The following is a 57,671-nucleotide window of genomic DNA, read 5'->3' on the forward strand; positions in this document are numbered from 1 at the left end:
GTAAAACAGAGCTGCTGAATTCTGCCAGATTGGAGCTAAACCCCACCTGAGTTTGAAGAATATCGTTGAAAATAAAGTTAAAAATGTACTTTATCCTTGGTGTGAGTAAGGGGACGTATACCAATAGCTTCATGACCACTAAATTTAGGATATAATCACGACATATCAATACGCCATTAATTCTTATCTTTGATTATCTATGAAATTTCAACTCGTTTCAGACTATAAACCTACAGGCGATCAGCCCAATGCTATTGAGCAACTGGTTACCGGTGTCAATAATGATGAGCATTATCAGACGCTGCTGGGGGTTACAGGTTCCGGTAAAACATTTACGGTAGCCAATGTGATCCAGCAAACCCAGAAGCCTACGCTGATCCTGAGCCATAACAAGACTCTGGCAGCGCAGCTTTACGGAGAATTCAAGCAGTTTTTCCCGAAGAACCAGGTTAACTATTTTGTTTCCTACTACGATTATTATCAGCCTGAGGCCTATATGCCCAGCAGCAATACCTATATAGAAAAAGACCTGAGCATCAATGAGGAGATCGAGAAGCTGCGCTTAAGAACTACCTCGGCCCTGATGTCGGGCAGGAGAGACGTTATCGTGGTATCTTCCATCTCCTGCATCTATGGTATGGGAAATCCCGAGGATTTCTCGCGCTCGGTATTCCGCTTTGCGGTGGGCACAAGGGTATCAAGAAATACGTTTTTACACAGCCTGGTGGAGATTTTATATGCCAGGACAGTCACCGATTTTAAACGCGGAACGTTCCGGGTGAAGGGCGATACAGTAGATATCTTCCCGGCCTACCTCGATAACGCCTACCGTGTTTCATTTTTTGGCGATGATATTGAAGAATTAAGTGTAATTGACCCGGTGACGGGGAAGACCCTGGAGAAACTCGAAGATATGGCGGTATACCCGGCAAATCTTTTTGTGACGCCTAAGGACAGGTTCCAGTCGTCCATCTGGGGTATCCAGGAAGAGCTGGAAGTACGCAAGAACCAGCTGATTGGCGACCGCCAGCTACTGGAAGCAAAACGCCTGGAAGAAAGGGTTAACTTTGATATCGAGATGATGAAGGAACTGGGCTACTGCTCAGGGATTGAGAATTATTCGAGATTCTTTGACGGACGTTCACCGGGCATGCGCCCCTTCTGCCTGCTGGACTATTTTCCTGATGATTACCTGATGGTCATTGATGAGAGCCATGTTACCGTACCCCAGATCAGGGCAATGTATGGTGGTGACCGCTCCCGGAAGATGTCTCTTGTAGAATATGGTTTCCGCCTGCCTTCGGCATTGGACAACAGGCCCCTGAATTTTGAGGAATTTGAGCGCCTGGCCCCGCAAACGATCTATGTCAGTGCTACGCCTGCAGATTATGAACTGCAAAAAACTGAAGGGGTTTATATTGAACAGGTCATTCGTCCTACGGGGCTGCTTGATCCGCTGATCGAAGTAAGGCCGGCGATCAACCAGGTGGATGATCTGCTCGACGAGATCGACAAGACAATCAAGATGGGCGACCGCGTACTGGTAACTACACTGACGAAAAGGATGGCGGAAGAATTAACCAAGTACATGGACAGGCTGAATATCAAATGCCGCTATATCCACTCCGAAGTGAAAACCCTGGAAAGGGTAGAAATCCTGCGGGGATTGCGCCTGGGTGAATTTGACGTGCTGATCGGGATCAACCTGCTGAGGGAAGGACTGGATTTACCGGAAGTGTCCTTTGTTGCCATTCTCGATGCCGATAAGGAAGGGTTTTTGAGATCGGAGCGCTCCCTGATCCAGACAATAGGAAGGGCTGCCCGTAACGACCGCGGAAGGGTAATCCTCTATGCAGATAAAATCACGGATTCTATGGCTATAACCATGGATGAGACCAACCGCAGACGCGAGAGGCAGATAGCTTACAATACAGAACATGGCATTGTGCCGAAAACTGTGGGTAAAAGCAGGGAGGCCATCCTGGAACAGACTTCGGTGCTCGATTTCTCTGCCAACTCAGAGCGGAAAGCTGCCTATGTGGAAATCGATCAGGTGAGTATTGCTGCCGATCCGATCGTACAGTACATGACCAAGCCGGAGATGCAGAAGTCTATCGATAAAACGCGCAAGGATATGGCTAAAGCTGCCAAGGATATGGACTTCCTGATGGCGGCAAGGCTGAGGGACGAAATGTTTGCCATGGAAAAGGTATTTGAAGAAAGGTTTGGCAAAGCCAGTTTAAAAAAAGTATAATCAGTTCATGGACGGAAAAAACAGATCGGATATCTATCCGGGACTAGAGGTAGATATCATTTTAAAAAAGGATCAGCGCAGTGGTAAACTGACGCGTGGAATTGTGGCAAATCTCTTAACTTCATCCCCTTACCATTCAAGGGGAATCAAGGTCAGGCTCGAAGACGGGCAGGTCGGCCGGGTTGCAGAGATCGTAGAGGAAGATTTTTAAAATTCCTTATATTGTAATTATTGTGCAAGAAACACGGCGTATTTGTAATATTGCGCTGTGAAATCTGTCTATATTTGTAAATCAACTCAATCATAACATGGGGCTTATAAAATTTCTTTTCATCACTGTACTGATACTCTGGGTTATCCGCTTGCTCTTGCGTCTTGTTTTTCCAATGGTACTTAAAAGCGTATTCGGGAAAATGCAGGATCAGGCTGCGGCACAAAACACCCAGAAACCTTCTTCCAAGCCAGAGGGATCTATATCGATTGATTATGTACCGCCACAGCAAAAACACGGAAACTCAGATAAACTTGGTGATTTTGTAGAATACGAAGAGGTCAAATAAACTATTTTACCCTAATCGATCAATTATCCTTCCTAATCTGTATCAATTTTATATTTTTGGGCTTAGTTTAAATATAAGCAAACCTTAATGAATAATTGGTTAAAAAGGAATGGCATACATCTGGCCATCAGTGCGTTTTTTGTAATTATATGTTTTGTCTACTTCAGTCCTGTTCTTCAGGGTAAAGTTCCTCAACAAGGCGACGTTTTGCAGGCGAAAGCTATGCAAAAGGAAATCATGGATTACAAAGCCAAAGATGGCAAAGGCCCTCTGTGGACAAATCAAATGTTTGGAGGAATGCCTGCGTACCAGATCTGGGTGCAGTATCCGCTCAATTTAACTACTTATGGCATCTCCCTGATCAAGGATATTTTTCCTGATCCTGTAGGGACGGTTCTCTTATATCTGCTGGGAGCATATCTTCTGTTCTGCGTGCTCAGGATCAATCCCTGGCTTGCCGCTGCGGGTGCAATTGCCTTCGCCTTTACATCGTATAACTTCATTATTATCGCCGCAGGCCATAGCAATAAGGCCCTGGCAATAGGATTTTTTGCACCGATACTCGCAGGAATTATTCTTACCCTTCGTGGACGTTATGTGATGGGCGCCAGCCTAACAGCGCTTTTCCTGGCATTAAATATCAGGGCTAACCACGTCCAGATGACCTACTACCTGCTGATTGCCCTGTTAATCTATATAGGAATTGAAATCTATGCGGCCGTAAAAGAAAAAAGAACAAAGGACCTTGGCAAAGCAATGGGCTATCTAGGTATAGCTGTGCTTTTATCGGTAATGATCAATGCCAGTAACCTCTGGACTACCTATGAATATGGAAAAGAAACCATCCGTGGTAAATCCAATTTAAAAACAGATGCTGCTGAACCGGATAACGGTTTGCCAAAAGACTACGCTTATCAGTGGAGCCAGGGCGTGGGTGAATCACTTACGTTTCTGATCCCGAATTTATATGGAGGCGGAAATGAGCGCCTCGACGAAAAATCAAACGTGGCAAAAGCGATACAAACTGTTGGTGCATCACCAGAACAGGCTGCAGATTTTGCTCAGCGTTTGCCAGTTTACTGGGGAGACAAACCCTTTACGGCGGGGCCATATTATTTTGGTGCAATTATCTGTTTCCTTTTTGTTTTTGGGTTGTTTATTGTGCGCGACAGGATGAAATGGTGGATCTTATCAGCAACGGTATTGCTCATGCTCTTATCCTTCGGCAAGAACTTCCCGCTGATCTCAGATTTCTTCTTTGACTATGTACCGCTTTACAATAAATTCAGGGCTGTAGAATCTATACTGGCTGTGGTAGGCCTGTTATTCCCAATCCTCGCCCTTCTGGCTATCAAAGAAGCACAGGAAGGAAAATACGATCAGAAATTCCTGGTAAAAAAGCTGACCTGGTCGGCCGGTATTACAGGTGGTTTTGCGCTGCTGGTGGCTATCATGCCAACACTGTTCTTCAGTTTCAGAACTGCAGATCATGAACAGTTTGTGGAGCAGTTGATGCGCGCACTGAATAACGATAGAAATATCGCCACAACCATTGCAAATGCACTGATTCAGGATAGGGTAGACCTGGCGAGGGCAGATGCCATCCGTACTGCTTTCCTTGTAGCCATAGGCTTCGGACTGATCTGGGCGCTGATTACTAAAAAGATGAAAGCCGATGTCGTATTTGGAATACTGGCAGTGGTTATCCTGTTTGATATGTGGCAGGTAGACCGCCGTTACCTGAACAACCAGAACTTTGTACCTAAAAACACGCTGACCAATCATTACCAGCCAAGGGACGTGGATAACTTCATCATGGCCGATAAAGATCCTGACTTCAGGGTATTTGATACTTCAATTCCCACATTTACCAGTGCAGATGCTTCGTACTTCCACAAAACTGTTGGTGGCGCACACTCGGCAAGGTTAAAACGCATTCAGGAACTGATCGACCATCAGTTTACCAAAAGCGTTAACCAGGATGTACTGGATATGCTGAACACAAAATATATCATTACACAGGACCAGCAGACAGGTGCATACAAAATGCAGCGCAATGAGACTGCCGCAGGCAATGCCTGGATTGTAGATAAAGTACAGTTTGTTCAGAATTCTGATGAAGAGATGAAAGCCATCAGCAGCTTTGACCCTAAAAAGGAAGCTATAGTGGATATAAAATATAAAACTGCGATGGACACTACCCGTGCAGGAATTGGCGGCCCTACCTCATTTATCAAACTTGACAGCTATAATCCGGATCACATGATCTATTCTTACAGCGCACCAAGGGATGTAATAGCAGTATTTTCTGAGATTTATTATGATAAAGGCTGGACGATGCTGATCGACGGTAAAGAGAAGCCGTACTTCAGGGCTGATTATGTACTCCGTGCAGCACAACTGGAGTCTGGTAACCACAAACTGGAATTCGTTTTCCATCCAACATCCTATTACACTGGTGAGAAGATATCTCTTGCAGGATCAATCCTGCTGGTTTTAGGACTTGGATTTGCTTTTTATACAGAGAACAAAAGGGGCCGCAAAACAATCTAGTTATTGTTGCCGATATCAAAACCCGCCTCATATTCGATATGAGGCGGGTTTGTTGTTTAACTGCTACAGGTTTTTATTGTATTCGGCAATAGCCGCTTTTAACTCTTCTACCTTTTTCTTCTGCTCCGCAGTAAGCACATCCTCCTGTTCCTGTACAGCTTTGGCGGTCACTTTGCTCTGGGTATCGGTAAGCGTTCTTCTTCTGGCGTTCATTTCCAGGCGAATGGCCAATACCTTTTTCTGCAGGTCGGCAGGCAGGCCCAGCTGATCCATTGTTTTAGGATCAAGCACAAAATATTTGCGCACAGCAGGATTGGCTTTGTTTTCTTCTGCTACGCCCTGTCTGGACTGCTCTATCTTTTGTTTTTGTTCAGAAGAAAACAGACTGTCCAGCCTTGTAGTTTCAAGGGCATTGTATTTAGCGATTTCTGCTTCATAAACTGTCCGTACTTTGCGGAACTGGCTGCGGTTTTCTTCGATGGCTTTAATCTGTTCCGCACTTAGCCCTGCTTCGGTCATTGTCTTCTGATCAAATACAAAACGCTTTGGCTGTGCAGGCTGCGTTTGCCCAAAGGCTTCAGCGGCCGTCAGTATGGCCGCTATGGCCAGTATCGTTCTTATGTTGTTCATCATGTTTATATTGGTTTTAGATCTAAAGTTAAGTATCACTTTTCTCCGGCAACTGTGCAGGAATTTCATTTTACTGTATCAGCGTTACATTATGCAGGACACTTCGCAACCGGATTAATAACCAGATCATAATACTTAGTTAATGACTTGTTAACCTGTGGATTGCATCTTTGTCTAATAAACTGGAATGATATGCAGGAAATAGCGCTTACGGTCTGTGTGGTAGCCTTGGTTATATTCTTTTTCAGTCCCTATGAATTAAGAATGGATGAAGATGATGTATAAAAACACATGAAGACCATGGATAAAAGAGAAGTAGATATCGCTGTTATTTCAGACGTTCATTTGGGTACATATGGCTGTCACGCAAAAGAGCTGCTCAAATACCTGAAGAGCATCAAGCCAAAGATTTTAATCCTGAACGGGGATATTATCGATATCTGGCAATTCAGCAAGAGGTACTGGCCCGAAACACATATGAAAGTAGTCAGGAAGCTGATGAAGTTTGTTGCAGAAGGCGTACCGGTCTATTATCTCACAGGTAACCATGATGAACTGCTCCGCAAATTTGCTGATATGCATCTGGGAGGTTTCCACCTGCAGAACAAACTGGTTTTGGAACTTGATGGTAAAAAGGCCTGGTTCTTCCATGGCGATATCTTTGACGTTACCATGCAGCATTCCAAATGGCTGGCCAAACTGGGCGCTGTAGGTTATGACTCCCTGATCCTGATCAACAGTGTTGTTAACTGGTGCCTCACTTTAGCCGGGCAGGAAAAGATGAGTTTTTCCAAAAAGATCAAAGCCCAGTTCAAGGATGCTGTTAAATTCATCAATGGTTTTGAACAGACCGCTGCAGAACTGGCTGCAAAAAACGGTTACGGTTATGTGATCTGCGGGCACATCCACCAGCCCGAAAAACGCATTATAACCACCGAAGACGGATCAGTAGTTTACCTGAACAGCGGCGATTGGGTAGAAAACCTGACAGCACTGGAATACACAAATAAAGAATGGACCATCTTTAAATATGACAGCAGGGATTTCCAAACTGATGAGGTAGAGGAAGGCGCCCTGTCTGATAGTGAGGATCTGCATAGCAAACTGGATATCAATGCATTACTTCAAAAGATAAAATTAGAAATTGTCTAGCGGAGAAAAATTACAGATATTCGGTGAGAATGAAGATACTATATGCCATACAGGGTACAGGAAACGGTCATATAAGTCGTGCGCGGGAGATTGTACCTTTATTGCAGCAGCATGGTGACGTTGATCTCTTAATCAGTGGTACACAGGCAGATGTAAAGTTAAGTCAGGAAATTAAATACCAGCTTCACGGCTTCAGTTTTATCTTCGGCAAGAAAGGTGGGGTCAATCATTACGAGACCTGGAAATCCATGAACCTGACCAGGTTTATCAGGGACGCCAGCAAACTTCCGCTTAAAGATTATAACCTCATTTTAAATGATTTTGAACCTGTAACAGCCTGGGCCTGTAAAGCCCGCGGGATAGAAAGCGTAGGTTTAAGTCACCAGGCCTCTTTTTTATCAGCCAAAGTACCCAAACCACAAAGCATCAACTGGGCACAGCTTGTAATGAAATATTATGCCCCTTCCACACATCATGTAGGATTCCATTTCAAGGCATACGATGAATTTATCCATACACCGGTCATCCGCTCGGAGATAAGGAAGCTTGTCACAAGCAACCTGGGCCATTACACGGTTTATCTTCCGGCTATAGATGATATGATCCTGCTTCCGATTCTCAAACAGCTGCCGCAGGTGCAGTGGCAGGTGTTTTCAAAACATACCAAAACAACTTTTACCGATGGTAATGTGAGTGTCTCACCGGTAAATAACGAACAGTTCAACGCCAGTATGGCCAGCTGTACCGGTCTGCTTACCGGAGGCGGTTTTGAGGGGCCTTCGGAAGCATTGTTTTTAGGAAAAAAACTCCTTGTGGTGCCTATGAAATTCCAGTATGAACAGCAATGTAACGCCTTTGCGCTGCAGGAAATGGGGCTGCCTGTCATTTGGGGAAGCAATAAAAACTGGCTGCCGGTCTTAAAAAAATGGGTGTCGGATACCCAGGAACACCAGTTCAGTTTTCCTGATGATACTGCTATGGTGATAGACAAAGTTGTAAAGGAGTTTGCCAGATAAATTTCTTTACTTTGCCCTCAACTAAGAGGCATGATCAATCAATTTAAAACGCTAAACCCTATTAACCTCCTGCTGCTGTTCGCATATACTTTTTTTATGCGGATAGCTATTCTGGCGAATCCACCTGAAAGGTTAAATTTTGAGTTCCTGGAGCCGTATACCAAATTGCTGATCCAGATCCCTATAGGGAATGATTTTTCCACAATCTCCAATATTCTGCTTGCCGGGATCCTGATTTTTATCCAGGCACTTATTTTCAACAGGATCGTTAATAACCATGCTTTGCTGTTAAAACCCGGTTTTCTGCCGGCGCTGCTGTATATCACGACCGCGAGTTTATTTGAGCCTTTCCTGGTACTTAGCCCTACACTGATCTGTAATTTTTTACTGATCATGATTATGGACAAACTGCTTAAAATAGGAAAATCGCCAAATGCGATCATGATCATGTTTGATGTAGGCATATTCATTGCCCTGGGTACGCTCATATATTTTCCTTTTGTGGTGATGCTGCTGCTGATCTGGCTGAGCCTGCTTCTTTACAGGTCCTTCAACTGGCGTGAGTGGGTGTCCGGTCTGATCGGTTTCCTCAGTATTATCTTTTTCCTGGCCATTTTTTATTACTGGAACGATAACCTGGGAATGTTTTATAAGATCTGGCTGCCGCTGAAAAACAAATTCCCCTCCAACTTTAAGATCCAGTACAATGATTACCTGGTACTGGTTCCGGTGGCAGTGATGATGGTGCTGGCCATGATCCAGCTGCGTGAAAACTTCTTCAGAAGTTTCATCAGCACCAGAAAGGCGTTTCAGATGTTGTTTTTTATGTTTCTGATAGCAATTCTGAGTTTTTATACGAAACCTGCTTTTAAACTATATCATTTTTTACTCTGTGTTCCACCAGGTGCAGTATTACTGGCCTATTATTTTTCAAACGCCACGAAACGTTGGTTTTACGAAAGTTTATTCCTCATTCTCGTAGTTGCCATACAGGTGTTCTTATTTGTTTAACTTTTTTTAACAGTTTGAAGCCTTGAAACTTGCTAAAGATTAATAGCTTTGTACCATGAAGTTTGGAGTTGTTATCCCGGGATTGGTAAATGCATAACCTGGTCATCGATATCGGCAATACAAACAGCAAGATGGCTGTTTTTGATGATAAAGTGCTGGTATTTTTCCAAAGTGCTGATCATATTGACCAGCACAGCCTTTCAGAATTAATTGATAAATACAAAATTGTGAGCGCTACTGTTTCCAGTGTGAAAGAGGATGTCACAGCTATTGTCTCAATTTTGAAGTCGGGAACCAACTATATTCCATTTTCTACCCAGCTAAATACGGGGGTACAGAACCATTACCAGACACGGGCAACGCTGGGGCAGGACAGGTGGGCAAAAGTAATTGCAGTTCACCATGCTTATCCGCATCAAAATTGCCTGATCATCGATGCAGGAACCTGTATCACCTATGATCTGCTGAATGAGGACAGTGCTTATTTTGGCGGAAGCATCAGTTTGGGGATCAATATGAGGTTCGAAGCACTCAACCATTATACAGGTAAACTGCCTTTGGTAAAATGGGATAAGGAAATACAGCGTATTCCCGAGGGCACAGATACGCAGACTGCCATTACAAATGGTGTTTTACAGGGAGTGATTAACGAGGTTGAGGGCTTTATTTCCCTTCAAAATAAAAAAAATACAGACCTGAAGGTAGTAATAACGGGGGGCGACGCTACATTTTTGCTGGAACAATTAAAAAACAGCATCTTTGCGCCTCAAATTATACACGATCCCTATTTGGTATTAAAAGGATTAAACGAAGTCATTGCATTTGAATATGTACAAAAAGATTAATTATATAACTGCAGTTTTAGTTCTGCTGGCCAGCATTTCTGTGAACGCACAAGTTACAATACAGTCGCCTTACTCGAGGTATGGATTTGGAAACCTCAAAGGGAGCCTGCTTCCTCAGTACAGGGCAATGGGGGGTATCTCTACTGCAGTAAACAAACCAACAGGCTATAATACTATCAATATGCAAAATCCGGCGTCTTACGCAGGGATTACATTGACCACTATTGACGTGGGCATGTCTGCAACATTCACCAACCTGACTAAAGGCGGTGCGAGTGACAAAAGTTTCAACTCTACGCTGAGCCACCTGGCCCTTGCATTTCCTGTAACCAGTCATTCTGCCCTGAGTTTCGGTGTCATGCCTTATTCAGAGCTGGGTTATAACTATGCACAGAAAAGCACTATCACAAGTGGTTCAGGAACAGGAAATCCGGCTACACAGAATGTAACAAGTTTATATTCAGGTGAAGGTGGTCTGACCAAAGCTTATTTCGGATACGGGTACCGCATCGGTGAAAGCTTCAGGATCGGGGCAAATGTTGAATATCTTTTCGGAAACCTAATTGAAAACAGAGACCTGCAGTTTACTGATAATCCCGAACTTGATGCGGGTGTTACCACCACCAGTTATGGAACACGCCTTCAGAATAAGAATAGTGTAGGTGGGGTTGCTTTTTCTTACGGTGCACAATATGATATCCATATCAATTCTAAAATGCTGGTTACCCTGGGGTATTCCGGATCTTCAGCATCTACTGTAAACTCAACAAGGACTTTTCTGGCAACTAAATTTAACTATGATGGTACTACCGATGGTGGTGTAACCCTCGAGACGTTAGATTCTACAGGAACGGGCAAATCAAACCTGAAACTGCCATTGGTACATAACTTCGGTATTGTACTGCAGAAATATAATAAATGGATGGTTGGTGCAGATGTAAGAATGGGCAAATGGTCTGATGTGACTATCAATGGTGTAAACCAGGGATTGCAGAACAGCAGGGGAGCATCCATCGGTGGCCAGATCACTCCTGATATCACCTCTATCAACAGTTACTGGAGCAAAGTAGATTACCGTCTGGGTTTCAGCTATGATAAAACCTATATCAAGTTAACAGATAACGATGTAAAACAAGCGGCGCTGTCATTTGGCTTGGGACTTCCCTTAACCAACTCCAGAAACGCATTCTATAAATTGAACTTCACTACAGAAATCGGCCGCAGAGGTACAATGGTTTCAAACGATCTGCGTGAGAACTATGTCAATCTGCACCTTGGCTTTACAATCAATGACAGGTGGTTCCAGCGGTTTAAATTCGACTAATGAACAGTACAGGCATATTTTCGCGGATAGCAATACTATGCCTTATACCGCTTTTTTTAAACTCGTGTAATGATGACGATTTAAAAAAAGCGGCTGAGATCTCTTCAAAAAAACTGGTGCTCAGCAAAGACAGGTCGCTGAAAGTGGAAATCGTTTTCAGTGACTCCGCAGTAGTAAAGGCCAAAGGTTATGCCCCGGTGCTCGACCAGGTCAACCCATCCTCCGGCAGTAAATACCAGGAAATGCCCAAAGGGGTGAAAATCACCTTTTTTGATCCCCTTCAGACAGTGACCGGCACAATCGTTTCTGATTATGCTTTAAGGAAAGAAACTGAACAAATCACTATTTTCAGGAGAAATGTAGTTGTAGTAAGGAACGACCTTACTTTCAACACAGAAGAGCTTACCTGGGACCAGCGCAAGAAAATGTTCTTTTCACCCCGCGGTATTGTAACCAGGCCTGATGGCACCGTGCTCAATGCAATTAACTTCAGTGCACCCGAAGATTTCAGTTCAGTCGATTTTGAACAGGGCTCCGGACAGACCTATGTGAAGGGCGATTTGGCGCCATAATCAGGAGTTTTCAGTGCGCTTATTCCCTTAATTTTTAAATACTTATTCAAAAACATATAATTGTTTTCTTTTTTTGGCAAAAGTTGTATCTTGCGCCCTCTTAAAAAAAATATAAATAATAGATATTATGGGTTTAATGACATTTTTGCGGAATCGCGCAGGCTTTATCTTGATAGGCGCCATCGGTTTTGCAATTGTTGCATTTTTAGTTGGTGATGCAATTAACGTAGGTAAGCCTTTCTGGGCGGCATCACAAAAGGTTGTTGGAACCGTAGATGGTGAAGAGATCAACATCGATGAGTTCGGTACTAAAGTAGATCAGAATCTGCAGCAGTTCAAACAACAATATGGCGGCAGTGCCAATCCTCAAATGACGGCTATGGCTGTTGATAACGCATGGAATGGTGAATTAGCCTCTATCTTATTGTCCAAAGAATACAAACGTCTGGGCCTTGATATCTCAGGTGATGAATTATTTGACTTAATGCAGGGTAAAAACCCAAGTCCGCTGATCGTACAGTACTTCGGTAACCCTCAGACTGGTCAGGTAGACCGTGCTGCGGTAATTAACTCACTGAAACAACAGGGTGCTAACCCGCAGTTGAAGCAACAGTGGGACCTTCTGCAGGTTGAAATCGAAAAACAAGCTTTACAGCAGAAATATGCTAACCTGATCAAAAATTCTGTTTATGTAACTTCTCTTGAAGCGAACGACGAATACCAGAACAGGAACAAACTGGCAAATTTCAACTATATCAGCCTTGATTATGCAAGCATTCCTGATGCTTCTGTTAAGCCTTCAGAATCTGACTATTCAGATTACTATAACGATAACAAAAAGAAATTTGAAAACCCTGCTGAAACACGTTCTTTCGAATATGTTTCTTTCAGTGTAAACCCAACAAAAGAAGATTCAGCAGCGATCAAAGTACAGGTAGAGAAACTGGCTTCTGACTTTAAAGCATCAAAAAGTGATTCGCTGTTTTCAGCAATCAACTCTGATGTTAAAATTCCTTACGCATATATTACCAAAGGTAAACTAGATCCTAAAATTGACTCAGCAGTTTTCGCATTGCCTGGAGGTAGTTTCTACGGACCGGTATTCTCCGGTAACTCTTACAAAATGGTAAAAGTGATCGATACACGTATGTCTCCTGACTCGGTTAAAGCAAGCCATATCTTACTGGATGCTACGAAAATGGGTGGTGTGGATAAAGCAGAGAAATTTGCTGATTCATTAAAAACACTGGTTCAGAATGGCGGAAGCTTCTCTGCACTGGCTAAAATGTACAGCGTTGACGGATCTAAAGATAAAGGTGGTGAACTGGGTACTTTCGCAAGAGGCCAGATGGTCCCTGAGTTTGAGAATGCAGCTTTCAATGGCCAGACCGGCGATCTTAAAGTCGTGCGTTCACAGTTCGGTGTACACCTGATTAAAATTGAAAACCAGATTGGTTCTTCTAAAGTTGCCAAACTGGCCTACATTGAGAAAAACCTTTCACCAAGCAGCAAGACTAAAGATCAGGCTTATAAAAAAGCATCAGCTTTCTTAAACAGTGTAAAAGGTGATGATTTTGCAGCAGAAGCTAAAAAAGCAGGATATACTGTAGCAGTAGCAGACAGGATTTCCGGCAGCCAGGGTTATGCCCCGGGACTTGACAATCCACGTCAGCTGATCCGTGATGCTTTTGGTGCAGAGAAAGGTGATGTGCTTACAGAAGTATACCAAATGGATAATGCTTATGTGATCGCACATTTAACAGACATCAAACCAAAAGGTATCCTTCCATTGGAATCAGTAAAGAAAGATATCGAGCCAATGGTATTGAATGCAGTAAAAGCGAAGATGCTCACTGAGAAACTGAAAACTGCTGCTCAGGGTGCATCAAGCCTGGCACAGGTAGCACAGAAAGTTGGTAAAACGGTAATGCCGGTTCAGAATATTGTTTTTGCAAACCCTATCGTTCCGGGTGCAGCACAGGAGAATAAACTGATCGGAAGCGTATTCGGATCACCTGTAGGCAAATTGTCTAAGCCGGTTGATGGCGAACGTGCAGTTTACCTGTTTACTGTTAACGGATTCACTAACCCGGCTCCGATTGGTAATACCTACAAACAAAAAGAAACGATGTTACAGGGAATCGCACAGCGGTCATTGGGCGCAGCTTTCCAGGCATTGCAGGATAAAAGTGATATAAAAGACAATAGAGTGAAATTCTATTAGATTGAAATACGTAATTTTGAAACCGGAAGTAGTGTTACTTCCGGTTTTTTTATTTTACTGCCATGGATATTCAGGAAAATATAGTGAATAAGGTAGCTTCCAGTGGTTTAATTACCTTAAACCTGGAAGATTATTATGATCAGGGCGAACGTGTGGTATATGATCTGAAAGAGAATCTTTTCCACGGGCTAATCCTGCGGGAAAAAGACTTCAGGGAGTTTATTAAGCTGCACGACTGGGCTGCTTATGCAGGTAAGAACGTTGCAATAATCTGCAGTGCCGATGCAATCGTGCCTACATGGGCTTATATGCTGCTTGCAAACAGGATTAAACCTTACGCCAATGAAGTAGTATTTGGAGACCTGGAGGTTCTGGAAGCGGTACTGTTTACCAGGGCACTGGCAAAAATTGATGTTTCTGAATATAAAGACGAACGTGTAGTGATCAAGGGTTGTGCGGATATAGAAGTGCCTGTAGCAGCATATGTGGAGATCACGGCCCTGCTAACGCCTGTGGCTAAAAGTATTATGTATGGCGAACCCTGCTCAACTGTACCGATCTATAAACGAAAGGATTAGTTTCTGGATTGCTTTTTGTGTTTAAACAGGGTATGAGAAAATTATTTTTGCTGACTAGCTTCCTGATTACCCTGATTGATGCCAAAGCGCAGGAGCTGCCCCTCGTAAAGGAGCCGGTTTTCCAGGAAGGTGAAGTATTACAGTATAAACTGAGATATGGTATCATTACAGCAGCAGAAGGCATTATTAAAGTTCTCAATTCAGATCTTAAATTCAACAATAAACCTACCTACCGCCTGGTTGTAGATGCTAAAACCGCAGGAACATTCGATATCTTTTATAAAGTAAGGGACCATTATGATTCCTACATCGATAAAGAAAACCTGACACCCTATTTTTACCAGGAAGATATTAAAGAATCCAGTTACAAAAGAGAAGATAAGGCCCGGTTTTACCAGGATACCAAAAAAGTAGTTTCAAACAAGGGTACATTTACAACCCCTACAAACCAGACTTTTGACCTTGTCTCTGCCTATTATTTTGCACGGAGTCTTGATATCTCCAGGCTGAAGATCGGCGAGCAGTTCAAACTAAACTACTTTTTAGGAAAAGAAATTCATCAGCTGCAGATCAAATATGTAGGCAAGGAAGTCATAAAAAGTAAACTGGGAGATATACGCTGTCTAAAATTCAGCCCTTCCATTGAGCCAGGCAGGATTTTTAGAAAAGACAGCAATTTATACCTGTGGATCACTGATGATGGCAACAGGGTGCCGGTAAAGGCCCAGGTCGAAATTATAATAGGGTCCGTTACAATGGAAATTAAATCTGCCACGGGATTGAAATACCCGCTGGCAAAAGCAAAATAAACCAATGATAGAAGTACAGAATACACTCATACACGAAGATGTCATAAGCGAAAGTTTTGTGTGTAACTTAAATAAATGTAAAGGTATCTGCTGTGTGGAGGGGGATTCCGGTGCACCGCTGGATGTGGCCGAAACCGCTATATTAGCGGAGATCTATCCAAAGATCAAACATATGCTGGCTCCAAAAGGCATTGCAGCAATTGAAGAGTACGGTACATCTGTAGTAGATGCTGACGGCGACCTGACTACCCCATGTGTTGACGGAAATAAAGAATGCGCTTACGTTACTTTTGAAAACGGAATTACCAAGTGTGCGATCGAAAAAGCGCATGAGCAGGGAATTGTTGACTGGCAGAAGCCGATTTCATGTCATTTGTACCCGATCAGGATTACGCAGTATCCGGAATTTGACGTGCTCAATTACGACCGCTGGCACATCTGTTCCGACGCCTGTTCCTTTGGCAGGGAGCTCAAAGTTCCTGTTTATACCTTCCTAAAAGGGCCACTGATCAGAAAATATGGAGAAGAATGGTACAGGGAATTAGAAAATAGTGTATCTTCAAATCTGTAATTAATAAAACGAGTATTTTGAAAGGAATAATTTTAGCAGGAGGGAGCGGCACGAGGCTGCATCCTTTAACCCTGGTCATGAGCAAGCAGATGATGCCTGTGTATGATAAACCGATGATCTATTATCCGCTGTCAACCCTGATGCTGGCTGGAATTAAAGAAATACTTATTATCTCTACCCCCCACGATCTTCCGAATTTCCAAAAGCTTTTAGGTGATGGAAGCAGTCTGGGCTGTAAGTTTTCCTATGCTGTTCAGCATGAGCCGAATGGTCTTGCCCAGGCATTTGTGATTGGTGCCGATTTTATCGGGAATGACAAGGTAGCATTGGTACTTGGAGACAATATTTTCTATGGTGACGGGATGGCAAAGCTGTTGCAGGCCAGCTCCGATCCCGAAGGTGGTGTTGTTTTTGCCTATCGTGTTTCAGACCCTGAACGTTACGGGGTAGTAGAGTTTGATGCGCAGAACAAGGCTGTCTCTATTGAGGAGAAACCTGAGGCGCCAAAATCGGATTATGCTGTACCGGGATTGTATTTCTACGACAACAGTGTAGTAGAAATTGCTAAAAATATCAAACCGTCCCCACGTGGCGAATATGAAATTACCGATGTAAACAAAGCTTACCTGGAGCAGGGAAACCTGAAGGTAGGTGTACTGAGCCGCGGCACAGCCTGGCTGGATACAGGAACCTTTGCCTCCCTCATGCAGGCCGGACAGTTTGTCCAGGTAATTGAGGAGCGCCAGGGACTTAAAATAGGCTGTATCGAAGAAGTAGCTTACAGAATGGGCTTTATCGATAAAGAACAACTGCGTACAATAGCTACTCCGCTTGTTAAAAGTGGTTACGGGGCCTACCTGTTAAAACTGATCAAATAATAATCTAAACACAATATAGTTAAACCAAGCATATGAATTTTAAATCGCCCAGACTGCCTTATATAGGGGTCGATATTGGAGGTTCGCATATCACAGCAGCGCACATCGATGCCGCTGATTTCAAGATAGTAAAAGATTCTCTTGTAAGAGAACGTGTAGCCTCCATGGAAGGCGCTGATGTCATTATTAAAGCATGGGTAGATGCCCTGACTCCGCTGATCGTAAGTGCAGGCGAAGAACAGATACATATCGGAATCGCTATGCCTGGTCCGTTTGATTACGAGAAAGGTATTTCCCTGATGAAAGGCACCAAAAAATACGACTCATTATATGAGATGAATGTTTTGGAAATCCTGTCAGAAAAATTGGGTATCCCTCAGGACAATATTCTTTTTAGAAACGATGCTGAATCGTTTTTGCACGGTGAATTGGCCTCTGGTGCAGTAGCCGGAGAGAAGCGTGCCGTAGGTATTACACTGGGTACTGGTTTGGGTTCGGCAAGTAATTGCCAGGGCAGTACAGTCGATTCAGACCGTGCTTTTATTCCCTTCAAAGACAGCATTGCAGAAGAGTATATTTCTACCAGGTGGTTCTCTAACCGTTACAAAGAATTGACAGGAAATGATATCAAAGACGTGATCGCAATGCTTGCTACGGATAACAAAGCAATCATAGACCAGATATTCGAAGAGTTTGGTGAAAACCTTGCCCTGTTCTTAAACGACTTTATTGACCAGGAACAGCCAACTGTTGTAGTTATCGGAGGTAATATCGCAAAAACATGGGATCATTTTATTCCCGTTGTATTGAAACACCTTAAAAATAAAGAAGTGCAGCTTAAACAAAGCACCATGTGGGAAGATGCGGCGCTTGTGGGCGCAGCGTACAGCTGGTTCCAGTCCTAATCAACCCTGTTTATAGGAAAGCCTTTTGCAATTGCCCTTGATTTTAATTCTGGGCAATTGCAAAAGGCTTTTTCTTTAACTGTTAGATCGCCTTTGTAGCTTCTTTCAGCCACTGGCGTTCCTCTGCATCCAGAGCAGGGCTCACTATATCAAATACTGTAGCATTATAGTTATTGAGCCAGTCGATCTGTGCTTTTTCAAGCAATTCCCTGATCACAATACTGGTACTGATCGGCGCGATGGTCAGCGTTTCAAATCCATACCATTCATTAAACTCATTTTCCTCCAGCGTAACCGTTGTCACCAGGTTTTCGATGCGTATGCCATGTTTTCCGGGGCGGTAAACGCCAGGCTCAACAGAAGTGATCATACCCGGTTCAATGGCAACCGGATTATTCGTTGGGTTAAAAACCTGCGGGCCTTCATGCACATTCAGGAAATAACCTACACCATGGCCTGTGCCATGTCCATAATTGATTGCATAATCCCAGAGTGGTTTCCTGGTGATAGCGTCGATCTGGTAACCACAGGTGCCTTTCGGGAATTTTACTTTACAACCCTCAATCATCCCTTTAAGGACTAATGTGTAATCTGCTCTTTCCTGTTCTGTAGTTTCGCCCATGGGTATCGTACGGGTAATATCTGTAGTTCCGTAGAAATACTGTCCGCCGGAATCCAGCAGAAAAAGACTTTCGGCCTTGATTTCAGCATCACTCTCTTCAGAAGGGGCGTAGTGTGGTAAAGCACCGTGTGCCCTGTACGCACTGATCGTATTGAAACTATCGCCAATAAACCCTTCCTGTTCAGCTCTGTACTTACGCAACTGCGCGGCGGCAGAGAGTTCTGTGATCTTTTCTTTTCCAATATTTTCTTCGAGCCACTTCAAAAAACGGGTAATTGCAACTCCATCTTTTCGCATAGCCTCGCGTGTATTGCTCAATTCCACCCCGTTTTTAACAGCTTTGAGGTTGGTAGAAGGATTGGTCTCCTTTATAATCCTCACAGAGGCCGGTATCAGCTTTGCATACGCATAGCAGTTACGTTTGGGGTCAATAAAAATTGAACTGTTTTCAGGGATAAGCTGCAGGGCCCTTTCTATATCTTCGTAAGGCAATACCTCTGCACCGCTTTTCAGCAGGGTAACTTTCTCTTCTTCGCTAAGCTTATCCGGCTGAATAAATAATTTGGCGTGATCATGGTTAATGAGTGCAAAACTCAGTACAACCGGATTAAAACTAACATCTTTTCCCCTGATGTTAAATAACCAGGCCATGTCATCCAGTGATGATACCAGATGGTAATCTGCCTGATGCATGCTGAGTGCGTTACGTACTGCAGCCAGTTTACTGCTTACAGACTGCCCTGCATGCTCTTCACTGATAAGAAAGGCATTGTCTGATGGCAGCTCCGGTCGGTTCTCCCATATCGGGCTCAGGTAGTCTTTATGCTGCAGGCTAATCCCTTTCAGGGAAAACTGCCCGGTCAGCAGGTCGCCAAGTAAAACTGAAAGTAATTTCTCGTCTGTACCCACAATGGCTCCTTTGTCTAGCCTGTCAGTTAACCATTGTATATATTCAGGGGCATGTTGTACTTTTTGTTTAACCAGTTCAAAACCGCTGTTTTGTAATTGTTCTGCGGCTTGTTCAAAATACCTGAAGTCAGTCCACAGCCCTGCAAAGTCATGCGTAATCACCAGAGTACCCGCAGAGCCGCTAAAGCCCGAAGCAAATGGTATGCATTGATAATATTTGGGCAGATACTCGCTGATATGCGGATCTGCTGAAGGGATAATATAGGCTTCTACATTATCGGCCTTCATCTGTGCGCGTATTTGGCTTAGTTTTTCCTCGTATGTCATAGCTGCAAATGTTGGATAATGAATAATGAGGAACAAATCTAAGGATTTTATTTACACCGCTCCTACAAACACCCGCAGGCACAGACTCCCAAGAATAATACAATTTATTTCGTAAAGTATATCCTAAAAACTATATTACAGCTCTTATCAATTATACCATTGCTGATCCTGAGCGTTGTTTGCCCTGCTCAGGAAAAGCAAGGGTTTTTAATTTTTCTAATCTGCTGTCCGGCAGGAGTTAAAATTCATAGAAAATTGTATTATTAATAAAAAAACAGAACGAAACCGCTCTTTTTTAGGTTCAATTTGTCTTTTGAATTTTAATTATGGAAAAAACTGTTAAAAATGACAGTCCAGTGTGATATTACAGTAATAATTCCATAATTTTAACGGTAGACGCTAACTAAAACTCTCAGTTATTAAAAATCACTCTACATATAACGAATCTGCGCTCCTGTATTCTTTAAATAAAGGTGAAATAGCAGCGTTTGAGCAAATATATCAGTCATATTGGTCTGATCTTTATAACTATGCGTACAATATTCTCAGGAACAAGATTGTCTGCGAAGAGATTATTCAGGAAACCTTTTTCTCCCTATGGAGCAAACGTGAGCATATCCAAATCACCCAGTCCATCAAAGCTTATCTTTTTACATCCGTTAAGTTTCAGACTATTAACTACATGCGTTCAGAAAAGGTGAAGAGGGACTATGCTTCAAGTTATGCCGCGTTTACAAAAGCCACTTTTGACAATTCTAACGAAGAACATATTCACTTATCAGATTTAAAAGAAATAATTGAGAACGAGGTCTCAAAATTGCCTGAAAAATGCCAGCAAATCTTCAGATTGAGCAGAAATGAGAACCAATCCATCAGAAATATCGCGGATCTGATGAATATCTCACATAAAACGGTAGAAAATCAGCTGACAAAAGCTTTGCGTCAGCTCAGATCTTCACTGGGACAGTTCTTTTCGCTTTCAATCCTTGTTTTGGCATTGTGCTAAAACTATTTACCTGACTATTTTCGCCAATCCCAATAATTTATAAAAATATTTGTCATCCGGATAGGTGTACTGCTCCTTTGAACTGACTTACATATAGAAGCCCGGAATAAAAAGGCAGAAACGTTGGGATGCAGCAAAAAGATTTTGATAAACTAATTGAAAAATATCTCAATAATGAGCTCGATAAAACTGAAAAAGATAATCTTGAATTGTGGATTCGTCATATTACCGATGAGGCCGCTGCAGAAGAACTAAGGGAGACCGAGCAAAAAGAGCGCGGAGAAAGAATATTTAAGGCATTGGGAGAACGTATAAATTCACCTGAGCAGGCAGTCAGTATCGCTCAATCTCAAAACAAGGTGCCTTTATTCCGTAAACTCAGCCCGGCAGTTAAAATTGCTGCTACAGTGTTACTTGTTTGTTCTTTGATTTTTTGTTTCCATACCCCTCTGTTCGAAGTACTGAATATCCGTCAGATTCTTTCGGTAAGTAACTCCGGCCGCCAGATTACCAAGACGATCCTTTCAGATGGCAGCATTGTGTGGCTTAAAGGAGACAGTGAGTTAATTTATCCGGTAAAGTTTAAAGGCAATTTGCGGAATGTAGATCTGAAAGGAGAAGCCCTGTTTGAAATCGCAAAAGACCCGGCCCATCCCTTTGAAATTCACTGTGCGGGTTTAAAGACCAGAGTATTGGGAACAAGTTTCAATATCAGGCATACCAGTCATAAAATTGAAGTAAACGTATTAACCGGCCGTGTATTTTTAAGTTCGGCAAAGTCGGCACCAGTTATTTTACATCCTTACCAGAAGGCAGTTTATCTGGAGCAGAAAAAGACAATTGTTAAACAGGCAGAACCTGTTCTTGAAGTGGCCTCATTAACCAGGGGTACTGAATACATGATGCAGTTTAACGATGCCCGCGTGGCAGATGTACTACAGCGTATAGAGAACAAGTTTGAAGTACAGATTACAGTAACCAACAAAAGAATAATCAATAACCGTGTAACTGCTGATTTTACTGATCAGTCTTTACAGAATACCATCAGCATGATGAGCGATGTATTTAATATGGACTTCAGGATAGACGGACAATCAGTTACACTTGAAGATAAATCCTGACCAGAACATTATCATAAGATTATAAACAAACAAGTCAAAACTCAACCAAACCAACCAAATAAACTAATCAAAAGAAGCCTATGAAAAGATAGAAACTCTACTTAAAAGATGGCAGAGGTGTTGAAGCCACCTCTGCCACAGCATTCCCCCTCAATTTTTATCAAGAATCACCCGGTCTTACGATCTGGGTAAGGGACTTTTTTGTCTCATTCAATCAGGAAATTAACAAAAAATCAAACAAATGTATGCAAAAATGTAAGGAAACCAGAAAGGTTCTTTTTATTCAGCTCATGCGGATCTCGGTTTTACAGATCATTTCGCTATTTATGCTTTCAGGTGTATTATTCGCTAATCCTGGTTACTCAGAGAGCATTTTGAATAAACGGCTTTCCATCAGTTTAAAAAATGTTTCGCTGGAAACAGCGCTAAATAATATTCAGACCAGGGCTGAGGTAAAATTCGTTTACAGTTCCACCATTATCCCTTTAAACAGTACAGTAAGTGTAAATGCAAGTCAGGAAAAACTTAGTGATATCCTTACAGATATGCTGTCAGACCTCGGTGTAAACTATTCGGTAAACGCCAGTCAGTATATAGTGCTGAAAAAGAATCAGCTTGCAATGACAGACAGCCTCATGATCAACGCCCTAGCGGCTAATCAGCAACATACCGTTAGTGGCAGGGTTGTAGGGAAAGACGATGGAAAACCCTTTCCAGGCGTTAGTGTTGTGGTTAAAGGAACAAAATCAGGTACTGTTACATCAGCTGACGGAACTTATAAAATCAGTGTTCCAAATAGTGAAAGTGTCCTGGTTTTTACTTATATCAGTTTTCAAACGCAGGAGATTGCTGTAGGAACCAGCAGAACTATCAATGTTGTGCTTGCAGAAAGTGCAAATGCTTTAACTGAAGTTGTGGTGACAGCAGCAGGTATTAAACGTGAAAAAACCACGCTTGGATATTCTGTAAGTACACTGAGCGCAGATAAACTGGCCCAGAAATCTGAACCGGATCCACTGCGTGCCTTGACAGGTAAAGTTGCAGGGGTGAGCATCGGTTCTTCAGGCGGTGTTGCCGGTGGTGCAACCAATATCAACATTCGTGGTAGTTCTTCACTAAACGGTAATAACCAGCCTTTGTTTGTTGTAGATGGGGTTCCGTTTGACAACTCCAGCTTCGGTAATGTGGGTGGACAAAGCAGTGGCGGGTCAAGTGTGACCAACCGTGCGTTCGACCTTGATCCAAACAACATCCAGAGCATGACAGTACTGAAGGGTGCAGCGGCAGCCGCTTTATATGGTTCAAGAGCGGCAAACGGTGCGGTAATCATCACTACCAAAGCCGGTAAAAAGATGAGCAGAAAAGGTACAGAGATCGCCTACAATACATCTTATTCAGTTGAAAACGTTTCCGGTCTTCCGGAATACCAGACCAAATACGGACAGGGTACAAACAACGATTACCGTCAGGGTGTGTATGGCTCATGGGGTCAGCCATTTCCGGGAGTACAAAGTATCATTCCTACAAGAGCAACTATTCCTGCACAGTTAACAAGGTCGTTTTCTTCGGCAGTATTTCCTCAGCTTTATCAGGCAGATGGAGTTACCCCAATACAGATACCTTACAGGTCCTACGCAAAAGAAAATGCGAAGAACTTCTTCCAGACCGGTAGTGTTTATGAAAACGCACTTTCTGTGTCTTCGGGCAGCGAGAAGGGCAACCTCAATGCAGGTTTCTCAAGAACCAACAATACAGGGGTGGTTCCAAACAACTCCATCAACCGTACCTCCTTCAATATCAGCGGGAATATGAAACTGGATAATAAGTTTTATATCAGCGGTTCCATGAACTATGTAACTACGAGACAAAAAACTCCACCTATCGGCGGTTCAACAGGTTCAATCATGTCGGCCCTGATGTATACGCCTACAAGTTTCGACCTTACCGGCAACCCTTACGAAAATCCTATTGACGGAAGCAATGTTTATGATTACACCGGATTGGATAACCCGTACTGGTCTACAGTGCATAGTGTTTCTACCAGCAGCGTAGACAGGTATTATGGTAATATGGTACTCGGATTTGATCCGCTTCCCTGGTTAAACATCCAGAATACTGCAGGTTTCAACGCTTATACCGACAGAAGACTTAACGTTCGCGGTAAAGGATCTTCTTCATATTCAAACGGAAGTATTGCTACAGATGATATCTACCGTCAGGAGCTTGATAACACCTTCCTCGTAACTGCCAACAAAAAACTTACTCCAGACTTATCTCTGAGATGGATCCTGGGTAACAACATCAACCAGCGTTTAACCGACCGTAAAGCATTCTATGGTGACGGAATTATTGTAGCGGACCTGAACACTATTACAAACACCAGTTCGGTTACGCCTATACAGTTAACAAACAACAGAAACTTACTGAAACAACGGTACTATGCATTTTTTACGGATATCACCTTCGACTATAAAGACTATGCATCTTTAAACTTAGTTGGACGTAATGATATCTCTTCTACACTGCCTGCCAATAACAGAAGTTATTTCTACGGTGGTGCCAATGGTTCATTTATCTTCACCAAGGCATTCAAGATGGATGACAAGATCCTGAGCTTCGGTAAAGTCAGGGGTGGTTATACCCGTGTAGGTAACGAGTCTACTGCTTACCAGACTGCAGCATTCTATCTGGTAAATTCACCTCTGGGTGCAACTACAGGCGTAGGATCAATCGGATCACCATTTACCAATTCAAATGGTACCTATAACTCATCTACCCTGGCCAACCTGTTAACCAACTCCAATCTGAAACCCGAGTTTATCACAGAACTTGAGGTAGGTACAGAACTCCAGTTCTTCAAAAACCGTATCGGACTGGATGTCACTTACTACAACAAGAAAAGTACTTCGCAAATCTTTGAAGTAACCGCAGCACCTTCTTCAGGTTTCACCACACAGATCCTGAATCTTGGTGAGGCTACAAACAAAGGAGTGGAGATTGCCCTTAACCTGGCGCCATTCCGTAATCCTGATGGTTTCAGCTGGGATATTTCAACAGTATTTACCCGCAACAGGAACATCATCAATGATCTGGGCGGCTACCAGCAGTTTGTTTATGGTGGTGCAGCCGGAACAAGCAGTGTGCACATGCTGGGATCACCATATGGTCTGATCTACGGAACGGCCTATGCGCGTGATGCAGCCGGTGAAATCCTGATCGATCCAAATACAGGTAAACCACTGGTATCAGGTTCATTGAAAGCTATCGGTAATCCAAATCCGGATTATATCCTGGGTATCACCAACTCCTTTACTTACAAAGCTTTCTCACTTTCTGTGCTGTTCGACCTGAAAAAGGGCGGCGATATCTATTCCAATACTGTGGGGCAAATGCTCTCACGTGGTGTAACCAGGGATACAGAAAACAGGGAAGGTGTGCTGGTATCACCGGGAGTACTGGGTAATCCGGCAACGCTGCAGCCAATCCTGGATGCAAACGGCAAAACGATTCCCAACAACGTGGGAATGGCCTATGAAGATCTGTTCTTTAACAATGGTATTGGTCCGGGTGGTGTAGATGAAGGGTCAATTTTTGACGCTACAGTATTCCGTCTGCGCGAGGTATCACTTGCATTCCAGTTCCCTAAAAGCATGCTGAAAGGCACACCGTTCGGATCAGGAATGATCTCCGTAACCGGCCGTAACTTATGGTACTATGCACCAAATTTTCCTAAATACACAAATTTTGACCCTGAAGTAAGTTCATTAGGTGTAGGTAACTCCCAAGGGTATGACAACCTTTCTGTGCCAACAACTAAAAGATTTGGCGTAAACCTCAGGTTCACCTTTTAATGAATTGAAATTAAAGTATTTAAATCAGGTAGACATATGAAATTGAGAAATAAAAAATACATGTTCCTGTTAGCCGGTGTATTGCTGACAGGTAGTGCCTGCAAAAAGTTTGTAGACATCAATCAGGACCCGAATAACCCTACAACAGCACAGTTAACGCTGCTTTTACCCTCTACAGAAATATCCATGGCAGGAAATATGTACCAGCTTAACAGTGGTACCTCCACCATCATGCAGCAAACGATGTGGTCAACTTCGATCAGCCGTTACCAGCAGCAGGGAACAGATTATGCCAACTCCTGGGATGGTTTTTACAGTCAGACACTGAACGACCTTGAGTCCATCATCAGCAGCGGAACTGCATCACAGCAATGGGGTTACGTAGCAATTGCCAAATTTGAGAAAGCATACCTGTACAGTCTGATGGTTGATATGTGGGGAGATATCCCGTACTCACAGGCTGAGAATGGGGCCTCCACTACAAGTCCGCCGCTCGAAAAAGGAGCTGAGATCTACGAGAAACTTTTAACGATGATTGACGAGGGTATTGGAGATGCCAATAAGATTACTGCAACTACCCTGGTGCCTGCAACTTCGGATGTATTTTACGCCGGTACAAAAGCCTCATGGATTGCCATGGCAAATTCACTGAAACTGAAAATGTATAACCAGATGCGCCTTGTTGATCCTGCAAGATCGGCAGCGGCCATTAAAACCCTGATAGCCGGTTCACTGATCAGTGCCAATACAACAGATTTTACCTTTAAATTTGGTTCAGGCCAAAATCCCAATAACCGTCACCCATGGCACAGGGTAGAATACCAGTCGTCCAAAACTTTTTACCAGAACCAGTTCTTCATGGACCTGCTGCTGAACAACGACGACCCGCGTCTGAGAGACTTTATCTACAGGCAAACGGCTACTGCTGGTTTGAACAACTCTACAAACAGTAATGGTTACTACGGACGTAACCCTGGTGATGGTACAGCTGCCCCGGCAGATTTGGCCCGCAGGGCTGATTTCGGAATTTATCCTGCAGGTGGTCTGTATGACAATGCGCCAATCAACAGTCTGACGGGAGCAAACTTATACCTAACCAATGTTGGTGCAACCGCAACACCTAAAACCATAGCAGTAACAGACGGAACCGGAGCAGGAGTGCTGCCCTTTATTACCAATGCGATGGTGAAATTTATCAGGGCAGAAGCGGCCTTAACACTGGCAACAGGAGACGATGCAAGAGTTCAGTTCAGTGACGGGGTTACAGCCAGCTTAAACAGTATCAGCACATATGCCGTTGCCAACAATGGCGTAGCTATACCAGCTGCAAGTATCACCGGAACGGTAGCCAAACTCCTGGCACAGTATGATGCGGCAACAGCTGCAGGCAAACTCAACCTGGTGATGACACAGAAATATATCGCAACTTTTGGTAACGGTATGGAATCATATAATGATTACAGAAGAACAGGTTTGCCGGTTTTACGTGATCTCTTATCTCCGCTGAGCACCTTTCCACTGCGTCTTTATTATTCTCAGACAGAGTTATCTGCAAATACATCATTCGGTGCAAACGGCAGCGCATTACAGGTTGCACAACAGGTTACACCAGTGTTTTGGGATAAATAAACTAATCAAACTATTACCAAATAAAAAGAATATATGAAAAATCTTATACTGTCCATATCATGCATCTGTTTGCTGGGGTTAGGTGCATGTAAAAAAGTCCATTATGAATGGGAAGATTATACGTACACAGCTGTTCCTACGGTAAGAATAGATACTGCGCTATCAGCATTGCCTACCCGTCAGAACGCAAAAGTTTCTTTCTTCAACCTTAAGGACGCCAACCTTGCCAATGAACGGATGTCCTTTACCCTCAACTGGGAAGGCTCGGGATATGCAAGTGTAACCTCAATAGAGGTATACAGGAGTTTCAACAAGGCTGAGGCAAGTGTGCCTGCTTACCCAATCGTGATCTCCTCACCGGGTAACCAGTATCCAAATATTGCGCAGTTTCCTATTCCCGGAAACATCACCACTACAGATGTGCTGTACGAAACGGTAACTACATTCCCTAAAACTTATACTTTTACCGCTGCGCAACTGGCTGCACTGAACGGGATCAGTTTAAGTTCCGTTGCTGTAAATGATTATTTCCTCTTCAAGTTTGTGGTCAACCTTTCAGACGGCCGCCGTGTCGCAGCCTGGTTTACCAACCTTGCTGATGAATCACGCGGCGAACCGGGAGATACCCGTACAGGAGTACGCTTTAAAAGTCAGTAACCATCTTTTTCAACTACAGGATAACCAGTCAGCAATGACCGGTTATCCCTTACTATGTACACTGAGCATTCGGCTAAGCCATAGAATCAAACCTTACTACAGAAATTAAAATGGTCATAAATAAAAAAAATATATTGTTCGCTTTACTGCTCACAGGATGTGCAGGAATGGTAAATGCTCAGGAGAGCGAACAGTCAGCACCTGTTGCGATTGACAAAAAGTATACTGCTGAGATTAAAAAGATCGCTGCGGCACCACTGGTAAAAAAAGCCATGCAGCAAATCCTTGATCTCGAAAAAGAAACCATGAGCAACCATGTGCTCTTAACCGAAATCCCTTCACCTCCCTATAAAGAGGCAAAAAGGGCAGCTAAATTTGCAGAGATGATTACCGCTGCAGGAGTAGATTCTGTATGGACTGATACAGCAGGAAATGTACTGGCACTTCGTAAAGGACGTACCCGCAAAAAGCGTGTGATACTGGAAGCGCACATGGATACCGTTTTTCCTGAAGGGACTGACGTTACAGTAAAATACAAAGGCGATACCTTGTGTGCGCCGGGAATCGGCGATGATACACGATCATTGTCAGTAGTACTTACCATCGCAAAGGTGATGAAACAAACAGGTATACAAACTGATGCAGATGTCATCTTTGTTGGCGCAACCGGCGAGGAAGGGCAGGGAGATTTGAGGGGGGTAAAAAATCTTTTCAGTGCTGCAGGCCCGGGAAAGATTGATTCATTTATCGCTATTGATGGATCAGGAACAGAAGGTATTGTACACCGCGGTCTTGGTTCACACCGTTACCGCGTCACTTTCAAAGGTCCGGGCGGTCACTCTTCGGGTGCTTTCGGGATCGGCAATCCGCACAATGCGCTCGGTCGTGCCATGCACTACTGGGATGAATCAGGCAATGCCTATGCAGCCACTCCGGGTACCAGGGTAACATTTAGTGTGGGCGTAATCGGAGGTGGGACTTCGGTTAATTCCATTCCTTTCGCTTCATGGATGGAAGTAGACATGCGTTCAGAAAATCCTGAACGGCTGAATGCCATGGATGCACTGTTAAAGGCGGCTATCAGTAAAGCACTGGCAGAGGAAAATGCAATAAAAAAAGCTGGTAAAGATCTTACGGTAGATATCAGACTGATTGGCGACCGCCCTGCAGGTGGCAACCCTGCAACAATTCCGTTAGTTCAGCACATGATGGCTTCAATCGCTTATCTTGGTGGTACACCTAAACTGGGTGTAGCCTCAACGGATTCAAACATTGCATTTGCAAAAGGAGTACCGGGAATGACCATCGGTCAGGGCGGAAAAGCAGGCAATGCACATTCACTCAATGAGTGGTTTTTAAATGATAAAGGTTACCTCGGGATTCAACAGTCACTGCTGGTCCTGCTTTCTGAAGCAGGTTTAGCTGCAAAATAATAAGGATGAAAAAACTGATTATACCGGTTTTTTGCGCAGTGTTCCACATAATGTCTGCACATGCGCAGGAAGAAAAACCTAAAACAGCGCCTATAGCTCCGCAGTATAGCGCTGATATCACTAAAATCACGAATAAAGCCGTAGTGAAGAAGGCTTTGCAGACAATTGTCAACCTGGAAAAGGAAACGATGAGCAATCATGTGACCCTCACAGAGATCCCTGCACCGCCATATAAAGAAACAGCAAGGGGACTGAAATTCGCTGAACTGCTCAAAGCCGCCGGTGTGGATTCTATCTGGACAGACACCGCAGGCAATGTAATAGGCCTGCGCAAAGGCAAAACAGGTAAAAAGAAAGTAGTACTTGAAGGCCATCTAGACACCGTATTTCCTGATGGGACCGATACCAAAGTTACCTTCAAAGGAGATACGCTGTATGCTCCAGGTGTGAGCGATGATACCAGGGGACTGGCAGCATTGCTAACTGTTGTAAAAGCGATGAAGCAGACCGGTATCCAGACCGATGCAGATGTTTTGTTTATCGGAACCACCGGCGAAGAAGGCCAGGGAGACCTGAGGGGGGTAAGAAACCTGTTCAGCGCTTCAGGACCTGGCAAGATCGATTCCTATATTGCTTTTGACGGAACCGGATATGGGCACACAACTCACCGCGGACTGGGCTCGCACCGTTACAGGGTAACCTTCAGAGGTCCCGGAGGCCATTCCTCTGGCGCATTCGGTATCGGCAATCCGCACAATGCTTTAGGCCGTGCCATGCAGTACTGGGACGAATCGGGCAATGCATTTGCGGCTACGGCAGGCATCAGGGTCACTTTCAGCGTGGGCGTAATCGGTGGTGGTACATCAGTAAATTCCATTCCTTTTGAATCCTGGATGGAAGTAGATATGCGCTCAGAGAATCCGGAACGGTTAAACGCCATGGATACACTGCTGCGTAAAGCAGTGCAGAAAGCTCTGGCAGAAGAAAATGCAATCAAAAAAATGGGCAGGAACCTTACTGTGGAGGTAAGATCTATTGGCGACCGCCCTGCCGGAGGCAGCGATCCCAGGCAACCGCTGGTGCAGCATGCAATGGCGGCCATGAAATTCCTTGGTGCAAACCCTACACTGGGCGTTGGATCGGCAAACTCCAACATCCCTATCTCATTGGGGGTACCCGGTATCACAATCGGCTCAGGAGGCGAATCGGGTAACTACCATGCTTTAAACGAATGGTTTTTAAATGATAAAAAGGGATATCTGGGTATCCAGCAATCCCTGCTGGTCTTGTTGGCAGAGGCTGGCGTAGTAAATAAATAACACGTAAAAATGGAGAATATGTACAACAAATTTAGCAAAATGTTTACCCTGGCTTTGCTGTGTACAGCAGGCTTAGCCAGTGCGCAATCCATTCCTTCACCAAAAGAACATTTTGGTTTCAATATCGGGGATGATTACAAGCTAACCACCTACACCCAGGCGGAAGCATATTACAAAAAATTAGCGGCCTCGCCGCGTACCAGGCTGGTTGATATCGGGATGACTGAAGAAGGGCGCCACCAATGGATGCTGATTGTTTCTTCACCGGAGAATATCAAAAAGCTGGCTGAGTACAAAGATATTTCCCGCAAGCTTGCCCATGCAGAGAACCTTAGCCCGGCAGAGGCGAAAAAGCTTGCTGCAAAAGGTAAAGCTATTGTATGGATTGACGGTGGATTGCACGCTACAGAAACTGTAGGTGCGCATCAGCTGATCGAAACGATGTACCAGCTGGTTACACGTACCGATGAAGAAACGATGACCATCCTCAACAATGACATCATCCTTCTGGCACAAGCCAATCCTGATGGCCAGGAACTCGTTAGTAACTGGTACATGCGCAATGCAGATACTTTAAAGCGTAAACTTGATATTCCGCGTGTCTATGAAAAATACGTAGGACACGATAATAACCGTGATTTCTATATGATGAACATGAAGGAAAGCCAGAACATCAGCAACCAGCTGTTTGTAGAATGGATCCCGCAGATCATGTACAACCACCATCAGCGTGGCCCTGAGGGTTCAGTCCTTGCAGGTCCTCCATACCGCGATCCATTCAACTACGTGTTCGATCCGCTGATCGTTACCAGCATTGACGGTGTAGGTGCAGCAATGAACAACCGCCTCAATACAGAAAATAAACCGGGTTACACCCAGCGTAACGGCTCCCAGTTTTCTACCTGGTGGAACGGCGGACTGCGTACAACACCCTATTTCCACAACATGGTGGGCCTGCTTACCGAGATTATCGGCGGACCAACTCCAGAAGATATCGCCCTGGTGCCCGACCGTCTGATCCCTAACGGAGCTACGCCAAACCCGGTTGTTCCTCAAAAATGGCATTTCCGTCAGTCGATCGATTATTCAGTATCCCTGAACTATGGCGTACTGGATTATGCTTCGCGTAACCGCAGCAACCTGTTATATAATATTTACCAGATGGGACAGAACTCCATCGCACGCGGACACGAAGACCACTGGACATTCTATCCTAAATATGTACAGGCCATCAAAGATGCCTATAACAAGGATAAAAAAGATACCGGCGGAGAAAAAAGCGAAGGCGAATTCTCTTTTGGCAGCGAAAGCGGTATCCCCGCAAAATACTTTGATGCAGTGATGAAAAAACCTGAACTGCGTGATGCAAGGGCCTATATTATTCCTGCAAACCAGTCAGATTTCCCAACAGCAGTAAGGTTTATCAACTCACTGATCCGTTCAGGTATCCGCGTAGAGAAAGCTACTTCAACCTTCACTTCTGAAGGCAAAACCTATCCGGGCGGATCTTATGTCGTATCCACTGCCCAGGCTTTCCGCCCGCACGTGATCGATATGTTTGAACCACAGGATCACCCTAATGATTTCGCCTACGAAGGCGGGCCTCCGATCAGGCCTTATGATGCTGCCGGATGGACATTGGCGTTCCAGATGGGAGTGAAGTTTGACAGGGCCATGAGCGAAGTTACAGGAGATTTCAAACAGGTTCCTTACGGAGAGATCCAGCTTGCGCCTAAATTAAGTATCGCATCGGCAAAAACCGGGTACACCATCAGCCCTAAACAAAACAACGCATTTATCGCAGTGAACGACCTGCTGAAAGCCGGTGCAGAAGTATACCGTCCAACTACCGGTACAACAGGCGACTTCTATGTTCCTGCATCAGCAGCTGCTAAGACTGTCCTTAGCAAATCTGCAGCTGATTACGGACTGATGGTCAGCTCTGCAACGTCAAAACCTTCAGGATTAACTAAAATCAGTCCTTCACGCATAGCGATCGTAGATGTGTACGGAGGTTCCATTCCTGCAGGCTGGGTACGCTGGCTGATGGAGCAATACCATTATGGCTATACTATGATTTACCCGAATGAAGTAGATGCGGGCGACCTGAATAAAAAATTCGATGCAATCATCCTGGTTACCGGTATTGTACCGATGTCTGATAAACCGGCAGCTTCAAGCCGTTATTTCGACAGGATGCCCAAAGCAGAAGATGTACCAGCAGAATTCCAGCCATGGGTAGGTAAGGTTTCCATTGCGAAGTCAGTACCTATGCTCAAAAAGTTCCTCGAAGCGGGCGGTAATATCGTAACCATCGGTACCAGTACAAACCTGGCTTACCACCTGGGTTTACCGGTTAAAAATCAACTGGTAGAAGCAGGAAAAGACGGTAAGGATAAACCACTTCCGGGCACCAAATACTATATTCCGGGAAGTTTGTTAACCGTAAGCCTTGATACCAAACAACCGTCCAACTGGGGTATGACAGATCAGAATGATGTACTTTTTGACCGCAGCCCTGTATTCAAACTGGAAGCTGGTGCCGAAGCAAAAGGCATCAAACCACTGGCATGGTTCCCTACCGCTACGCCGCTGCATAGCGGATGGGCATGGGGACAAGCGTACCTCAAAGATGGCGTAGCTGCATTTGAAGCACCTGTAGGAAAAGGTAAACTGTATGCTTTCGGACCAGAAATCACTTTCAGGGGCCAGTCGCACTCTACCTTCAAAATGCTGTTCAACGAACTGTACGGCCAGAAGAAATAACATCATTTGATAGCGCTTTCTGTTTTCTGCAGCCATTCCAGGCGGGGAGACAGACAGCGCTTTTATGTTTAAACCCCATCTTATGATCAGAAAGTTACTTAACTAACCAAAATATTGCCATGAAAAATATCACATTAATCAGTTTGGCACTGGGCTTATCTGCCAGCGTTTTCGCGCAAAACGCTGATAAAAAAAAGATCCTCAGTTCCCTTACAGCTAAAACTGATGAATATACCAAAGTTGCCAAAGATATCTGGGGCTTCGAGGAAGTGGGTTATCAGGAAGTAAAGAGTTCAGCCCTGCTGGAAAGCGAACTGGAGAAGTCCGGTTTCACGATCACCAAAGGCGTAGCAGATATTCCTACAGCTTTTGTGGCTACATATGGTTCAGGAAAACCTGTAATCGCCATTCTGGCAGAATATGATGCCCTGCCGGGGATCTCCCAGACAGGAAATCCTTTTCAGGAAAGCAATGGGGGTAAAGCAGGCCATGGCTGCGGTCACAACCTGTTTGGTACAGCCTCTACCGCTGCAGCAATAGCAGTTAGCGAATGGCTGAAGGGCTCCGGCAAATCAGGAACCATCAAATTAATGGGCTGCCCGGCAGAAGAAGGCGGATCAGGTAAAGTATATATGGTACGTGCAGGCCTCTTCAGCGATGTTGATGCTACATTGCACTGGCACCCCGGAAATGTAAATTCGGCAGGTACATTCAATACCCTGGCCAACATCAGCGGCAAATTCAGGTTCAGGGGAATTTCTTCGCATGCTTCAGGAGCACCGGAAAAAGGCCGCTCCGCACTGGATGCAGTGGAAGCGATGGACAATATGGTCAATATGATGAGAGAGCATATCCCATCTGATACACGGGTACATTATGTGATCACCCATGGTGGCGAAGCACCAAACGTAGTTCCTGCTTTTGCAGAAGTCTATTATTATGTGCGTAACCAGGATAAACAGGTAGTAAAGGATGTCTGGGCGAGAGTAGTCAAAGCCGCTGAAGGAGCCGCTATGGGCACCGGCACTAAGATGGAAGTAGAGATCACCGGAGGAGTATACAACATGCTGCCAAACCTGGCCATGGCAAAAGTGATGGATGCCAATCTGAGGATCGTAGGCGGATTTACCTACACACCTGAAGAGAAAGCCTGGGCAGAAAAGATACAAACGACCTTCGTAGATCCCAAACACCCTGATCTTGCTTCCACAGCGCAGGTACAGGCATTTGAGAAAGAGGATGTACACGGCTCATCAGATGTGAGCGATGTGAGCTGGACAGTACCTACAACAGGATTATCTACCGCTACCTTCGTTCCCGGATCTGCAGGGCACAGCTGGCAGAACGTTGCCGCAGCAGGAACCAGCATTGGTGCCAAAGGCATGATGATCGCTGCAAAAACACTCGCGCTTTCTGCATATGATCTGTTCAACAACCCGGCAGTGCTGAAAACTGCTGAAAAAGAATTTGCAGAAAGAAGAGGCACAGATTTTAAATACGAGGCGATGCTTGGCGACAGAAAGCCACCGCTGGATTACAGGAAGTAGTTCTGCACAGCCACTTCCAGGCCTTAACCATGGTTTGAAGGACCATGCAGCAAAGCAAGCGGCTATTCAGAGTGTTAGTTATAGACAATGAAAAGTATGAACCAAAATAATGCAATGAAAAAAATAACATTACTCAGTATGGCACTGGGCTTATCTGTCAGCGTTTTCGCGCAGAATGCCGATAAAAAGAAACTGATCGCTGCGCTGGATGCAAAAACACCGGTATACAATAAGATTTCCAAAGATATCTGGGGATATGCAGAAATGGGATACCAGGAAGAGAAAAGCTCGGCATTGCTGGAAACACAGCTTGAGCAGGCCGGTTTTAAACTTGAAAAGGGCGTAGCAGATATTCCAACGGCTTTTGTAGCTACCTATGGTTCAGGAAAACCGGTAATTGCAATCCTGGCAGAGTACGATGCCTTACCGGGCATCTCACAAACCGAAAACCCCTTTCAGGAAACTGCAGGGGGCAAGGCCGGTCACGGCTGCGGACATAACCTTTTCGGTACAGCATCGGTAGCTGCGGCCATAGCAGTAAAAGACTGGATGGCGCAAAGCGGAACCAAAGGTACCCTTAAACTCATGGGCTGCCCGGCAGAAGAAGGCGGTTCAGGAAAAGTTTACCTGGTTCGAGCAGGATTGTTCAACGATGTGGATGCTACCTTGCACTGGCATCCCGGAAACTCCAATTCGGCAAGTATCTCACCATGGTTAGCCAATAAAAGTGCTAAATTCAGGTTCAAAGGCATTTCTGCACATGCTTCGGCAGCGCCGGACAAAGGCCGTTCTGCACTGGATGCAGTAGAAGCGATGGACAATATGGTGAACATGATGCGCGAGCATATCCCTTCAGATACCCGTGTGCATTATGTGATCACCCGAGGCGGCGAAGCACCAAACGTTGTTCCTGCATTTGCAGAAGTCTATTATTACGTGAGGAACCCGGATATGCAGGTAGTGAAAGATGTATGGGCAAGACTGGTGAAGGCAGCAGAAGGTGCGGCTCTGGGTACCGGCACAACAATGAGTTACGAAGTAATCGGCGGTACATACAACATGCTGGCCAATGTGCCTTTGTCTGCCGTAATGGATAAAAACCTGCGTCTGGTAGGCGGATTCACCTATAACACTGAAGAAAAAGCTTTTGCAGAAAAAATACAGGCTACCTTACAGGGCAGTAAACAGCCATCGCTGGCAAGCACAGCTGTAGTAGAGCCATTCACTGTAGAGTTGAAGAACGCAGCAGGTGGAGCATCATCCGATGTGGGCGACGTCAGCTGGGCAACTCCAACAGCAGGTTTGTCAACCGCTACCTTTGTTCCCGGTTCATCCGGCCACAGCTGGCAGAATGTTGCCGCAGCAGGCAATACGATTGGCCAGAAAGGGATGATGATTGCTGCCAAAACCATTGCATTATCAGCGTACGACCTTTTCAAGACACCTGAGGTACTGAAAGCAGCAACTAAAGAATTCAACGAAAGAAAGGGGCCCGACTATAAATATGAGGCTTTGCTGGGCGATAGAAAACCTGCACTGGATTACAGAAAATAAAAGCACCGGCAAAAACTGATTCAAACCTCAACCAACCACAAGAACCTAAAACCAACGAAATATGAAAGCATTTTTAAATACCAGGCTTCCCTGGATGCTCAGTGCAGTACTGCTCGTTACAGCATCGCTGGCGAATGCGCAGACTACACCTGCTCCGAAGAAGCCACTGGTTACCAAAACCACTGACGGCTACAAGCAGCCGAAGTATCCCGGACAAAGCGTACCTTCTCCAAAGGAACATTTCGGCTTCAACATCGGAGACGATTATAAACTGGCCAATTACACCCAGACTGTTGCCTATTACAAAAAGCTGGCGGCATCTCCCAGAACAAAACTGGTAGACATCGGCCTTACCGAAGAAGGGCGCCATGAGTATATGATGGTAGTTTCTTCGCCGGAGAACATCAAAAACCTGGCGATGTACAAAGACATTGCCCAGAAGCTTGCCCGCGCCGAAGGTCTGACCAACCAGCAGGCACTTACACTGGCAGCAAAAGGAAAAGCAGTAGTATGGATTGATGGAGGCCTGCATGCTACAGAAGTGGTGGGCGCAGCGCAGCTGATCGAAACCATGTATCAGCTGATCAACCGTAAGGACCCGGAAAATATGCGCATTCTCGACAATGTGATTGTCCTGTTTACCCATGCCAACCCTGATGGAATGGAACTGGTGTCTAACTGGTATATGAAAGATGCCGATCCCCTGAAAAGGAACACCGAAATTCCAACACTGTACGAAAAATACATCGGTCACGATAACAACCGTGATTATTACATGATGAACACCAAAGAAGCTACCAACATGAGTAAACAGCTCTTCCTAGAATGGTTTCCTCAGATCATGTACAATCACCACCAGAGAGGTCCCGAGGGATCAGTGCTTGCCGGCCCTCCGTACCGCGATCCCTTCAATTATGTGTTTGATCCATTGATGATCACCGGTATTGATGCCCTGGGTGCAGCCATGTACAGCAGGCTTAATGTGGAGAACAAACCGGGATATACCCGTTTAACAGGTTCAAGTTTCTCTACCTGGTACAACGGAGGATTGCGTACTACAACACAGTTCCACAACATGATCGGTTTGCTTACAGAGATCATCGGTAATCCTACACCTGAGAAGATCCCTGTAGTACCTGCCCGCCTGGTACCCAACGGAGCAACGCCAAACCCTGTTTTACCGCAGGATGTATGGCACTTCCGCCAGTCTATCGACTACTCCGTATCGTTGAACTATTCTGTATTTGATTACGCGGCGCGCCAGCGTGACGAAGTGCTGTACAACATCTACAAGATGGGTAAAAACTCTATCGACAGGGGAAGCAAAGATTACTGGACGATCTCGCCGAAACGTACCGATGCCATTACCCAGGCCTACAAAAACGACCAGAAAAGTACAGGCGATAATGCCGGTTCCGCAGGGGATCCGATGGGCTGGATGACCCGCGGGTCAGATATCCCGATGAAATATTATGATGCAGTACTGAAAAATCCTTTGCTGCGTGATCCAAGGGGGTATATCCTCTCTGCCGATCAGCCGGATTTCCCTACAGCGATCAAGTTCCTCAATGCCCTGATCAAATCAGGCATCAGTGTGCAGAAAGCTACTTCAAGCTTTAGCGTTGAAGGTATTAACTATCCTGCCGGTTCATACATCGTGAAAACTGATCAGGCTTTCCGTCCGCATGTGCTGGATATGTTTGAACCACAGGATCACCCTAATGATTTTCTTTATCCGGGAGGCCCTCCGATCAGGCCTTATGATGCTGCAGGATGGACACTGGCCTTCCAGATGGGCGTAAAATTTGACCGTGTGCTCAATAACTTTGGCGGTCCCTTCGTGAAAATTCCTTACGGACAGATTCAGGTTCCTCCAAAAGAGGTTATCCCTTCTTCAGGCAAAGGTTATTTGCTGAGTGCCCAGGTGAACAACTCATTTAGTGTAGCAAATGATCTGCTGAAAGCTGGAGTAGAAGTCTACCGTGTACCAAAAGGTGCAGGCGGCCTTAGCGAAACAGGTACGTTTTATATCCCGGCGGGAGCTGCGGCAAAAGCAGTGCTAGACAAGGCTGATGCCGGTCTCGGCGTAAAAGTTCTGGCAGCAGATGAGATGCCTAAGGATGCCAAAAAAATCACTTCGCTTCGCATTGGCCTCTGGGATCAGTACGGTGGATCTATCCCATCGGGATGGTTGCGCTGGCTGATGGAGCAGAACCATTTTGACTACAGCATTGTCTATCCTCAGGACATCGATGCAGGTAACCTGAACAGTAAGTACGATGTTATTGTATTTGTTACCCGCGCTATTCCACCTGTAGGCGGCGAGCCCAGGTCTAACAGTATGTTCTATGACCGTATGCCAAAGGCAGAAGATACACCTGTTGCATTTCAGAAAATGCTGGGTAAAATCACTCCTGAAAAGTCTATCCCCCAGTTGAGATCTTTCCTTGAGGCAGGTGGTTCTATTGTAACCATTGGCAGCAGTTCTAACCTTGCTTATCATCTTGGACTTCCGGTACACAATGCTTTAGTGGATAAAGAGAGCAATAAACCACTGCCGGGTACTAAATATTACATCCCTGGAAGTATCCTTCACGCAAGTGTTGATTCAACAGTTCCGGCTGCCTGGGGCATGCCTGCAGATGTAGATGTGAACTTCGACAACAGTCCGGTATTTAAACTGGATGATGATGCTTCAAAAAAAGGAGTACAACCTATCCTCTGGTTCCCTACGGATAAGCCGCTTCGCAGTGGCTGGGCCTGGGGACAGTCGTACCTCAAAGACGGCGTAGCAGGCTTTGTTGCTCAGGTTGGTGCCGGTAAACTGTATACTTTCGGTCCTGAGATTACCTTCAGGGGGCAGTCGCACGGCACATTCAAGTTGCTGTTCAATCAGTTCTACGGATTACCGGCTGATAAATAATATCCATGCTTACTACAGGCTGCAGACAATCTGCCTGTATTTATGAATGATGATTTCGCGGTTCTGGCCATATGGGCAGAACCGCTTTTTTTATCCAAAAACCTTGTTCAACACCTTTTTGAAGCAATAAAAACAAAAACTCCAAGTTATAGGAGTTTTAATTTACCTTTGGGGCAAGGAGAAGAATATGGGATTGAAGATGCGTATTACGTATAAAGACACTGACTATGTGTATGAGATTTTAAATGGGGCAGAGATCAATAAGGACACTGCAGAATTAAAAATCATCTTAAATGGTTCATCTATTACATTATCAAAAGATATCAGTAAAATATGGGTACAACAGGATGGGGACGTTACCATTGAGCCTGATTTCGCACAGGCCTTAGGCAGGTCAGTTTCGCTGCGCTACCGTATGTAAGTTATTTATATTCCTTTTAAATTAGTACTGCTGCCGATTTAAGGAAAACATTTCAAAATACTGCCTGTTGCAGCGTTAAGAATGTTTTACTATGAAAAATTCAGCACCTAACCTGCAGCTGCCGGAAGCTATTCCTGTGAGCCTTACTATCAATGGGCAGCAGCATAACCTTAAACTTCAGCCCTGGGTAAGTCTATTGGACACCCTGCGCGAACACCTCCATTTAACCGGAACCAAGAAAGGATGTGATCATGGCCAATGCGGCGCATGTACAGTCCTGGTTGACGGCAAAAGGATCAACTCCTGCCTTACTATGGCCGTGATGAAAGATGGTGCGGAGATCGTTACTATCGAGGGGATTGCCAGCGGCGATGAACTCCATCCGCTGCAGCAGGCGTTTATCGACAACGATGCTTTCCAGTGCGGTTACTGCACACCGGGCCAGATCTGTTCGGCCATAGGCCTGATGAATGAAGGCAAAGCGAAATCTTTAGCTGATGTAAAAGAACTGATGAGCGGTAATATTTGCCGCTGTGGTGCCTATTCACACATCAATGAAGCTATTATGCAAGTCAAAGACGACGCTGCAGCAGCAAAGATGCAGATGAAATTTTCAGGCATTGAAGCTATCAGCCCGGTTGAAGACGATGCTGAAGCTGATGACTCAATAGTAGAAACAGAAATAGAAGAAGCATTACTGCAGGCAGAAGGAGGAGCGACTCATGAATAGTTTTTCGTATATCAGGGCAACCGCGCCCGCAGAAGCTGTAAGTCAGGTGGCAAGGCAGTCCGAAGCTAAATTTGTAGCAGGCGGAACCAACCTGTTCGACCTCATGAAAGAAAGCGTAGAGCAGCCGGAGCATATCATTGATATCAACAGGCTGGATCTTGCAAAAATAGAACCGCTGTCAGAAGGCGGATTACGCCTTGGGGCTTTGGTTACCAATGCAGATACCGCATGGAATGAATCGGTAGAACGGGATTACCCGCTCTTATCCAAAGCAATTCTCGCAGGCGCATCCCCGCAGCTCAGGAACATGGCTACCAATGGCGGTAATCCATTACAACGTACCCGCTGTTATTATTTTTATGATCTGGCAACGCCCTGTAATAAAAGGGAACCGGGCACTGGCTGTTCAGCTTTAAACGGCTTTAACCGTATCCATGCTATACTTGGCACCAGTGAACATTGCATTGCTACCCATCCTTCAGATATGTGTGTAGCCCTTACAGCACTGGATGCAACCGTAAATATTACCGGCCTGCACGGAGAACGTACAATTGATTTCGCAGATCTGCACCGTTTACCGGGCGATACACCACATCTGGATAACAACCTCGAATATGGTGATCTGATTACTTCAATCGACCTTCCTCAAAAACAGTTCAAAACGAACGTAGCTTATTTGAAACTGCGCGACAGGCAATCTTATGCTTTTGCCCTGGTTTCAGTAGCAGTAGCACTGGAAATGGATGGCGACCTGATCAAAGAAGCACATGTGGCACTTGGTGGGGTAGCCCATAAACCATGGCGTGATAAAGTTGCAGAAGAGCAGCTCAACGGGCAGATGGCTACGGCAGAGAACTTCCGGGCATTTGCAGATAGCGTTTTATCCGGTGGCATAGGATACGGACACAATACTTTTAAAATAGAACTGGCCAGGCGTGCAATTGTAAGAGCATTAACAACCGCGGTGACTGAACCTGTCGCATAGTATGAACCTTTAACCTAAACAACGATGAATACCAAATATACAGGTCAGTCGGCCAGCCGTGTTGACGGTCCGCTGAAAGTTACCGGCAAAGCAAAATATGCAGCAGAGTTTCCTGCCGAAGGTTTACTCTACGGTTACGTGCTCAACAGCGATATCGCCAGCGGCGAAATCCTGAGTATCGATACCAGCGCAGCCATGGGCATCAAGGGTGTAATCTCCGTATTTACCCATGAGAATGTTTCGGGCCTAACCTGGTTCAACAGCAAATACAAAGATATGGACTCCACTGCAGGAACGCCATTCAGGCCACTTGGCAGCAATAAAATACTGTTCAGCATGCAGCCTATCGGTCTGGTGGTAGCAGAAACCTTTGAAATTGCACGTCTGGCGGCCTCACTGGTAGAAATTACCTACAGGGAAAATCCTCATGTGACCAATCTGCAGGGAGAGCTTGACCATTCCAAAGAAGCCCCGATGGGTAAAATCGGATATGTACAGCCCAAAAGCCGCGGCAATGCCGAAAAGGCTTACCGCAATGCAGAATATAAAATACAGGGCGAGTACGTCCATGCTGCAGAACACCACAATCCCCTGGAAATGCTTGCTACAACCGCCATCTGGGAAGAGGACGGAAAAATTACCCTTTATGATAAAACACAGGGTGTAAGTAATGTACAGATGTACATCAGCAATGTTTTTGGTTTAAAGATGGAAAATGTACGCGTAGTATCTCCATTTGTAGGAGGTGCGTTTGGTATCGGACTGCGTCCCAAATACAATGTTTTCCTGGCAACCTTAGCCTCTCTTGAGTTGAGAAGAAATATCCGCCTGGTCTTAACGCGTCAGCAGATGTTCTCCTTCGGGCACCGTCCCGGAAGTGTGCAGCGCATCGCAATGAGCGCAAGCCCGGATGGAAAACTTACCTCAATCCAGCATGCTGCCTTTGGAGAAACCTCTACTTACGAGGACTACACGGAGATCGTCGCCAACTGGTCGGGCACCATGTACAACTGCGAAAACGTAAAACTGAAATACGAACTCGTAAAACTCGATGTAGCCACGCCAACGGATATGCGTGCGCCGGGAGCCGTAACAAGTGCCCACGCCTTTGAAAGTGCAATCGACGAAATGGCTTATGAGATAAAAATGGATCCCCTGGAGTTCAGGCGTATCAACTATGCCGAAGAAGACCAGGTAGAAGGAAAACCTTATTCAAGCAAGGAACTCCGGGCATGTTACGATCAGGGCGCCGCCAAATTTGGCTGGGAAAACAGGCCTGTTGAGCCGGGAACAATGCGCGACGGCAACCAGCTGGTAGGTTGGGGAATGGCCAATGGTGCCTGGGATGCCCTGATGATGCCGGCCAAAGCGCAGGCAATACTCAGTGCTGACGGCAAGCTGATCTTAAGCAGCGGAACTTCGGATATCGGTACCGGAACCTATACGATCATGACCCAGATCGGGGCAGAAACACTGGGGCTCGACCTTGATGATGTAACCTTTCAGCTGGGCGATACAAAGATGCCTATGGCACCGCTCGAAGGTGGTTCATGGACTGCAGCTTCTGTAGGCTCTGCAGTTAAGGCAGTCTGCGAAGAGCTGAAAACAAAGCTGTTTGAAATGGCCCGCAAATTAAAGGATACGCCGTTTAAGCGTGCCAGCATTAAAGATTTCGCTGTAGACCATGGTCATATATCGCTCATCAGCAATCCCTCGGCCCGCCTCTCCATTATCGAAGTAATGCGTTTATCTGGTGTAAACAGCATCCTTGAAACAGCCATGTCCGGTCCTGATCCAAAGGCAAAGAAAACCCACTCATTCAATTCCCACGCTGCGGTTTTTGCAGAGGTGAAGGTAGATGCAGATCTCGGTACAGTCATTGTTACCCGGGTAGTATGTGCGGTAGCAGCAGGAAAAATACTCAATCCAAAAACAGCCACAAGTCAGATTTTGGGTTCGGTTGTCTGGGGAATAAGCAAAGCGCTGGAAGAAGAAAGTGTTCTGGATAACCAGTTCGGGCGTTTTATGAACCACAGCCTTGCAGAATATCACGTAGCTGTAAATAAGGATATAAATGAAATTGATGTTATCTTTGTAGAAGAGAATGATAACCTTGTAAACCCACTCGGAATTAAGGGAGTGGGAGAGATCGGGATTATTGCCGTTGCCCCGGCTATTGCGAATGCAGTTTTCCATGCCACAGGGGTAAGGGTACGTAACCTGCCGATCACGATGGACAAAGTGTTACAGATCGCGGCAGAAGATAAAAACCAGGAAAGCGTACCGATTGAGATCAGCTATCCTTAGAGAAAACCTATCAGAGAAAGAACAGATAATGAAAGAAATCCTTGATATCATAGCAGCTTACACCATCGCATCAAGGGAAGGTAAGAGGATGGCACTGGCTACAGTAGTCCATGTTGAAGGTTCTTCTTACCGCCGCCCCGGGGCCAGGATGCTGGTAACCGATGACGGGATGTTAACTGGTGCAATCAGTGGGGGCTGCCTCGAAGGCGATGCCCTGCGTAAAGCGTTGCTGGTAATCAATCAGCAGCAGAACAAGCTGGTCACCTATGATACCTCCGACGAGGACGATGCCAAGTTTGGCGTACAGCTGGGCTGCAATGGCATCGTACATATTCTTTTTGAACCGATTAACCCTGAACAGGATATCCATCCGGTAACCTTGCTCCAGGAATTGTCTGCCAAACGCCAGGAAGGGGTACTGGTTACCCTGTTTTCCTTATCGCAGCCGCAACTGACCGTTCCCGGAACCTGTTTGCTGGTACTGCCTGATACCGCTGTTTCAGAACATATAGCTGCAGCACAATATGGGCAGGAGCTGCTGGCAGATGCAAATCATGCATTGCTGACCAAAAAATCGTTTATCAGCGATTACCTGTTTGGAGAACATCTGCTTACTGCATTTGTAGAATTCATCAGGCCTCCGGTTTCACTCGTGATTGCCGGTGCGGGCAATGATGCCTTCCCGCTTGCAGGAATCGCACGTATTTTGGGCTGGCATACCACAATAGTGGATGGTCGGGCTACACATGCCAATCTGCAGCGTTTTCCACATGCTGATAAAGTGATTGTTGCTAAACCCGATGGCGTGCTTGCTCAGGTTTCTATAGATGACCAGACAGTTTTTGTGCTGATGACGCACAATTACAACTATGATCTCGCCTTGCTGAAACAGCTGGTAAAACAGGATCAGCTTTGTTATATCGGTAGTCTGGGGCCAAAGAAGAAATTGGAACGGATGATCACTGAACTTGGCGAAGAGGGCATTATCCTCAGCATTGCACAGCTCAGTAGTATATTTGGTCCGGTAGGGCTTGATCTTGCAGCAGAAACTGCAGAAGAGATTGCCTTATCCATTGCTGCGGAGATCAAAAAAGTCCTTAGCCGTACATCGGGCTATTCGCTAAGGGACAAGCAGGAGCCAATCCACAAGCATCCCCGTGAAAGAAATATTATTGATCTATGAGTGCAATCCTGAAAACCGGCATAGTCATCCTTGCTGCGGGATCCTCTTCAAGACTTGGGCAGCCAAAGCAGCTATTGTCATATCAGCATAAAAGTTTGCTTGCCCGCACAATTGAGGCAGCTAAAAGTACCAGAGATGGGATAGTTGTTGTTATCTTAGGGGAGAAGCATGCAGCGATTGCAAAAGATGTTGAACCTTCGGGGGTCCGGGTTGTTTATAATGAAGGATGGGAAGAAGGAATGAGTTCATCGATCAGGGCGGGCTTATCAGCTTTGACAGCTCATACTGAGCTTGATGGTGTAATTCTTACCGTTTGTGATCAGCCTTTTCTGACCGCCTCAGTACTCAACGCTTTGCTTGATGCAGCAGAAAGCTCCGGCAAAAGTATTGTTGCCAGTGCATACGGGGATACTTTAGGTACGCCTGTATTCTTCAGCAAACAGCATTTTGAAGATTTACTCGCGCTGAAAGGGGCAGAAGGAGCCAGGATGCTGATAAAAAAATACGAAACACAAGTTGCTTCCCTGCCTTTTGAAAAAGGGGAAGTTGATATTGATACTTTGGAGGATTATCAAAAGCTGATTTCCTGACCGGTTGCTGATCTTTTGATAAGATTAACTCCCGGAATGACAGCGCTGATAAACGACTCAAATAAATTTAAAATGATAAAAGACTCTTACAACCGGATACATAATTACCTGCGCATTTCGCTTACAGATAACTGTAACCTGCGCTGTTTTTACTGTATGCCCGAAGAAGAGTATGAATTTACACAGGCATCCAAGCTGATGCAGGCCTCAGAAATTGAAATACTGGCCAGAACTTTTGTAGAGCAGGGTGTAAATAAGATTCGCCTTACCGGCGGAGAGCCGCTGGTCCGCAAAGATGCTGCACAGATCATTCTGGCACTGGGCAGGATGAATATAGATCTTTCCCTCACAACCAATGGTGCGCGGGTGCATGATTTCATCAATGTTTTCCTGGAAGCAGGCATTAAATCAGTTAACATCAGTCTGGATACGCTTCAGGCAGATAAGTTCCAGATTATTACCCGCAGGAACATCTTTCAGCAGGTAAAAGACAATATCGGTTTACTGCTCCAAAACAATATCGGGGTTAAGATCAATGTGGTGGTCATGAAAGGCCTCAACGATATGGAGATCGTCGATTTCATCGGCTGGACAAAAGATCAGCCCATAGAGATCCGTTTCATAGAGTTTATGCCATTTGCCGGAAACCGCTGGACGAGCAACCAGGTAGTATCCCTGGAAGATATCCTCAACCTCGTAGCTACCCGTTATGAATACACAGATCTTCCGGGCGGCCCTAACGATACTGCAAAACATTACCAGGTAAAAGGGCATGCAGGTTCATTCGCTGTCATCAGTACCATGAGTGCGCCGTTTTGTTCTACCTGTAACCGTATGCGCTTAACGGCCGACGGTAAACTAAAAAACTGTCTTTTCTCAGAAGCAGAAACAGATCTGCTGGGCCCGCTGAGAATGGGAGAGGACGTATTGCCGCTGATCCATCAATGTATCGGCAGCAAGGCCAAAGCACTCGGAGGCCAGTTTTCCGGGTTATTTGAAAATATTGAAGCCCATACCATCCACAATAGAAGCATGATCACCATCGGGGGTTAATTCCCTGAATGAAATCGTTCAAATAAATCTGTATCTACAATTACTGTTATGATCTCCGTACAAGAAGCCAAATTACTGATACAGGAACAGGTTGTTCCAATGCCCTTACACCTTATGCCTTTAGCCATGGCTGCGGGCGCTACGCTGGGGGCAGATGTTTATGCAAAGATAGATATTCCAGCTTTTGAGCAATCCTCCATGGACGGCTACGCCATCCGCTTCGATGAGCGTCTCCTTCCTTTAGCGATCAACGGCGAGATGCAGGCCGGTGCAGACCATCAGTTTACCCTGCTGCCGGAAAATGCATCGCGGATCTTTACCGGTGCACCACTGCCTCAGGGCGCAGATACGGTGGTAATGCAGGAAAAGGTAGAAGTTAATAATGGCATTCTGACCATTCTTGATGATCAGCTTTCGCTGGGTTTGAATGTCCGTAAAAAAGGTGCAGAGGCTGCAGCAGGCACACTGGCAATGCAGAAAGGGTGCAAACTTACACCGGCCGCTTTGGGTTTCCTTGCCGGCATTGGTGTTACCGAAGTAGAAGTATGCCTCACACCCTCTGTTGCGATTATTGTAACAGGGAAAGAATTGAAGAAACCGGGCGCAGAACTCGCATTCGGGCAGGTATACGAATCCAATTCCTATTCACTGACCGCAGCGCTTGAACTGGCACAGGTTACCAAAATCAACTATTACAGTGCTGATGATAAACTTGACGAGCTTACGGCTGTCTTAAAAGAGGCCTTATCGGTGAACGACGTGGTACTTCTTACCGGCGGTGTAAGTGTAGGCGATTACGATTTTGTACTCAGGGCCGCTGAAGCCTCGGAAGTGAAACAGATCTTCCATAAGGTTAAGCAGAAACCCGGTAAACCGCTTTATTTTGGTAAAACCAGCAAACAGATCGTATTCGGACTGCCTGGTAACCCTTCATCCGTGCTCAGCTGTTTTTATCAGTATGTATTGCCGGCACTGGAAAAAATGATGGACTACAGAAGCAACAGTTCAGCAGAGGGTCAGCCATCAGGCAGTTTAAAAACGCAGGAAGCAGTGCTAACCCACGAATGCACCAAGTCAGCCGGGTTAACCCATTTCCTCAAGGCACAATTTAATGACGGAAATGTTACTCCCCTCAGCGCTCAGGAATCCTTTAGAATGAGTTCATTTGCACAGGCAAACTGTATGATAGAACTGCCTGAGGCCGAAACAGTTTTTGCTGCAGGGTCAAAGGTAAAGGTTTACATTTTTCCAGAGTAAATGGCGTTCCAGCTGTCCGTCAGCTGATAATGATAAAACTGATCATTTAAGTAGCATTGTCCAGACGCAGCAGGGCTGGAATGAAAAAAATAAAGTACCTGAAAGAGGAATATTAAACAATGAACATAAAGATATTATTATTCGGACGGTTGACAGAGTTGCTGGGTCAGAGCGTTCTCCAGCTGGAGGATGTGGCCGATACCGATTCAGTGACCCGTCGTTTATCCGCTCAGTATCCGGGCTTAGCGCAGATCAAGTACCAGATTGCGGTTAACCAGGAGATTATTCATGGAAACAAGCTTTTAACAGATGGTATGACCGTGGCGCTGATGCCGCCGTTTTCAGGAGGTTAAGATGGAGATTAAAGGTAAAGCGCGTTACGGGCGTCAGATGATATTAAAAGGCTTCGGCCCTGCCGGTCAGCAAAAACTCTTCAACGCAAAGGTTTTAGTCATAGGTGCCGGAGGACTTGGTTGCCCGATCCTGCAGTATCTTGCTGCAGCGGGAGTAGGCACACTGGGCATAGTAGACCATGATACGGTGGAACTGAGCAACCTGCACCGGCAGATCTTATACAGCGTAGCAGATGTCGGGCGTTTAAAGGCCGATTGTGCCGCAGAGAAACTCAGCCTGTTCAATCCGGATATCCAGATCATTTCATATCCGCTGCAGCTGAGCAACCAGAACGCCGCACTGATCATGAGTAAATTTGATATCGTGATCGATGGCTCTGATAATTTTCCTACCCGGTACATGGTTAATGATGCCTGTGCATTACTTAACCTTCCCCTCGTTTATGGTGCCCTTTCTGAGTCAGAAGGCCAGGTAGCAGTCTTTAATGTGAGCGATGCCAGTGGCAGGAAAGTAAACTACCGGGATATTTTTCCAAATCCTCCGCAACCCGGAGAAGTGCTCAATTGTGCCGAAGCCGGAGTACTGGGCGTATTGCCCGGGATTATCGGAACAATGCAGGCCAGTGAAGCAATCAAGCTGATTTCGGGGATCGGTGAGCCGCTGGTCAACCAGATGCTTATCTATAATTTATACACCAACCACACTTACAAGGTAAACCTTACTTCTGCCGAAGCGGAAGAAAGTATCCTGCCTCCAGACCTGGATGCTTTCATGGAAACAGACTACAACTGGTTCTGCGGAATCAGAACAGGTGTTTCGGGCGTGCAGGAATTGACTGCCGGCGAATTCAGGGAGATCATGCTTGATGAAGATTATGAGATTATTGACGTACGTGAGCTTGCAGAGCTGCCTTTAGCGCCCTTTGATCATATCCGTGTTCCCTTGTCCGAAATCAGGAAAAAGGTGCCTGCCCTGGAGAAAGATAAGGTCGTTCTTTTCTGCCATTCTGGTGTCAGGAGTGTTATTGCGGGGGAATTATTACAGGAAGAATATCCTGATAAGGAGTTCTATAGCCTAAAAGGTGGTATATTACGTTTAAACTAGTCTTCAAATGAGAGAAAAGAAATTGAGAAATATATTTGTTGATGGAGCGATCGCAGCTGATACTATTGCAGAAAGCATCCGGAAACACCATACCAAAACCGATATCGGGGCACACAGTATATTTCTTGGCCAGGTACGGGCCGATCAGATTGGTGATGCACAGGTTACCGGCATAAATTACACTGCTTACGAAGAGCTTGCGCTTGAAAAGATGTATGAGATCAGGGAAGCAATATTTGCAAAATACCCGCTTACCTGCATGCATATCCACCATAGCCTTGGGCTGGTAGCAGCGGGCGAAATCTGCCTGTTTGTATTCACTTCCTCGCGGCACCGCAAAGCTGCCATGGAGGCTTGTGACGAACTTGTAGAACGGATCAAAGCAGAGCTGCCTATCTGGGGCAAAGAAATATTAACAGACGAATCTCACCAGTGGAAAGAAAATAAATAATGGTCAGCATTACCCATAAATCCAATTCCCTCAGAAAGGCTGTTGCCATTGCTACAGTAAAAGTTTCCGGTCAGCATACAATTGATGCCATCGTGCAGAAGAAGGTGCCAAAAGGCGATGTTTTTGAGTTTTCGAGGGTTGCCGGTCTTTTTGCCGTTAAAAAGACCAGTGATGTTATTCCTGACTGCCATCCGCTGCCAATAGAATATACTGCGATCTCGCACGAGATCGAAGGATTAAACATCGTGATCCGTGTAGAGGTGCATACTGTATACAAAACCGGGGTCGAAGTAGAAGCGATGCATGGAGCTTCGGTTACTGCGCTTACCCTGTACGATATGCTGAAGCCGATAGATAAGGGGATAGAAATCGCCAATATCCGTCTCGATCATAAGTCAGGAGGCAAAAGCCAGTATAAACTTCCTGAAGAAGGTTCACTGAAATGTGCTGTTGTTGTATGTTCAGACAGTATTGCCAAAGGCGAAAAACAGGATGGCTCTGGCAAAGCGATCATCACTAAGCTTGAGCAGTTCAAACTTGAAACCAATCATTATGATATTATTGAAGATGATTTTGATCAGATTCAGAAAAAGGTGATGGAGCTTGTTTCGCAGCAATATGACTTAGTTATTTTCACGGGTGGAACCGGATTGTCTCCAAGAGATGTTACGCCTGACGCTATAGGAACATTGCTGGATAGAGAGGTTCCTGGTATTATGGAAAATGTGCGCAAGTATGGTCAGGAAAGGATGCCTTATGCAATGCTTTCCAGAGGCGTAGCTGGTTTTATTAAAGGTACACTTGTCATTACCCTGCCTGGTTCAGTTAAGGGCGTACAGGAAAGCATGGATGCTTTATTCCCTGCGGTGCTCCATGTATTCAAAGTGCAGGATGGCACAAGGCACGATTAATTTTGTTAAATATTCTTGTTTTAAGAAATAATGTTATTATATTTGTTCTATTAAGAAACTATTTAAGTTTTGAGGCATGCTCCATATTATTAGAGAGATGAACATCAAGATACTTTTAGCATCAAAGTAACGACAGCAGTAAACCTGAATATGAGCATCTAAACTTGAATCTAATTCCAAAAGTATGAAACAGGTAAAAACAGAAATGTCGGAATGGTTCCTAACTCACGATCCATTTACGACTAAACCTTCGCAAACCGAAGCTGATGCAGACAGCCAACGGCTCAACGCAATGTCAATGATGTACAAATATGGTCTCGAGGTGTTCGATGACAAGAATATGTTTGAGCGATGGTTGCGAAATCCCAACCGGGCTCTTGGAGGTAAAATTCCTCTCAATCTTTTAGATACTATGGCCGGTTTAAAGGAGGTGACGGCAATTATCGGTCGTCTGGATCATGGGATATATTCTTAAAGGATGCAGATATACAGGCTGTCGAGACAACCTTACTCAAGGAATTTAAAAGGGGTTGGTTCAAAATTATTCGGAGGAAGATGGAATCATGTTGGTGTACCCTGTATATATGCCGCTGAAAGCAGGGCTCTGGCAATTCTTGAATACGCTGCTAATACTGAAACAGATGAAATTCCCAGGAACTTGAATTTAATAACATATGAAGTTCCCGAGAAAGAGTTCAGGTCTTTCGATATTTCTGAACTGCCTGGTGACTGGCAACATGATCCCAGTCCACAGTCTACCAAAAATTTCGGTGCTAAATTATTCCAGGAAAAGGATTGTCTCGGCATTAGGTTGCCATCTATTATTGTAAATAAAGAATATAATTATCTAATCAACCCGCTATCGGACAAATTACCACTTCTTAAAATTCTGGATGCAAATGATTACAGTTTTGATATTCGAATAAAAAAGTAATATTCATTTTGTCTTAAGAGGCGAATGTGGCAGCTGATGAAAAACTTTAACGGCCCGGCTCATGGGAACCGGACCGTAGGTATTAGAAATGAGAATCTTTATTCGTACCTCAAGGCTTCAATAGGATCAAGCCCCGAAGCCTTCAATGCGGGATAATAGCCGAAAAATATACCGGTAACGGCACAAACCAGGAATGATATTACAATCGAAGATTCAGAAATTACAGTTGGCCAGTTCAGCATCGCAGGGATAATAATCGCTGCAGAAATTCCCAGTACCACACCAATCACTCCGCCGGTAACGCTGATCATCACAGCTTCAATCAGAAACTGAAGCAGGATATCAATACCGCGGGCGCCGATAGACATCCTTAAGCCAATCTCACGCGTTCTTTCGGTCACAGAAACATACATGATATTCATAATCCCGATCCCGCCAATCACCAGTGAAATACTCGCTACGGCAGTCAGCAGGGCGGTCATCATGCTGCTCGTCGAATTCAGCATTGTCATCAGCTCTGCCTGTGTCCTGATCTGGAAATCATTTTGCTCTCCTTCCCTTATTTTATGTGTTACTTTCAGTGCAGCAGTAGATTCATCAACGGCTGCGTCAGAGTCATCTTCTTTCGTTGCGGATGCATAGATCTGATTGAAATAGATTGAGGATAATACCCTCTTCTGAACAGTTGTGTAGGGAGCAATGATAATATCGTCCTGATCCTGTCCAAAATTACTTGTTCCTTTCGGGGTTAGCACACCGATCACCTGCAGGGGGATCTTTCCAAAGCGGATAACTTTACCTAAAGGGCTTTCGCCACCAGGAAATAAGTTGTCCACAACCGTTTTACCCAGCAGACAAACCTTCGCAGAAGACTTCACGTCCTGATCAGAGAAAATAATTCCGTCCTTTACAGTTAGTTTACGGATCTCCAGGTATTCAGGGCTTACACCCTGTATAGTAGTTGGCCAGTTGGCCCCGGCATTGATCGACTGTCCGGAGGATGAAGCCAGCGGAGAGATCATTGCGATATGTGGCGCATTCTTTCTCAGTGCATCCACATCTTTAATGGTCAGCGTTTTAAAACTGCTTCCCATGATCCTGGCGCCCCCTGGTTCATTACTTTGCGGCATGATCGTAATCATGTTGGATCCCATGCTCGATAAGGAGTTGTTGATACTTTGCTTGGAGCCTTCCCCGATAGACATCATCGTGATCACCGAAGCCACCCCTATAATGATGCCCAGCATCGTCAGCAATGCCCGGAGTTTGTTCCGCTGCAGTGCTTTGATTGCCAGAAGTATAAGATTAATGATTTTCATAATAATGTATTCATTAGATTATAATTGTCATGAGCTGCATCCTATTATTGATAACAGATGCAGGTATTTTTTTATGAAATTGTTTAGCGGCCAAACAGTTTGCAGAGCGAAAAAGCAAACTCATGCAGCTTATTTTAATAATCGTCTGATTCCGGCAATGATGCCAATGCCTCTTTTGCAGAACGGCGGTTCACATTTTCTGTATCTTTCTGCACCTTGCCATCGCGCAGCATCACTGTCCGTGTACTGAATCCTGCAATGTCAGGCTCATGCGTTACAAATACAATCGTCTTGCCATTCGCATTCAGGTCCTGCATCAGCGCCATAATCTCATACGAAGTACGCGTGTCCAGGTTACCTGTAGCCTCATCGGCAAGGATCATCACCGGCTCGTTCACCAGCGCCCGGGCGATCGCAACACGCTGTTGCTGACCGCCGGACAACTGATTTGGTGTGTGGTCAAATCGTCCATCCAATTTGACCGCCTGTAATGCCGCAATAGCTCGGTCCCTGCGTTCCTGCGAACTGATCAGGGGATTGTATAATAATGGCAGTTCTACGTTTTCCAACGCTGTTGTACGTGGAAGAAGGTTATATGCCTGGAAGACAAAGCCAATCTTTGTATTCCTCAGCTTCGCCAGTTCATCTTTAGACAGTTCCTTCACATTTACATTATCCAGCATGTAAGTGCCTTCAGTAGGTTTGTCCAGACAGCCCAGCATATTCAGCAGGGTAGTCTTGCCCGAACCACTGCTTCCCATGATGGTTACAAACTCTCCGGCATTCACATCAAACGATACCCCTTTCAAAGCGCGGACCGTTTCGGTGCCCATGATAAATTCACGTTTAACATCTTTTATTTCAAGGATCTTGCTGCTCATCGTCTGTTTCCTCCACCTGGTCTCTTCGGCATAAAAGGGCTGGATGCTGCTCCCGCCGGAGCACCTTTGGCGGTCTGCTCAGAACCTGAGGCAATCACATCACCTGAAGTCAACCCTTCCAGTACCTGCACGTGTGTATTGTCGTTCAGCCCGGTTTTAATCTGTTTCTGCACCAGTTTCTTGCCCTGAACCAGCCATACGAAACTCGGTTCGTTCTTCACTACCTCTGTTTTCTCGCCGCTGGCAGCAGTCACTGTTTTTTTCTGGTCCGATCCTGATCTTGCACCTGTTTTCATGCCTGATTTTTTATCACCCAAACCTTTGATCGGAACAATTTCATATTCCTTGCCCAGGGTAGAATCCGGACGGAATTTCAGGGCCTTCGCCGAGATCAGTAGAGCATCTTTAACCTCTTTTGTGTATATTATAATACTGGCCGTCATTCCCGGCTTCAGCTTCTTATCGTCATTCGGTGCGTCAATGATCGTAGTGTATGTCACCACATTCGACGATATTGCCGGCTGCAAACGTATTTCTTTTACGGTACCATTAAAAGTATCATCTATAAATGCATCCACTGTAAAAGTAGAACGCTGTCCTTTTACCACGTTACCTATATCGGCCTCATCTACTTTTGCTTCCACCTGCATTTTGGTGATGTCCTTTGCAATGGTAAACAGTGTTGGCGTACTGAAACTTGCCGCTACTGTCTGGCCGATACTTACGCTTCTGCCCAGTACCACACCATCGATAGGCGAGTAGATCTTAGTGAAGGAAAGGTTTCTTTCTGCTGATCTTAACTGTGCTTTGGTATTGTTTACATTGGCCTTCGCTACCTGGTACGTATTTTTTGCCAGGTCATATTCGGCCTTGCTGATCGCATCAGTTTTGTAAAGCAACTCCTGACGTTTGAAATTAGCTTCCTGATAGATCACATTACTTTGCGACTGCGCAAGACTTGCTTTGGCCTGGTCTACAGTAGCCTGAAGCAGTATAGGATCCAGTTCAGCCAGCAGCTGTCCTTTTTTTACCGTTGAGTTGAAATCTGCATACATTGCAGACAACGTTCCTGAAACCTGCGTACCTACAGTTACCGTATCTACCGGTTGTATTGTACCTGTAGCAGTTACACTTGTAGAGATCGCACCAGTTTCCGGTTTTTCAGTAGTTACCGTTGCAGGCTGTTCCTTGTTCCGCATGAAGAAATACCATATCAGGCCCAGCACGACCACGATAGTAACAATAATCAAGATAATTTTTTTAGGCTTCATGTTTTATAATTTAATAGGTACTCCAAGGTAAAACTCATAAATTCTCACTGCCAGGGCAGCATTGTATTTTGCTTGTATAAAGCTTTGCAGCGACTGCACGTAAAGGTTTCTCTGCTGATAAAAATCGTAGATGTTCGCCGTTCCGATCCTTAGTTCCTCATTCGAAATCCGGTACAGCTCCTTATTGTAAACCAGGTTTTCGGAGGCCGAAGTGAACTGCGTCTTTGCATTCTGCACCGTGATAAAGGCTTGTTCAGTAGTCAGGGATAGTGTGGTCTTTGCATTCTCCAGGGTATTTCTCGTCTGGTCTATTGCAATCCTCGCTTTTGCCACATTGGTCTTGTTCTGTCTCTTCGTAAAGATTGGTACAGATAAGGTCAGACCCGCCTGCTGATAAAAGTTGTTATCAAACTGTCTGAAAGTATTGTAGGTAGGATCTTTTGCAAAGCTTGTTCCTATGCCAGCGCCCAGGCTAAGGGTAGGCAGGTAACCTGATTTAGCTTTTGTCAGGTCAAGATCGGCAATGCGTACCGCAAGTTCGGCACCTTTGATTTCGGGGCGGTTTTCCAGTGCGTACTTTTGTACCGTTGGCAGGTCTGGCACCGCAGCATCCGAGATCACCGTATCCGGTTTTACCACATCAAATTCTGGTGTCTGTCCTAGCTGCAGCAGTTGTTTCAGCGTAATCTTGTCCTGGCGTTCCGCATTTTCAGCAGCCGTCAGGTTGTAGCGGTCAGTCGCCAGCTGGGCCTCAAACTGGATCACTACCTTTTTTGCAACGGTTCCTGCATCAAATCTGCGTTTCGCCTGTGCAAGCTGCGCAATCGAAGTTTTAACCAGGTCTTTGTTATAAATGATACTTTCCTTGTCCACCAGGATATTCAGATATGCCTGGGTAATCTGTAAGGTAATATCATTTTCACTTACCAGCACATTAAAATTTGCCGATTGTACCGAAAGATCTTTTTGTTTGATATCTGTTTTCAGGTATCCGCCCTGGTAAAGCGTCCAGGCAGAACTTATGCCGTATGATCCGGAAGAGTTGATTGCCGAGGTTGTACCGTTGGTATTCCGGTTGTAGTGGTTATACGACAGGGATCCTGATCCGTACAGGTCCGGCAGCAAAGCCGATTTCGCCAGCAGTTTATCCTGCTCTGCACTTTTCGTGTCCAGCCGCAGGTTCTTCAGCGTGATGTTATTGGTCTTTGCATACTCCAGGCAGGTAGCCAGGTCCCAGACCGGCGGCAGGGATTTTCCTGTGCTGTCCTGGCTAAAACCCCTTAAAGAGGAGCAGCCCAGAAAGAGCAGGAGCATACTTTTAATGGTTAGCTTTAACATATAGTGTGTTTAAAAATCCTTTGTATTTCTCAAAATAGCTGTGTTTAATGCTCAAATCAACAGTTCTTTAAGGGTTTAAAAAAACACAATAGACCGGCCCCGGAAATATAACGACGGGCAACAAAAAGCAACCGACGTAAATATTTGGACATTGAAGAGCGTGTTGATTACCTTGCATGCAGTTATCATGCCTAAATTGGAAAACATGAATCCAGTAAAAAACAGAGCTTACATCACCATATTGCTGCACCTGCTGGTCTGGATGCTTTTTGCATTCATCCTGCTCTTTTACCAGCCTATGAGCTGGAATATATCCCTGCCTTACCAGTTCTGGATCAAACAGAGCGGCGTGCTGATCATGCTCGTTGCAGTGTTTTATCTGAACAGTAATATCTTTGTTCCGCAGTTGCTGATGAAGAACAATAACCTTGGCTTTATCCTGGTGATCCTGGCTATTATCATTGCCATCAGCCCTGTGGTGAATTTGCTGGATGATTCCCTGCGTCTTCCTGAACTGCTGGAAAAGGCCTTCAATGCCGGGGGGATAGTGAGGCCATTCAGAAAAAAAGACCGTCTGGACATTTTCCAGATCATGATGACCCTGATGATTGTAGGGATCAGCACCAGTGTTACGCTAATCCAGAAATGGCAGGCCGATAAACAACTGCGCGAGGAACTTGACAAAGAGAGGATCGGCTCGGAACTTTCCTTTCTCAAAGCACAGATTAACCCACATTTTTTCTTCAACACCCTCAACAACATCTATGCACTTACACATGTGGATGTAGAGAATTCCAGAAGGGCGCTGCATAAATTGTCCAGAATGATGCGCTATCTGCTCTACGATACTCAGGCGGGGATTACACCACTCAGCAAGGAAGTATCATTCATCGTGGATTACCTTGAGCTGATGAAACTGCGTTTAAACGATACTACCAAAGTCTCCTTTGAGGGGCCCCTGGTGGGACAGGATATCAATATTGCACCTATGCTTTTCCTGCCTTATATCGAGAACGCCTTTAAACATGGGGTAAGT

48 protein-coding genes (1 of these 48 running past the window's edge) are annotated in these 57,671 nt (G+C 45.1%); 42 read left to right on the forward strand and 6 right to left on the reverse strand.

Annotated elements, in window-relative coordinates:
- Window positions 1–199: 199 nt before the first annotated feature.
- From uvrB to ABWY16_RS19640, 4 genes are all read left to right on the forward strand, one after another.
- Complete coding sequence (uvrB, locus tag ABWY16_RS19625) at window positions 200–2,254, forward strand: excinuclease ABC subunit UvrB (RefSeq protein WP_353906366.1); 2,055 nt, start codon at window positions 200–202, stop codon at window positions 2,252–2,254.
- Window positions 2,255–2,261: 7 nt separating this feature from the next.
- The gene (locus ABWY16_RS19630; RefSeq protein WP_142527592.1) at window positions 2,262–2,465 is read left to right on the forward strand and encodes a YwbE family protein; all 204 of its coding nucleotides are present in this window, start codon (window positions 2,262–2,264) and stop codon (window positions 2,463–2,465) included.
- A 97-nt stretch (window positions 2,466–2,562) separates the two neighbouring features.
- Complete coding sequence (locus tag ABWY16_RS19635; protein ID WP_353906367.1) at window positions 2,563–2,814, forward strand: DUF4834 domain-containing protein; 252 nt, start codon at window positions 2,563–2,565, stop codon at window positions 2,812–2,814.
- A gap of 87 nt (window positions 2,815–2,901) precedes the next feature.
- Entirely contained in the window at window positions 2,902–5,367 is a 2,466-nt protein-coding gene (locus ABWY16_RS19640; protein ID WP_353906368.1) for a YfhO family protein, read from the forward strand.
- A gap of 63 nt (window positions 5,368–5,430) precedes the next feature.
- Here ABWY16_RS19640 and ABWY16_RS19645 read toward each other — a convergent pair whose 3' ends face one another.
- A complete protein-coding gene (locus ABWY16_RS19645) occupies window positions 5,431–6,000 on the reverse strand; it encodes a hypothetical protein (protein ID WP_353906369.1) in 570 nt (189 codons plus the stop codon).
- Window positions 6,001–6,297: 297 nt separating this feature from the next.
- Between ABWY16_RS19645 and ABWY16_RS19650 the strand changes: the two genes are divergently transcribed.
- From ABWY16_RS19650 to ABWY16_RS19705, 12 genes are all read left to right on the forward strand, one after another.
- Window positions 6,298–7,149: a UDP-2,3-diacylglucosamine diphosphatase gene (locus ABWY16_RS19650; RefSeq protein WP_353906370.1), complete on the forward strand. Its 852-nt coding sequence runs from the start codon at window positions 6,298–6,300 to the stop codon at window positions 7,147–7,149.
- Window positions 7,150–7,178: 29 nt separating this feature from the next.
- Window positions 7,179–8,165 (forward strand): glycosyltransferase family protein, encoded by a 987-nt coding sequence (locus tag ABWY16_RS19655; RefSeq protein ID WP_353906371.1) that lies wholly within the window; start codon window positions 7,179–7,181, stop codon window positions 8,163–8,165.
- 30 nt (window positions 8,166–8,195) lie between these two features.
- On the forward strand, window positions 8,196–9,176 hold the full coding sequence (locus ABWY16_RS19660; protein WP_353906372.1) for a DUF6427 family protein: 981 nt from the start codon (window positions 8,196–8,198) through the stop codon (window positions 9,174–9,176).
- A gap of 89 nt (window positions 9,177–9,265) precedes the next feature.
- Window positions 9,266–10,021 (forward strand): type III pantothenate kinase, encoded by a 756-nt coding sequence (locus ABWY16_RS19665; protein ID WP_353906373.1) that lies wholly within the window; start codon window positions 9,266–9,268, stop codon window positions 10,019–10,021.
- Window positions 10,005–11,345: a BamG family beta-barrel-assembly machinery protein gene (gene bamG / locus ABWY16_RS19670; RefSeq protein WP_353906374.1), complete on the forward strand. Its 1,341-nt coding sequence runs from the start codon at window positions 10,005–10,007 to the stop codon at window positions 11,343–11,345. Before ABWY16_RS19665 ends, bamG begins: the two co-directional genes overlap by 17 nt.
- The gene (locus tag ABWY16_RS19675; RefSeq protein ID WP_353906375.1) at window positions 11,345–11,917 is read left to right on the forward strand and encodes a hypothetical protein; all 573 of its coding nucleotides are present in this window, start codon (window positions 11,345–11,347) and stop codon (window positions 11,915–11,917) included. The genes bamG and ABWY16_RS19675 overlap by 1 nt, the downstream gene beginning before the upstream one ends.
- A 136-nt stretch (window positions 11,918–12,053) precedes the next feature.
- Window positions 12,054–14,141, forward strand: coding sequence for a peptidylprolyl isomerase (locus tag ABWY16_RS19680; protein WP_353906376.1), 2,088 nt, complete (start codon window positions 12,054–12,056; stop codon window positions 14,139–14,141).
- A 62-nt stretch (window positions 14,142–14,203) separates the two neighbouring features.
- Entirely contained in the window at window positions 14,204–14,719 is a 516-nt protein-coding gene (locus tag ABWY16_RS19685) for a DUF2480 family protein (RefSeq protein ID WP_353906377.1), read from the forward strand.
- Between the two features lie 32 nt (window positions 14,720–14,751).
- A complete protein-coding gene (locus ABWY16_RS19690) occupies window positions 14,752–15,528 on the forward strand; it encodes a DUF3108 domain-containing protein (RefSeq protein WP_353906378.1) in 777 nt (258 codons plus the stop codon).
- Between the two features lie 4 nt (window positions 15,529–15,532).
- Entirely contained in the window at window positions 15,533–16,099 is a 567-nt protein-coding gene (locus ABWY16_RS19695; RefSeq protein WP_353906379.1) for a DUF3109 family protein, read from the forward strand.
- A 17-nt stretch (window positions 16,100–16,116) separates the two neighbouring features.
- Window positions 16,117–16,977, forward strand: a complete 861-nt coding sequence (gene rfbA, locus ABWY16_RS19700) for a glucose-1-phosphate thymidylyltransferase RfbA (RefSeq protein ID WP_353906380.1) — start codon at window positions 16,117–16,119, stop codon at window positions 16,975–16,977.
- Window positions 16,978–17,009: 32 nt separating this feature from the next.
- The gene (locus ABWY16_RS19705; protein ID WP_353906381.1) at window positions 17,010–17,882 is read left to right on the forward strand and encodes an ROK family protein; all 873 of its coding nucleotides are present in this window, start codon (window positions 17,010–17,012) and stop codon (window positions 17,880–17,882) included.
- A gap of 82 nt (window positions 17,883–17,964) precedes the next feature.
- Here the strand turns inward: ABWY16_RS19705 and ABWY16_RS19710 are convergent, their stop codons facing one another.
- The gene (locus ABWY16_RS19710; RefSeq protein ID WP_353906382.1) at window positions 17,965–19,740 is read right to left on the reverse strand and encodes a M24 family metallopeptidase; all 1,776 of its coding nucleotides are present in this window, start codon (window positions 19,738–19,740) and stop codon (window positions 17,965–17,967) included.
- Between the two features lie 496 nt (window positions 19,741–20,236).
- Here ABWY16_RS19710 and ABWY16_RS19715 point away from each other — a divergent pair, with 496 nt between their 5' ends.
- From ABWY16_RS19715 to ABWY16_RS19835, 25 genes are all read left to right on the forward strand, one after another.
- Window positions 20,237–20,746 carry an RNA polymerase sigma-70 factor gene (locus tag ABWY16_RS19715; protein WP_353906414.1) on the forward strand — a complete coding sequence of 170 codons (510 nt, stop codon included), beginning with the start codon at window positions 20,237–20,239 and terminating at the stop codon, window positions 20,744–20,746.
- A 128-nt stretch (window positions 20,747–20,874) separates the two neighbouring features.
- Entirely contained in the window at window positions 20,875–21,867 is a 993-nt protein-coding gene (locus tag ABWY16_RS19720; RefSeq protein ID WP_353906383.1) for a FecR family protein, read from the forward strand.
- Between the two features lie 245 nt (window positions 21,868–22,112).
- The gene (locus ABWY16_RS19725; RefSeq protein ID WP_353906384.1) at window positions 22,113–25,718 is read left to right on the forward strand and encodes a SusC/RagA family TonB-linked outer membrane protein; all 3,606 of its coding nucleotides are present in this window, start codon (window positions 22,113–22,115) and stop codon (window positions 25,716–25,718) included.
- Window positions 25,719–25,754: 36 nt separating this feature from the next.
- A complete protein-coding gene (locus ABWY16_RS19730) occupies window positions 25,755–27,347 on the forward strand; it encodes a SusD/RagB family nutrient-binding outer membrane lipoprotein (RefSeq protein ID WP_353906385.1) in 1,593 nt (530 codons plus the stop codon).
- Between the two features lie 33 nt (window positions 27,348–27,380).
- Window positions 27,381–28,004, forward strand: coding sequence for a hypothetical protein (locus tag ABWY16_RS19735; protein ID WP_353906386.1), 624 nt, complete (start codon window positions 27,381–27,383; stop codon window positions 28,002–28,004).
- Window positions 28,005–28,114: 110 nt separating this feature from the next.
- Window positions 28,115–29,437, forward strand: a complete 1,323-nt coding sequence (locus tag ABWY16_RS19740) for a M20/M25/M40 family metallo-hydrolase (protein ID WP_353906387.1) — start codon at window positions 28,115–28,117, stop codon at window positions 29,435–29,437.
- Between the two features lie 5 nt (window positions 29,438–29,442).
- Window positions 29,443–30,756: a M20/M25/M40 family metallo-hydrolase gene (locus tag ABWY16_RS19745; protein ID WP_353906388.1), complete on the forward strand. Its 1,314-nt coding sequence runs from the start codon at window positions 29,443–29,445 to the stop codon at window positions 30,754–30,756.
- Window positions 30,757–30,774: 18 nt separating this feature from the next.
- Complete coding sequence (locus ABWY16_RS19750) at window positions 30,775–33,522, forward strand: M14 family metallopeptidase (RefSeq protein WP_353906389.1); 2,748 nt, start codon at window positions 30,775–30,777, stop codon at window positions 33,520–33,522.
- Between the two features lie 119 nt (window positions 33,523–33,641).
- Complete coding sequence (locus ABWY16_RS19755; RefSeq protein WP_353906390.1) at window positions 33,642–35,069, forward strand: amidohydrolase; 1,428 nt, start codon at window positions 33,642–33,644, stop codon at window positions 35,067–35,069.
- Between the two features lie 114 nt (window positions 35,070–35,183).
- Window positions 35,184–36,623, forward strand: coding sequence for an amidohydrolase (locus tag ABWY16_RS19760; protein ID WP_353906391.1), 1,440 nt, complete (start codon window positions 35,184–35,186; stop codon window positions 36,621–36,623).
- A 61-nt stretch (window positions 36,624–36,684) separates the two neighbouring features.
- Window positions 36,685–39,546, forward strand: a complete 2,862-nt coding sequence (locus tag ABWY16_RS19765) for a M14 family metallopeptidase (protein WP_353906392.1) — start codon at window positions 36,685–36,687, stop codon at window positions 39,544–39,546.
- 199 nt (window positions 39,547–39,745) lie between these two features.
- The gene (locus ABWY16_RS19770; RefSeq protein WP_353906393.1) at window positions 39,746–39,967 is read left to right on the forward strand and encodes a hypothetical protein; all 222 of its coding nucleotides are present in this window, start codon (window positions 39,746–39,748) and stop codon (window positions 39,965–39,967) included.
- Window positions 39,968–40,058: 91 nt separating this feature from the next.
- Entirely contained in the window at window positions 40,059–40,697 is a 639-nt protein-coding gene (locus tag ABWY16_RS19775; RefSeq protein WP_353906394.1) for a (2Fe-2S)-binding protein, read from the forward strand.
- Window positions 40,690–41,682, forward strand: a complete 993-nt coding sequence (locus ABWY16_RS19780; RefSeq protein WP_353906395.1) for an FAD binding domain-containing protein — start codon at window positions 40,690–40,692, stop codon at window positions 41,680–41,682. Before ABWY16_RS19775 ends, ABWY16_RS19780 begins: the two co-directional genes overlap by 8 nt.
- Window positions 41,683–41,706: 24 nt before the next feature.
- Window positions 41,707–43,989 (forward strand): xanthine dehydrogenase family protein molybdopterin-binding subunit, encoded by a 2,283-nt coding sequence (locus tag ABWY16_RS19785; protein WP_353906396.1) that lies wholly within the window; start codon window positions 41,707–41,709, stop codon window positions 43,987–43,989.
- A 28-nt stretch (window positions 43,990–44,017) separates the two neighbouring features.
- Entirely contained in the window at window positions 44,018–45,172 is a 1,155-nt protein-coding gene (locus tag ABWY16_RS19790; RefSeq protein WP_353906397.1) for an XdhC family protein, read from the forward strand.
- Window positions 45,169–45,762, forward strand: a complete 594-nt coding sequence (locus ABWY16_RS19795) for a nucleotidyltransferase family protein (protein ID WP_353906398.1) — start codon at window positions 45,169–45,171, stop codon at window positions 45,760–45,762. The genes ABWY16_RS19790 and ABWY16_RS19795 overlap by 4 nt, the downstream gene beginning before the upstream one ends.
- Before the next feature lie 72 nt (window positions 45,763–45,834).
- Window positions 45,835–46,815 carry a GTP 3',8-cyclase MoaA gene (gene moaA, locus ABWY16_RS19800; protein WP_353906399.1) on the forward strand — a complete coding sequence of 327 codons (981 nt, stop codon included), beginning with the start codon at window positions 45,835–45,837 and terminating at the stop codon, window positions 46,813–46,815.
- A gap of 48 nt (window positions 46,816–46,863) precedes the next feature.
- Window positions 46,864–48,072: a molybdopterin molybdotransferase MoeA gene (locus tag ABWY16_RS19805; RefSeq protein ID WP_353906400.1), complete on the forward strand. Its 1,209-nt coding sequence runs from the start codon at window positions 46,864–46,866 to the stop codon at window positions 48,070–48,072.
- Between the two features lie 119 nt (window positions 48,073–48,191).
- Window positions 48,192–48,425, forward strand: a complete 234-nt coding sequence (locus ABWY16_RS19810; RefSeq protein ID WP_353906401.1) for a MoaD/ThiS family protein — start codon at window positions 48,192–48,194, stop codon at window positions 48,423–48,425.
- 1 nt (window position 48,426) lies between these two features.
- Complete coding sequence (locus tag ABWY16_RS19815) at window positions 48,427–49,530, forward strand: ThiF family adenylyltransferase (protein WP_353906402.1); 1,104 nt, start codon at window positions 48,427–48,429, stop codon at window positions 49,528–49,530.
- A 7-nt stretch (window positions 49,531–49,537) separates the two neighbouring features.
- Window positions 49,538–49,981 (forward strand): molybdenum cofactor biosynthesis protein MoaE, encoded by a 444-nt coding sequence (locus ABWY16_RS19820; RefSeq protein WP_353906403.1) that lies wholly within the window; start codon window positions 49,538–49,540, stop codon window positions 49,979–49,981.
- Window positions 49,981–50,892, forward strand: a complete 912-nt coding sequence (gene moaCB, locus ABWY16_RS19825) for a bifunctional molybdenum cofactor biosynthesis protein MoaC/MoaB (RefSeq protein ID WP_353906404.1) — start codon at window positions 49,981–49,983, stop codon at window positions 50,890–50,892. Before ABWY16_RS19820 ends, moaCB begins: the two co-directional genes overlap by 1 nt.
- 184 nt (window positions 50,893–51,076) lie before the next feature.
- On the forward strand, window positions 51,077–51,367 hold the full coding sequence (locus ABWY16_RS19830; protein WP_353906405.1) for an antitoxin Xre/MbcA/ParS toxin-binding domain-containing protein: 291 nt from the start codon (window positions 51,077–51,079) through the stop codon (window positions 51,365–51,367).
- A gap of 3 nt (window positions 51,368–51,370) precedes the next feature.
- The gene (locus tag ABWY16_RS19835) at window positions 51,371–51,826 is read left to right on the forward strand and encodes an RES family NAD+ phosphorylase (RefSeq protein ID WP_353906406.1); all 456 of its coding nucleotides are present in this window, start codon (window positions 51,371–51,373) and stop codon (window positions 51,824–51,826) included.
- Between the two features lie 98 nt (window positions 51,827–51,924).
- On the opposite strand, the gene ABWY16_RS19840 is transcribed toward ABWY16_RS19835, so the two are convergent.
- The 4 genes from ABWY16_RS19840 to ABWY16_RS19855 all read right to left on the reverse strand — a co-directional run bounded on the left by ABWY16_RS19840 (window position 51,925) and on the right by ABWY16_RS19855 (window position 56,635).
- Complete coding sequence (locus ABWY16_RS19840) at window positions 51,925–53,145, reverse strand: ABC transporter permease (protein ID WP_353906407.1); 1,221 nt, start codon at window positions 53,143–53,145, stop codon at window positions 51,925–51,927.
- Between the two features lie 134 nt (window positions 53,146–53,279).
- On the reverse strand, window positions 53,280–54,026 hold the full coding sequence (locus tag ABWY16_RS19845; RefSeq protein ID WP_353906408.1) for an ABC transporter ATP-binding protein: 747 nt from the start codon (window positions 54,024–54,026) through the stop codon (window positions 53,280–53,282).
- Complete coding sequence (locus ABWY16_RS19850; RefSeq protein WP_353906409.1) at window positions 54,023–55,297, reverse strand: efflux RND transporter periplasmic adaptor subunit; 1,275 nt, start codon at window positions 55,295–55,297, stop codon at window positions 54,023–54,025. Before ABWY16_RS19850 ends, ABWY16_RS19845 begins: the two co-directional genes overlap by 4 nt.
- Before the next feature lie 3 nt (window positions 55,298–55,300).
- Window positions 55,301–56,635, reverse strand: coding sequence for a TolC family protein (locus ABWY16_RS19855; protein WP_353906410.1), 1,335 nt, complete (start codon window positions 56,633–56,635; stop codon window positions 55,301–55,303).
- Window positions 56,636–56,840: 205 nt separating this feature from the next.
- Between ABWY16_RS19855 and ABWY16_RS19860 the strand changes: the two genes are divergently transcribed.
- Window positions 56,841–57,671, forward strand: the 5' portion of a protein-coding gene (locus ABWY16_RS19860; protein WP_353906411.1) for a sensor histidine kinase. The gene runs 261 nt beyond the window's last position; 831 of the gene's 1,092 nt are visible here — the first part of the coding sequence; the start codon lies at window positions 56,841–56,843; the stop codon falls past the right edge of the window.

The organism is Pedobacter sp., from assembly GCF_040513095.1.
Lineage (GTDB): Bacteria > Bacteroidota > Bacteroidia > Sphingobacteriales > Sphingobacteriaceae > Pedobacter.

Coding starts and splice junctions, on each gene's coding strand:
- ABWY16_RS19630 (WP_142527592.1), top strand. CDS start 2,262: ATGGACGGAAAAAACAGATCGGATATCTATCCGGGACTAGAGGTAGAT.
- ABWY16_RS19795 (WP_353906398.1), top strand. CDS start 45,169: ATGAGTGCAATCCTGAAAACCGGCATAGTCATCCTTGCTGCGGGATCC.
- ABWY16_RS19650 (WP_353906370.1), top strand. CDS start 6,298: ATGGATAAAAGAGAAGTAGATATCGCTGTTATTTCAGACGTTCATTTG.
- ABWY16_RS19730 (WP_353906385.1), top strand. CDS start 25,755: ATGAAATTGAGAAATAAAAAATACATGTTCCTGTTAGCCGGTGTATTG.
- ABWY16_RS19745 (WP_353906388.1), top strand. CDS start 29,443: ATGAAAAAACTGATTATACCGGTTTTTTGCGCAGTGTTCCACATAATG.
- ABWY16_RS19645 (WP_353906369.1), bottom strand. CDS start 6,000: ATGATGAACAACATAAGAACGATACTGGCCATAGCGGCCATACTGACG.
- ABWY16_RS19755 (WP_353906390.1), top strand. CDS start 33,642: ATGAAAAATATCACATTAATCAGTTTGGCACTGGGCTTATCTGCCAGC.
- ABWY16_RS19640 (WP_353906368.1), top strand. CDS start 2,902: ATGAATAATTGGTTAAAAAGGAATGGCATACATCTGGCCATCAGTGCG.
- moaCB (WP_353906404.1), top strand. CDS start 49,981: ATGGTCAGCATTACCCATAAATCCAATTCCCTCAGAAAGGCTGTTGCC.
- ABWY16_RS19695 (WP_353906379.1), top strand. CDS start 15,533: ATGATAGAAGTACAGAATACACTCATACACGAAGATGTCATAAGCGAA.
- ABWY16_RS19850 (WP_353906409.1), bottom strand. CDS start 55,297: ATGAAGCCTAAAAAAATTATCTTGATTATTGTTACTATCGTGGTCGTG.
- ABWY16_RS19720 (WP_353906383.1), top strand. CDS start 20,875: ATGCAGCAAAAAGATTTTGATAAACTAATTGAAAAATATCTCAATAAT.
- ABWY16_RS19820 (WP_353906403.1), top strand. CDS start 49,538: ATGAGAGAAAAGAAATTGAGAAATATATTTGTTGATGGAGCGATCGCA.
- ABWY16_RS19690 (WP_353906378.1), top strand. CDS start 14,752: ATGAGAAAATTATTTTTGCTGACTAGCTTCCTGATTACCCTGATTGAT.
- ABWY16_RS19760 (WP_353906391.1), top strand. CDS start 35,184: ATGAAAAAAATAACATTACTCAGTATGGCACTGGGCTTATCTGTCAGC.
- ABWY16_RS19710 (WP_353906382.1), bottom strand. CDS start 19,740: ATGACATACGAGGAAAAACTAAGCCAAATACGCGCACAGATGAAGGCC.
- ABWY16_RS19790 (WP_353906397.1), top strand. CDS start 44,018: ATGAAAGAAATCCTTGATATCATAGCAGCTTACACCATCGCATCAAGG.
- ABWY16_RS19835 (WP_353906406.1), top strand. CDS start 51,371: ATGCAGATATACAGGCTGTCGAGACAACCTTACTCAAGGAATTTAAAA.
- ABWY16_RS19750 (WP_353906389.1), top strand. CDS start 30,775: ATGTACAACAAATTTAGCAAAATGTTTACCCTGGCTTTGCTGTGTACA.
- ABWY16_RS19810 (WP_353906401.1), top strand. CDS start 48,192: ATGAACATAAAGATATTATTATTCGGACGGTTGACAGAGTTGCTGGGT.
- ABWY16_RS19765 (WP_353906392.1), top strand. CDS start 36,685: ATGAAAGCATTTTTAAATACCAGGCTTCCCTGGATGCTCAGTGCAGTA.
- moaA (WP_353906399.1), top strand. CDS start 45,835: ATGATAAAAGACTCTTACAACCGGATACATAATTACCTGCGCATTTCG.
- ABWY16_RS19680 (WP_353906376.1), top strand. CDS start 12,054: ATGACATTTTTGCGGAATCGCGCAGGCTTTATCTTGATAGGCGCCATC.
- ABWY16_RS19725 (WP_353906384.1), top strand. CDS start 22,113: ATGCAAAAATGTAAGGAAACCAGAAAGGTTCTTTTTATTCAGCTCATG.
- ABWY16_RS19705 (WP_353906381.1), top strand. CDS start 17,010: ATGAATTTTAAATCGCCCAGACTGCCTTATATAGGGGTCGATATTGGA.
- ABWY16_RS19770 (WP_353906393.1), top strand. CDS start 39,746: ATGCGTATTACGTATAAAGACACTGACTATGTGTATGAGATTTTAAAT.
- ABWY16_RS19815 (WP_353906402.1), top strand. CDS start 48,427: ATGGAGATTAAAGGTAAAGCGCGTTACGGGCGTCAGATGATATTAAAA.
- ABWY16_RS19675 (WP_353906375.1), top strand. CDS start 11,345: ATGAACAGTACAGGCATATTTTCGCGGATAGCAATACTATGCCTTATA.
- ABWY16_RS19840 (WP_353906407.1), bottom strand. CDS start 53,145: ATGAAAATCATTAATCTTATACTTCTGGCAATCAAAGCACTGCAGCGG.
- ABWY16_RS19785 (WP_353906396.1), top strand. CDS start 41,707: ATGAATACCAAATATACAGGTCAGTCGGCCAGCCGTGTTGACGGTCCG.
- ABWY16_RS19655 (WP_353906371.1), top strand. CDS start 7,179: ATGAAGATACTATATGCCATACAGGGTACAGGAAACGGTCATATAAGT.
- ABWY16_RS19855 (WP_353906410.1), bottom strand. CDS start 56,635: ATGTTAAAGCTAACCATTAAAAGTATGCTCCTGCTCTTTCTGGGCTGC.
- ABWY16_RS19805 (WP_353906400.1), top strand. CDS start 46,864: ATGATCTCCGTACAAGAAGCCAAATTACTGATACAGGAACAGGTTGTT.
- ABWY16_RS19775 (WP_353906394.1), top strand. CDS start 40,059: ATGAAAAATTCAGCACCTAACCTGCAGCTGCCGGAAGCTATTCCTGTG.
- ABWY16_RS19665 (WP_353906373.1), top strand. CDS start 9,266: ATGCATAACCTGGTCATCGATATCGGCAATACAAACAGCAAGATGGCT.
- ABWY16_RS19735 (WP_353906386.1), top strand. CDS start 27,381: ATGAAAAATCTTATACTGTCCATATCATGCATCTGTTTGCTGGGGTTA.
- ABWY16_RS19660 (WP_353906372.1), top strand. CDS start 8,196: ATGATCAATCAATTTAAAACGCTAAACCCTATTAACCTCCTGCTGCTG.
- ABWY16_RS19780 (WP_353906395.1), top strand. CDS start 40,690: ATGAATAGTTTTTCGTATATCAGGGCAACCGCGCCCGCAGAAGCTGTA.
- ABWY16_RS19830 (WP_353906405.1), top strand. CDS start 51,077: ATGAAACAGGTAAAAACAGAAATGTCGGAATGGTTCCTAACTCACGAT.
- uvrB (WP_353906366.1), top strand. CDS start 200: ATGAAATTTCAACTCGTTTCAGACTATAAACCTACAGGCGATCAGCCC.
- ABWY16_RS19635 (WP_353906367.1), top strand. CDS start 2,563: ATGGGGCTTATAAAATTTCTTTTCATCACTGTACTGATACTCTGGGTT.
- ABWY16_RS19845 (WP_353906408.1), bottom strand. CDS start 54,026: ATGAGCAGCAAGATCCTTGAAATAAAAGATGTTAAACGTGAATTTATC.
- ABWY16_RS19685 (WP_353906377.1), top strand. CDS start 14,204: ATGGATATTCAGGAAAATATAGTGAATAAGGTAGCTTCCAGTGGTTTA.
- ABWY16_RS19740 (WP_353906387.1), top strand. CDS start 28,115: ATGGTCATAAATAAAAAAAATATATTGTTCGCTTTACTGCTCACAGGA.
- bamG (WP_353906374.1), top strand. CDS start 10,005: ATGTACAAAAAGATTAATTATATAACTGCAGTTTTAGTTCTGCTGGCC.